The sequence below is a fragment of the Enterococcus sp. DIV0546 genome (assembly GCF_051712785.1).
Taxonomy (GTDB): domain Bacteria; phylum Bacillota; class Bacilli; order Lactobacillales; family Enterococcaceae; genus Enterococcus; species Enterococcus faecalis.
In genome coordinates this window covers 1183530-1241200 of the sequence record NZ_JBIOPO010000001.1, presented here as the reverse complement: position 1 = coordinate 1241200, position 57671 = coordinate 1183530, and the positions used below count along the sequence as shown (strand labels likewise).

The 57671-nt window shown below is 37.6% G+C and carries 53 protein-coding genes and 1 other annotated feature; of the genes, 8 read left to right on the top strand and 45 right to left on the bottom strand.

All coding sequences use genetic code 11. The features are described from left to right. Window positions 1–217 precede the first annotated feature (217 nt). From IGJ24_RS05975 to IGJ24_RS05965, 3 genes are read right to left on the bottom strand one after another with little or no spacing between them, the layout of a single operon-like run. On the bottom strand, window positions 218–1870 hold the full coding sequence (locus IGJ24_RS05975) for a peptide ABC transporter substrate-binding protein (protein WP_289865562.1): 1653 nt from the start codon (window positions 1868–1870) through the stop codon (window positions 218–220). Between the two features lie 17 nt (window positions 1871–1887). Beyond that, the gene (locus IGJ24_RS05970; RefSeq protein ID WP_002357657.1) at window positions 1888–3264 is read right to left on the bottom strand and encodes a transglutaminase-like domain-containing protein; all 1377 of its coding nucleotides are present in this window, start codon (window positions 3262–3264) and stop codon (window positions 1888–1890) included. Window positions 3265–3280: 16 nt separating this feature from the next. Then, on the bottom strand, window positions 3281–4345 hold the full coding sequence (locus IGJ24_RS05965; RefSeq protein ID WP_129193644.1) for a dipeptide epimerase: 1065 nt from the start codon (window positions 4343–4345) through the stop codon (window positions 3281–3283). 275 nt (window positions 4346–4620) lie between these two features. On the opposite strand from IGJ24_RS05965, the gene IGJ24_RS05960 reads away from it, so the two are divergent. Continuing rightward, the gene (locus IGJ24_RS05960; protein WP_002357660.1) at window positions 4621–4965 is read left to right on the top strand and encodes a metal-sulfur cluster assembly factor; all 345 of its coding nucleotides are present in this window, start codon (window positions 4621–4623) and stop codon (window positions 4963–4965) included. A 189-nt stretch (window positions 4966–5154) separates the two neighbouring features. On the opposite strand, the gene IGJ24_RS05955 is transcribed toward IGJ24_RS05960, so the two are convergent. Together IGJ24_RS05955 and lysA are read right to left on the bottom strand one after the other, a co-directional pair. Next, window positions 5155–6147, bottom strand: coding sequence for an alpha/beta hydrolase (locus IGJ24_RS05955; protein ID WP_289865572.1), 993 nt, complete (start codon window positions 6145–6147; stop codon window positions 5155–5157). A 145-nt stretch (window positions 6148–6292) separates the two neighbouring features. After that, complete coding sequence (gene lysA / locus IGJ24_RS05950; protein WP_289865563.1) at window positions 6293–7603, bottom strand: diaminopimelate decarboxylase; 1311 nt, start codon at window positions 7601–7603, stop codon at window positions 6293–6295. Window positions 7604–7800: 197 nt separating this feature from the next. Between lysA and IGJ24_RS05945 the strand changes: the two genes are divergently transcribed. Beyond that, complete coding sequence (locus IGJ24_RS05945) at window positions 7801–9681, top strand: fructose-bisphosphatase class III (protein WP_010820812.1); 1881 nt, start codon at window positions 7801–7803, stop codon at window positions 9679–9681. Between the two features lie 94 nt (window positions 9682–9775). Continuing rightward, the gene (locus IGJ24_RS05940) at window positions 9776–10723 is read left to right on the top strand and encodes a serine hydrolase (RefSeq protein ID WP_289865564.1); all 948 of its coding nucleotides are present in this window, start codon (window positions 9776–9778) and stop codon (window positions 10721–10723) included. 110 nt (window positions 10724–10833) lie between these two features. Here IGJ24_RS05940 and IGJ24_RS05935 read toward each other — a convergent pair whose 3' ends face one another. From IGJ24_RS05935 to IGJ24_RS05880, 12 genes are all read right to left on the bottom strand, one after another. Further along, complete coding sequence (locus IGJ24_RS05935; RefSeq protein ID WP_002361777.1) at window positions 10834–11931, bottom strand: hypothetical protein; 1098 nt, start codon at window positions 11929–11931, stop codon at window positions 10834–10836. Then, window positions 11932–12441: an RNA polymerase sigma factor gene (locus IGJ24_RS05930; protein WP_289865567.1), complete on the bottom strand. Its 510-nt coding sequence runs from the start codon at window positions 12439–12441 to the stop codon at window positions 11932–11934. A 138-nt stretch (window positions 12442–12579) separates the two neighbouring features. Beyond that, on the bottom strand, window positions 12580–12969 hold the full coding sequence (locus tag IGJ24_RS05925; RefSeq protein ID WP_289865568.1) for a hypothetical protein: 390 nt from the start codon (window positions 12967–12969) through the stop codon (window positions 12580–12582). Between the two features lie 74 nt (window positions 12970–13043). Further along, on the bottom strand, window positions 13044–13679 hold the full coding sequence (locus IGJ24_RS05920) for a V-type ATP synthase subunit D (protein ID WP_002357673.1): 636 nt from the start codon (window positions 13677–13679) through the stop codon (window positions 13044–13046). Between the two features lie 4 nt (window positions 13680–13683). Next, complete coding sequence (locus tag IGJ24_RS05915; protein WP_002357674.1) at window positions 13684–15060, bottom strand: V-type ATP synthase subunit B; 1377 nt, start codon at window positions 15058–15060, stop codon at window positions 13684–13686. Continuing rightward, entirely contained in the window at window positions 15053–16834 is a 1782-nt protein-coding gene (locus IGJ24_RS05910) for a V-type ATP synthase subunit A (RefSeq protein WP_289865570.1), read from the bottom strand. The genes IGJ24_RS05915 and IGJ24_RS05910 overlap by 8 nt, the downstream gene beginning before the upstream one ends. A gap of 17 nt (window positions 16835–16851) precedes the next feature. Continuing rightward, window positions 16852–17163 carry a V-type ATP synthase subunit F gene (locus tag IGJ24_RS05905; protein WP_002357676.1) on the bottom strand — a complete coding sequence of 104 codons (312 nt, stop codon included), beginning with the start codon at window positions 17161–17163 and terminating at the stop codon, window positions 16852–16854. Further along, window positions 17153–18154, bottom strand: a complete 1002-nt coding sequence (locus IGJ24_RS05900; protein ID WP_142956378.1) for a V-type ATPase subunit — start codon at window positions 18152–18154, stop codon at window positions 17153–17155. Before IGJ24_RS05900 ends, IGJ24_RS05905 begins: the two co-directional genes overlap by 11 nt. Before the next feature lie 16 nt (window positions 18155–18170). Then, entirely contained in the window at window positions 18171–18752 is a 582-nt protein-coding gene (locus IGJ24_RS05895) for a V-type ATP synthase subunit E (protein WP_002357678.1), read from the bottom strand. 16 nt (window positions 18753–18768) lie between these two features. Continuing rightward, window positions 18769–19242 carry a V-type ATP synthase subunit K gene (locus tag IGJ24_RS05890; protein WP_002363905.1) on the bottom strand — a complete coding sequence of 158 codons (474 nt, stop codon included), beginning with the start codon at window positions 19240–19242 and terminating at the stop codon, window positions 18769–18771. A gap of 27 nt (window positions 19243–19269) precedes the next feature. After that, window positions 19270–21249: a V-type ATP synthase subunit I gene (locus tag IGJ24_RS05885; protein WP_289865571.1), complete on the bottom strand. Its 1980-nt coding sequence runs from the start codon at window positions 21247–21249 to the stop codon at window positions 19270–19272. Next, window positions 21239–21562, bottom strand: coding sequence for a V-type ATPase subunit F (locus tag IGJ24_RS05880; RefSeq protein WP_002404376.1), 324 nt, complete (start codon window positions 21560–21562; stop codon window positions 21239–21241). The genes IGJ24_RS05885 and IGJ24_RS05880 overlap by 11 nt, the downstream gene beginning before the upstream one ends. A 116-nt stretch (window positions 21563–21678) precedes the next feature. After that, window positions 21679–21726: a sequence feature (sodium ion sensor (DUF1646 type); this cis-regulatory element may regulate processes involved in with the transportation of sodium ions), on the bottom strand. Between the two features lie 208 nt (window positions 21727–21934). Here IGJ24_RS05880 and nrdI point away from each other — a divergent pair. Beyond that, a complete protein-coding gene (gene nrdI, locus IGJ24_RS05875) occupies window positions 21935–22378 on the top strand; it encodes a class Ib ribonucleoside-diphosphate reductase assembly flavoprotein NrdI (protein ID WP_002413821.1) in 444 nt (147 codons plus the stop codon). A 58-nt stretch (window positions 22379–22436) separates the two neighbouring features. Beyond that, a complete protein-coding gene (locus IGJ24_RS05870) occupies window positions 22437–22616 on the top strand; it encodes a hypothetical protein (RefSeq protein ID WP_002357684.1) in 180 nt (59 codons plus the stop codon). 65 nt (window positions 22617–22681) lie between these two features. Here IGJ24_RS05870 and IGJ24_RS05865 read toward each other — a convergent pair whose 3' ends face one another. Then, window positions 22682–24031, bottom strand: a complete 1350-nt coding sequence (locus tag IGJ24_RS05865; RefSeq protein ID WP_002357685.1) for a glucose-6-phosphate isomerase — start codon at window positions 24029–24031, stop codon at window positions 22682–22684. A 181-nt stretch (window positions 24032–24212) separates the two neighbouring features. After that, a complete protein-coding gene (gene gdhA, locus IGJ24_RS05860; protein ID WP_002378306.1) occupies window positions 24213–25559 on the bottom strand; it encodes an NADP-specific glutamate dehydrogenase in 1347 nt (448 codons plus the stop codon). A gap of 137 nt (window positions 25560–25696) precedes the next feature. On the opposite strand from gdhA, the gene IGJ24_RS05855 reads away from it, so the two are divergent. Continuing rightward, the gene (locus IGJ24_RS05855; RefSeq protein WP_002357691.1) at window positions 25697–26983 is read left to right on the top strand and encodes an NAD(P)/FAD-dependent oxidoreductase; all 1287 of its coding nucleotides are present in this window, start codon (window positions 25697–25699) and stop codon (window positions 26981–26983) included. Window positions 26984–27023: 40 nt separating this feature from the next. Here IGJ24_RS05855 and abc-f read toward each other — a convergent pair whose 3' ends face one another. After that, window positions 27024–28490 (bottom strand): ribosomal protection-like ABC-F family protein, encoded by a 1467-nt coding sequence (abc-f, locus tag IGJ24_RS05850; protein WP_162782759.1) that lies wholly within the window; start codon window positions 28488–28490, stop codon window positions 27024–27026. A gap of 245 nt (window positions 28491–28735) precedes the next feature. Here abc-f and IGJ24_RS05845 point away from each other — a divergent pair, with 245 nt between their 5' ends. Continuing rightward, entirely contained in the window at window positions 28736–29242 is a 507-nt protein-coding gene (locus tag IGJ24_RS05845) for a hypothetical protein (protein ID WP_002357693.1), read from the top strand. Window positions 29243–29267: 25 nt separating this feature from the next. Here the strand turns inward: IGJ24_RS05845 and IGJ24_RS05840 are convergent, their stop codons facing one another. Then, window positions 29268–30662 (bottom strand): 6-phospho-beta-glucosidase, encoded by a 1395-nt coding sequence (locus IGJ24_RS05840; protein WP_002357694.1) that lies wholly within the window; start codon window positions 30660–30662, stop codon window positions 29268–29270. Window positions 30663–30803: 141 nt separating this feature from the next. Between IGJ24_RS05840 and IGJ24_RS05835 the strand changes: the two genes are divergently transcribed. Beyond that, on the top strand, window positions 30804–31802 hold the full coding sequence (locus IGJ24_RS05835; protein WP_002363900.1) for a LacI family DNA-binding transcriptional regulator: 999 nt from the start codon (window positions 30804–30806) through the stop codon (window positions 31800–31802). Between the two features lie 35 nt (window positions 31803–31837). On the opposite strand, the gene IGJ24_RS05830 is transcribed toward IGJ24_RS05835, so the two are convergent. The 24 genes from IGJ24_RS05830 to mobA all read right to left on the bottom strand — a co-directional run bounded on the left by IGJ24_RS05830 (window position 31838) and on the right by mobA (window position 57590). Continuing rightward, window positions 31838–33100, bottom strand: coding sequence for an ABC transporter permease (locus IGJ24_RS05830; RefSeq protein WP_010822788.1), 1263 nt, complete (start codon window positions 33098–33100; stop codon window positions 31838–31840). After that, window positions 33093–33992 (bottom strand): ABC transporter ATP-binding protein, encoded by a 900-nt coding sequence (locus IGJ24_RS05825; protein WP_002357699.1) that lies wholly within the window; start codon window positions 33990–33992, stop codon window positions 33093–33095. Before IGJ24_RS05825 ends, IGJ24_RS05830 begins: the two co-directional genes overlap by 8 nt. A 104-nt stretch (window positions 33993–34096) precedes the next feature. Then, on the bottom strand, window positions 34097–34354 hold the full coding sequence (locus tag IGJ24_RS05820; protein ID WP_002377612.1) for a DUF3884 family protein: 258 nt from the start codon (window positions 34352–34354) through the stop codon (window positions 34097–34099). Between the two features lie 603 nt (window positions 34355–34957). Further along, on the bottom strand, window positions 34958–36754 hold the full coding sequence (gene uvrC / locus IGJ24_RS05815; RefSeq protein ID WP_002366633.1) for an excinuclease ABC subunit UvrC: 1797 nt from the start codon (window positions 36752–36754) through the stop codon (window positions 34958–34960). A gap of 164 nt (window positions 36755–36918) precedes the next feature. After that, window positions 36919–37233, bottom strand: a complete 315-nt coding sequence (gene trxA, locus IGJ24_RS05810; protein WP_002357703.1) for a thioredoxin — start codon at window positions 37231–37233, stop codon at window positions 36919–36921. Between the two features lie 97 nt (window positions 37234–37330). Further along, window positions 37331–39697 (bottom strand): endonuclease MutS2, encoded by a 2367-nt coding sequence (locus tag IGJ24_RS05805; RefSeq protein WP_033600560.1) that lies wholly within the window; start codon window positions 39695–39697, stop codon window positions 37331–37333. Between the two features lie 110 nt (window positions 39698–39807). Beyond that, complete coding sequence (locus tag IGJ24_RS05800; RefSeq protein ID WP_002357705.1) at window positions 39808–40356, bottom strand: CvpA family protein; 549 nt, start codon at window positions 40354–40356, stop codon at window positions 39808–39810. Between the two features lie 19 nt (window positions 40357–40375). Next, entirely contained in the window at window positions 40376–40819 is a 444-nt protein-coding gene (gene zapA, locus IGJ24_RS05795) for a cell division protein ZapA (protein ID WP_002357706.1), read from the bottom strand. Between the two features lie 268 nt (window positions 40820–41087). Further along, complete coding sequence (locus IGJ24_RS05790; protein WP_289865808.1) at window positions 41088–43166, bottom strand: heavy metal translocating P-type ATPase; 2079 nt, start codon at window positions 43164–43166, stop codon at window positions 41088–41090. A gap of 121 nt (window positions 43167–43287) precedes the next feature. Beyond that, window positions 43288–44292 carry an ATP-binding cassette domain-containing protein gene (locus IGJ24_RS05785; protein WP_289865809.1) on the bottom strand — a complete coding sequence of 335 codons (1005 nt, stop codon included), beginning with the start codon at window positions 44290–44292 and terminating at the stop codon, window positions 43288–43290. Further along, complete coding sequence (modB, locus tag IGJ24_RS05780) at window positions 44289–44960, bottom strand: molybdate ABC transporter permease subunit (RefSeq protein WP_289865810.1); 672 nt, start codon at window positions 44958–44960, stop codon at window positions 44289–44291. The genes IGJ24_RS05785 and modB overlap by 4 nt, the downstream gene beginning before the upstream one ends. An 8-nt stretch (window positions 44961–44968) precedes the next feature. Further along, entirely contained in the window at window positions 44969–45769 is an 801-nt protein-coding gene (gene modA, locus IGJ24_RS05775; RefSeq protein WP_002360416.1) for a molybdate ABC transporter substrate-binding protein, read from the bottom strand. Window positions 45770–45787: 18 nt separating this feature from the next. Continuing rightward, window positions 45788–46759 (bottom strand): molybdopterin-binding protein, encoded by a 972-nt coding sequence (locus tag IGJ24_RS05770; protein ID WP_289865811.1) that lies wholly within the window; start codon window positions 46757–46759, stop codon window positions 45788–45790. Window positions 46760–46762: 3 nt separating this feature from the next. Beyond that, window positions 46763–47245 carry a MogA/MoaB family molybdenum cofactor biosynthesis protein gene (locus tag IGJ24_RS05765; protein WP_002365607.1) on the bottom strand — a complete coding sequence of 161 codons (483 nt, stop codon included), beginning with the start codon at window positions 47243–47245 and terminating at the stop codon, window positions 46763–46765. Then, entirely contained in the window at window positions 47238–47672 is a 435-nt protein-coding gene (locus tag IGJ24_RS05760) for an MOSC domain-containing protein (protein ID WP_104846129.1), read from the bottom strand. The genes IGJ24_RS05765 and IGJ24_RS05760 overlap by 8 nt, the downstream gene beginning before the upstream one ends. Window positions 47673–47674: 2 nt before the next feature. Further along, window positions 47675–48649 (bottom strand): GTP 3',8-cyclase MoaA, encoded by a 975-nt coding sequence (gene moaA / locus IGJ24_RS05755; protein ID WP_002377623.1) that lies wholly within the window; start codon window positions 48647–48649, stop codon window positions 47675–47677. Further along, the gene (gene moaC, locus IGJ24_RS05750; RefSeq protein ID WP_002369470.1) at window positions 48646–49155 is read right to left on the bottom strand and encodes a cyclic pyranopterin monophosphate synthase MoaC; all 510 of its coding nucleotides are present in this window, start codon (window positions 49153–49155) and stop codon (window positions 48646–48648) included. The genes moaA and moaC overlap by 4 nt, the downstream gene beginning before the upstream one ends. Window positions 49156–49874: 719 nt before the next feature. Continuing rightward, entirely contained in the window at window positions 49875–51077 is a 1203-nt protein-coding gene (locus IGJ24_RS05745; protein ID WP_289865812.1) for a molybdopterin molybdotransferase MoeA, read from the bottom strand. Window positions 51078–51094: 17 nt separating this feature from the next. Beyond that, entirely contained in the window at window positions 51095–53815 is a 2721-nt protein-coding gene (fdhF, locus tag IGJ24_RS05740; protein WP_289865814.1) for a formate dehydrogenase subunit alpha, read from the bottom strand. Window positions 53816–53817: 2 nt separating this feature from the next. After that, window positions 53818–55116, bottom strand: a complete 1299-nt coding sequence (locus IGJ24_RS05735) for a complex I 51 kDa subunit family protein (RefSeq protein WP_002363880.1) — start codon at window positions 55114–55116, stop codon at window positions 53818–53820. Window positions 55117–55127: 11 nt separating this feature from the next. Then, a complete protein-coding gene (locus IGJ24_RS05730; RefSeq protein ID WP_129193621.1) occupies window positions 55128–55616 on the bottom strand; it encodes an NADH-quinone oxidoreductase subunit NuoE family protein in 489 nt (162 codons plus the stop codon). Continuing rightward, entirely contained in the window at window positions 55604–56185 is a 582-nt protein-coding gene (locus IGJ24_RS05725; protein ID WP_002363879.1) for a hypothetical protein, read from the bottom strand. Before IGJ24_RS05725 ends, IGJ24_RS05730 begins: the two co-directional genes overlap by 13 nt. Beyond that, the gene (locus IGJ24_RS05720) at window positions 56175–56999 is read right to left on the bottom strand and encodes a formate/nitrite transporter family protein (RefSeq protein ID WP_002366617.1); all 825 of its coding nucleotides are present in this window, start codon (window positions 56997–56999) and stop codon (window positions 56175–56177) included. Before IGJ24_RS05720 ends, IGJ24_RS05725 begins: the two co-directional genes overlap by 11 nt. Window positions 57000–57014: 15 nt before the next feature. After that, window positions 57015–57590: a molybdenum cofactor guanylyltransferase gene (gene mobA / locus IGJ24_RS05715; RefSeq protein WP_164980769.1), complete on the bottom strand. Its 576-nt coding sequence runs from the start codon at window positions 57588–57590 to the stop codon at window positions 57015–57017. Between the last annotated feature and the right edge of the window lie 81 nt (window positions 57591–57671).

Genomic DNA, 57671 nt, shown 5'->3' with positions numbered 1-57671 from the left:
GATTTCATCTGTTCATGCTTCACAGTGAAACATCGCAACTCTTAGAGCTGTAGCTCTTTTGAAGGCTGTACTGTGACGAGACGTATGTCGAGAAAACACCTTAGAAGTTGTTGAGATCGGAGCAACGCGTAGTGTTGCTTCTGTTCCCGCCGTTTATCAGTTTTTGAGCGTGGAGCAAAAATCTAAAGTGATTTTTGTCCCACGCTCGTTCACTAATTTATTCTTTATAGGCATACTTATATGTGCTCGTTGCACCGAAGTTATGATACTGAATGCCTTTGACACCTGGTCGTACAAGCTGACTACGGGCCTCTTGGTATAAAGGAATTAAAGCGGCATCTTCTTCCACCAATACTTTTTCAGCTTTAATTAATGTTTGCCAACGAGTTTCAGGATCATTTGCGTATTTAGTTGTTGCTTCTTCAATTAGTTGATCAAACGTTGGGCTAGAATAGTTCATACGGTTACCACTAACTGAGCTTTCTAAGAAAGTCATTGGATCCTGATAATCGGGTCCCCACATGCCAACAGACAATTCATAATCCCCTTTTCTCATTAATTCAATCGCATTATTTAAAGGAACTGTTTTGACATTAATAGTGAGACCTGGCAACGTTTCTTGTAACTGGCCTTGGATAAATTCAGCAACTTTTCGGTCACTATCACCATCTCTTGAAAGAAGTTCAATGGCTACATCTCCGTTTAGCTCTGCTTTTGCTTTATCTAAATACACTTTGGCTTTTTTGGCGTCTGTTTTGACAAGGGTGCCTGCTTCTTGACGAAAATCTTCATTCGTTTCTGGGTTATATACAAATTTTTGTGGAATGTACCCATAAATTTCTTTTGAACCATCTGCTAAAATATTGTTGACTAAACTTTTTTTATCCAAAGCATAAGCTAAAGCTTTGCGGACATTCTCATTTGCAAAAATAGATGGTTTTTCGTTTCTTTTTTGGTTTAAACGTAAGGAATATACTTTTGACCGTTCGATTGCTTCATAGTCTGGGTTGTCTCGATTTTGTTTAGCAAAATCTCCTGTTAAGACAGCCACATCTAATTCACCTGATTCGTACAAATTATAAACGGTATTGGTTTCTTTAAGAACTTCAAAATGAATCGTTTCTGATTTTACTTTTTCTTTATCGTAATAGTCGGGATTACGCACAAAATCCCACGACATCGCTGACTGATCCCAATTTTTCATTAAAAACGGACCATTAGATACAATCATTTCACTAGAAGTGCCATAGTCTTGTCCTTTTTCTTTCACGAATGCTTCGTTTTGTGGGAAAAATGGAGAAAATGCCAATAAGGACGTAAAATATGGTACAGGCTTTTCCAAAGTAACCTCCAAAGTATAATCATCAAGCGCTTTGACACCCAATTCCTCTGGTGCTTTTTCCTCTTTTGTAATAGCTGTTCCGTTCAGAATCGTTCCTTCTAACAAGAAAAAGTAATTGGCTTGGTTTTTGGGATTCGCTAATTTACGCCAAGCAAAAACAAAATCATTGGCTGTTACAGCATCACCATTGGACCACTTACCATCTTCTCTTAGTTTAATGGTATATCGTTTGCCATCTTCAGAAATTTCAGGCATCTCTTTAGCGGCAGCTGGTATTAGTTGATCTTTTTCATCCAATTGATATAACCCTTCAAAGACATTGGACTGTGCGTTAATACTGGCTTCATCTTGTGTAAAAATAGAATCCATTGAACCGATTTCCGAGTTCTCCATTAAATTTAAAACTTTTTTCGAGACACTGGTTTTCTCAGTTGCTTTCTCGTCTATTTTTGTTTCTGCTGTTGTGCCACAACCTACCAAGACCGTACTAACAAATAACATAATCCCCATCATTTTTAACTTTTTCATACTATTCCCCCTATGTGTCAATCAAACGGCAACTCTTCCATGGAAAGCCGTTCTTGCGAAACTATCAAGCATGCGTAGGGCAAGCCCTCATTTTCGTACTCAAATTCTCCCCGCTGGTTGTCAATTGGGTCTGCACGCAATTGCATTTTCGCCGGCTGAAAGTCTGCCTGGATCTCACTATTTGCGACCATTCTAAAAACATCTAAATTGCCGAAATAATGATTCCACCGCTGTCTATCCCCGTCTCGGTAAGCACCTCCGCCAAAAGATAAATCCGCAAAGAGCCAGCCGTACGGTTCTATATAAAATTGTGCCCAATCATGACAGCCTGTATAATGTGTAGAAACATATAATCCCGATTGCCATTTGGCTGGTATCCCTGCAATCCGACAAAGCGTGATAAACAAAATCGCTTGCACGCCGCAGTCACCTTTTAAATTAGTTGCAGCATACTCTGAAATATTGGAAATTGTAAAATATTCACGCATGAAAGAATAATGAATCTTTGTCGTCACAAAGTCATAAATCAAGCGTGCCTTTTTTAAGGGATTACTTTCATCGCCCACAATCTCATCTGCTAAATTTCTTAAATAAGGCGTGAATCGAATATGCGGTAACTGTTCCTCTAAATCAAAGCTTGGTTGCATTTTGTCTACGTTATTTTCTTCTAACTGTTGGTAAACCATCCGATTAACATAACAATATTCAACTGTAAACGTTTGATTTTCTTTTAAGATTGTTTCAAAACACAGTGTTCGTTGAGGCGCATCTTCTGCCGCAATATAGGTTGCTTCAGGTGACGTAGCTAGGATTTCAATTTCTGATTGTTGTTGACACGCTTTGGGCAGCGGCAAATGGACACGAACACGCTCACCTGGACGCTCAAATTCTTTTTTCACCTGAATGGTGGCTTTAATTGTTGTTCTCACTTTTCTACCACCGTTTTTTTGCATTTGTTCGATGTTCTCTTTTAGTTCTTTTTTGCGGAGAATTTCTAATTGATTGCTTTCTGCTTCCCGCAAACGTGCAACATATGCCGCATTTGTTTTAATTAAATTGGCCAAAAATCGAAGTTGGAAATACGGTTCACCATCAATATAAACCCAGTCCACTAATCCCGTTTCTTTTAAACGAATTAATTCCTCTGTTTGATAATCCTGAAAAGTATCTCTCATCATTTGATCAGCTTTTGCAAAGCTATGAGGATACTCATTCATACGCATCATTTTAATGACATCTTTTTCAATTATCAAACGTTCTTTTAATGCCTGCGGAAGTTCTTTTGTCAACCAAAAATCAATGGCAATATCCGCACTTGCAAAATCGCCAAATTCTTTCACCCTTTGAATTTCCTCAGGCAAAGGGACACTAAGATACTTTAAATCATACTTCATTTGCTTTACTCCTTTTTTAATGAGAAATGCCTAATCCAGCTGCTTCTCCTAATTCCAATAATGGTTTTGCTTCTAAGGATACGCCCCCAGTTACGGGCGCAGTTTCTAAACCGAATGTCGCATCTAAATCTGCTCGTGTGATATTCTTTTGAGCAGCAGCTAAATGGGCAGCAGCCGTGATGCCAATGGTTGTTTCTTCCGCCATGCAACCAATCATGCATTCGATGCCTGCTGTTTCACAAATCTGATTAATTTTCAGCGCTTCATGAATGCCGCCACACTTCATTAATTTTATATTGATAACATCGACTGTGCCTTTTTTAACTAATTCCAACGCATCTTGAGCATCAAAACAGCTTTCATCAGCCATAATTGTCGTATTAACTTGTGAAGTAACGTATTTTAGACCTTCTAAATCGCGTCTTTTAACTGGCTGTTCCACTAATTCAATTTGATAATCTGCTAATTCTTGAATCGCTTTAACTGCTTCTTTGGGCGTCCAAGCCTGATTCGCATCTAAGCGGAGCTTGATATCAAAGCCAACTGCTTCACGAATCGCTTTTACTCTTGCAATATCAGCTTCAATTCCTGTTCCGACTTTAATTTTTAATGTATCAAAACCTAGTTTGACTTTTTCGACGGCTTTTTGTGCCATCACATTTGGTTCATCAATACCTAGTGTAATATCCGTTATTACTTGGTTATCATAGCCGCCTAACAATTGATAAAGAGGCAGTTGGGCTTTTTGACCCATCAAATCATAACAAGCAATATCGATTGCTGCTTTTGCCGCTGGAGCGAAAGCAGATATTTTATCCATCACTTCATGAATTTTCTCAATATTAAAGGGGTTTAAGCCAATGATTGCTTGGCCAAATAATTCGATCGTTTCAATCGTGCCAGCCAACGTTTCACCGGTAATAAAAATGCCTGGCCCTCCTTCTCCATATCCAACTAATCCCTCTTCTGTTTCAATTTCCACAATTGCACTATCCGCTGATTCTATCGTCCCCAAAGCGATCGTAAATGTTTCTTTCAGTTTAATTTTCGATGCCCTAACATGTACCTGCTTAATTTTCATAAAATCCTCCCTTTGATATTTCCAATTGACTGAAAATTCAGTTTTTTAAAAATATCCAAAAATTAAATTTAGATTGTTATCGATCATTCTAAACTCATTGTTTTCTAATGTCAACAAAATAATGAGATTTCGATTAAAATAAAATGAATTTCGAATTTTATGAGCTTTTTTAATAAATCAGTAAATTCCATGACATGTGAGATACTTCTCATTTACAAACATTCTTAAAAAAGGTATGATAGTAAAGAGGCAACTTGCAAAGGAGTAGAAGACGAATGAGTGAACAACCTCAACAACGTTCAACCGAAGAAGTTGAAGCAATTAAAGAAGATATTTTAACTGCATTAGAAACAGTGATTGACCCTGAATTAGGCATCGATATTGTTAATTTAGGACTAATTTATGAAGTTGAATTTGCAGAAGAAACTGGTGATACTGTCATCAAAATGACCTTAACCACAATGGGTTGTCCGTTAGCAGATGTTTTAACAGAACAAATCCATGGTGTTTTAAAAGATATTCCTGAAGTGAATAATATCGAAGTAAAATTAGTCTGGTACCCTGCTTGGACAACGGATAAAATGAGCCGTTACGCACGAATTGCTTTGGGTATTCGCTAGTTATTTCGAGACTTTGATTAATGATAAAAACCGCCTGAAAGAACTGACTGATTAGTTTTTTTATGTGGTTTTTTGTTTAGCTAATAGTTTACTAGTCCAACTTTATTATTTTTCTTTTTAAGCACTTTAAATTTAGCTAAACGAGTCAGACAAAAAAAAGACATGGAATCATGAAAATCCATGTCTTTTTTAGTCGGATGTTGTTTTTACTGCAGGACAGTTTTCTTCCAAAAATTCAAAAATACTACTGTAATAATTTTCAGGTTCGTACACACTTGAAGATAAATGTGGTGCTTTAGCAACAATGAGGCCTTTTTTTATCCCCTGAGTTGCCGCTAAATTTTCTTCAAACATTGTCATTGGAACAAAGCGATCACCTGTACCGTGAATAAAAAATGTCGGCAACGTATTTTTGTGTAATTGTCTCACGGAAGAAGCGGTTTTCAATTGAAAGCCATAGTTATTTAATGCTAATTGATTAGCAATCGTTAAAATAGGAAAAGCGGGTAAATGAAAAGATTCATGTAGGACATATTTAAATTCATCATAGACAGAAGTGTAGCCACAATCCACTATTAATCCGCGGACATTCTTTGGTAGCTTTTCACCACTTGCCATCATGACGGTAGCAGCTCCCATGGAACCGCCCACTAAAATAATTTCTGCTTCCATATCAATGGCAAGAACTTCACTAAGCCAACTTAATAAATCTAACCGATCCAGCCATCCCATCCCAATTTTATTCCCTGAACTTTTCCCGTGCGCACGCAAATCGGGAACTAAAACATTGTAGCCTTCTTCTGCAAAACGTAATGCAGTATAGGCCATATCGCGTTTTCCGTTTGAACGATAACCATGCACACAAATCGCCCAACGATGGTTATCTGGATAAGGAATAAAGCACCGTGCATACAATGTTTCATCTTTAATTTTCAACCAACGATCTTCAGCAAAAGACTCTGTCCAAAAAGCTTCGCCTTCTTGTTTTTGTTGTTCTTCTATTTTAGTATATCTTGTTTCTCGTTCTTGAAAATTATCAGGATTTAATAACCGATGCCCTTTTTTATGATACCAAGGGTTGTCTTTAAGCAACGCGATTTTCAAAAAATAATTGGCAATGTAAACAGAAAAAACAACGCCAATCATTGCAAAAATGATCAGTAACCCGAGGAGCCATTTCATCTGCAAATCACACCCTCTTCTAAAGTATTTCCTTCTTCATTTAATATACTATGGATTTTTCATTTCTGAAAGAAATCACCCTTACATTTTGTTATTTTTTGAAAAAAAACAGCCGTCTCAAAAAGAGGCGGCTACTTTTAATCTATCAACAATCCAACGTTGTCATATCTTCATATGTCTCACGGCGAGCAACTAATTTTGCTTGTCCATCTTCGACAAAAACCACCGCTGGTCGAGGATTTCGGTTGTAATTACTTGCCATTGAATAACCGTAAGCCCCAGTACTACTAATGGTCAATAAATCCCCTGCTTTAACTTCTGGCAATAAAATATCTCGAAGTAAGACATCTCCTGATTCGCAATATTTACCAACCACTGTGACTTTCTTGACTGAATCATGCCCCTCACGATTCGCTAGAAATCCATCATAAACCGCTTGATACAAAGCAGGCCGTATATTATCACCCATGCCACCATCTACGGAAACAAAATGACGAACACCAGGAACCTCTTTTTGCGCGCCAACTGTATATATCGTTGTGCCCGCTTCGGCAATTAAACTGCGGCCTGGTTCAATCCAAAGCTCAGGCAGTGGATACCCTAATTGTTCACAATGACCTTTCAAGGAATAAACAATTTTTTCAACAAATGTTGCTGGTGCTAATGGCTCATCTTGCTGCGTGTACTGCACACCAAAACCACCACCCATATTTAAAACACGTGCTGTAAATTGATGGACTTGCCGCCAGTCTTCTAAAATAGTGAACATTTTTTCAACAGCAGCTAAAAAGCCTTCCACAGCAAAAATTTGCGAGCCAATATGGCAATGGACCCCTTGTACATCAAAAGAGGGATTTGATAAAAGGCGAACGAGCGCTTCTGTTGCCTGGCCACTTGCAACATCAAAACCAAATTTTGAATCTTCTTGGCCTGTCAAAATGTAATCATGTGTTTCTGCATCCACGCCAGGACTCACCCGAAAAAGAACTTTTTGTGTTTGGTTTCGTGTAGCTAATAATTCTTCCAACAAGTCAATTTCGTAAAAATTATCAATGACAATTGTACCTATTTTGTTATCCAAAGCATAACGTAATTCTTCAGGAGTTTTGTTATTTCCATGGAATTCAATTTCCGCTGGCTCCATGCCCCCTTTTAAAGCTGTGAATAGTTCTCCACCAGAGACAACATCACAAGCAATATCTTCTTCCTTTAACACTTGATAAATAGCTAAACAACTAAATGCTTTACTTGCATAAACCACTTTATTTTTGATACCTAATTGATTTAACGTTTGTTTAAAACCACGTGCTTGTGCGCGAATATGAGCGACATCATAAACAAATAACGGCGTCCCGAATTTTTGCGCCAACTTTACGGTGTCACAACCACCGATTTCTAAATGATTTTCCCGATTCATTTTTGCTGTACCAAATAACATGTTTTCCCGCCCCTTCATTTTGTTTTATTAAAAATCATAGCATAAAACCCAGTAGCTTCCTATAATTTTCCACATTTTTCTCTGACTTTCTCCTGTTGCTTTTTTTCGCCAAATAGCCTACAATAATTGGCATACGAATAAAAAACCTTTATTATCAAGACTTTAATCTTTTAAATAAAAATTGGTATATACGAAAAAGAAAGAAGGCAGATGACTTGGCTACACTGAACCGCGATCAACAAATTGAAGAAATTATTAATTTGGAAGCAATTTTGAATTTACCGAAAGGAACAGAACATTTTGTCAGTGATTTACATGGTGAATTTGAAGCTTTTGACCATATTTTAAGAAATGGTTCTGGGCGAATCCGAGAAAAAGTTCAATTTTTATTTAAACAAGAATTAAATGCCCATCAGATGGACGAGCTTTGTTTTATTATCTACTATCCAGAAGAAAAATTAACACTTTTAGAAAATGAAAGCGCCCTCTCTTATGAATGGTGGCTATTAACGATTCGCCGTCTGGTTGAAATCGTCCGTTCTTCTTCGATGAAGTACACACGTTCTAAAGTTCGCAAAGCCCTTCCTGAAACCTATGGGTATATTCTCGAAGAATTGATTTATCAATATGATGAAACAACAACCAAAAACGGTTACTATCAACAAATTATTGAAAAAATTATTTTACTAGGTGAAGCCAAACGTTTCGTGACAGAATTAGCTTATCTAATCCAACGTCTGATTATCGATCACCTACATGTTATTGGGGATATCTATGACCGGGGGCCAGCACCAGATAAAATTATGGACCGATTAATGTCCTATCACTCCTTGGATATTCAACTAGGCAATCACGATATGATTTGGCTGGCTGCTTATAGTGGTTCACTGGCTTGTTTAGCCAATGTAGTACGTATTTGTGCTCGCTATGGAAATTTAGATTTGTTAGAAGAACGTTATGCTATCGATTTAACCGCCTTAAAAAAATTTAGTTTAGAAACGTATAAAGAAAATCCTGCTTTTGCACCCAAGAAAAATCCCTATCGTGCGTTAACTGAAGCTGAAAAACAAGTAGCGATGCGTGTGCAACAAGCCATTGCCATTATTCAAGAAAAACTAGAAGGCCAAATTATTGGTCGACGCCCTGATTTTAACTTGGCACATCGGCTACGCTTAGATAAGATTCAAGGGGAAACTATTACTTTTGACGAATGTCGTTATACATTAATTAACAGCTGTTTCCAAACCGTTTCTGAAGAGCAGCCTTACCAATTAACACGTGAGGAAAAACAGATAATTGATGATTTATTAACGCAATTTCAGTCTTCACCGCGGTTAACAAAACACATGCGCTTTCTAATGGAAAAAGCTTCTCTTTACCTTGTGTATAATCAAAATTTATTGATTCATGGCTGTCTGCCTCTGAATGCGGACGGTACTTTTCAAGCTTATACATTTAAAGGCCACTCCTATTCAGGAAAAGCTTTAGTTGACTTCTTTCAAAAAATGTTAGAAGAAGCTTACGCTCAGCCTGCTATTACAGATGACTATGCGACAGATTGTTTATGGTATCTTTGGTGTGGCGAAGGTTCCTCATTATTTGGTAAACGAGCTATGAAAACCTTCGAGCGTTATTTTCTCGCTGAAAAAGAAACACATTACGAAGAAAAGAATCCTTATTACTCTTTGCGTGATACGGTTGAAGTTTGTGAAAGAATCCTAGATGAATTTGAAGTGACTGGTGAAAATCGACATATCATTAATGGCCATACACCAGTTAAACGAACAAAAGGCGAATCGCCAATCAAAGCAAATGGCACGCTTCTCGTAATTGACGGCGGCTTTTCAAAATCTTATCAGACAATTACTGGGATTGCTGGTTATACATTGTTGTACAACTCGTTTGGTTTACAACTGACCGCGCATAAATCTTTTTCTAGTAAAGAAACAGCCATTTTAAATAATCAAGACATTCATTCCATCAAACAAGTCATCGATCGCCCCTTACAGCGGTTATTGGTGAAAGATACCACTATCGGCAAAGAGCTATTAAAGCAATCGCAAGCACTCCAAAAACAAATGAAACAAAACCAGTAGTGCCGTTAAAAAGACGCTTGCGCTCTTATCCGAAAAATGATTAAATGGAGGAGTTGAGAAAAATATCTATTAGAGAAACGGAAAGGGTTTTACATTGAAGAAACAGCAACTCTCACTATACGGCATCATTTTCTTTCTTTGCTTTTTCCTAATTGTAGGCTTCTTCTTCTCAAGTCGTGGCGAAGATTATGCCAAAGAATCTGAACAAAAAGTTACAATTGATTCCGCCAAACATGAGAAACATACGAAAGACAAGGAAGAAAACAATTCAGCAAATGCAGTATTTTTTGATAAAATAAATGACCTGCTCGTCGCTTCTGTCAAAGAATTTGAAGGAACGGTCGGGATTAGTTATTTAGATTTGGAAACTGGCGAACAACGTTCTGTGAATGGCCAACATGAATTTTATACAGCTAGTACTATTAAAGTGCCACTGACGATGTTAGTCGCCGACACGGTTGCTTCTGGTCAAAAAAAATGGCCAGACCTGATTCCTTATAACGCTGAAGAAGATTATGAAGAAGGAACTGGAATCATTGCCTATAATATCCAACCAGAATATCCATTAAAAACGTTACAAGAATATGCCATCACCTATTCTGATAATATCGCTAAAAATATGCTTTATGATACATTGGGTGGTGATGCAAAAGCAAAACGAGAAATGTATCAGCGTTATTTGCACAAGACACCTTCGATTGAAGAGCCACAATTTTCTTCGGAAGATGCGCTAGTTATTCTACAAAGATTATATACTGAAAAAGTAACAAAACCAGATTACCAAGCGATTTATGATTCTATGAAACAAAGTGTTTTCCATGAAAGAATGGAAACTCCCACAACTCAAGGAAAAGTTGCTCATAAAATTGGTTCCTATGATGAATTTATTCATGATATGGGGATTTTAGAAACACCTCACCCCTTTGCTTTAGCAATTTTTACTAAAGGACCTGATAATGCTAAGAGTGCTGCGTTTATTGCTTCAGTGACAGATAAGTTATGGCAATTACAGGTGTCTGAATATCCTAATGATAACCATTGATAATGAAAATAAAAGCATCTTTTTTTAATGACAACGCTCAATAAAAAAGATGCTTTTTTTAGTAGTTATATTAATTAAAATATTTGTATTTTCCATAACCTTTTTAGCAATTATTTCTGAGTATTTTTTAACTCCAACGAACCTAATTCTTTTCCTGCTGCATCATCTTCATAAGAATTTCTAACGATTACTTTATATAATGACTTATGATCCAAACTACTTAAGTCAAAAGAAATGTTAATTGTAGCATCTTCCCCTTTATTAAAGCCACTACCAATTTGACGTGCAATAGGTATCTCAAGACCGTTTTTATAAACTGAAATTAGAATATCACGACTTTTTTTATTTTTTTCTGGATTTGGAACATCCATAATCAGCGTAGTTTGAAGCGCATCACTTTGGGCCTTAATATTTTTAATTTTTTTCACGTTTTTAATGCTAGGTATCGTTTCTTTCATAATGGGTTGGTAAGGAATTTTAAACGTCCAATCGCCTTGATACTCTAATGCATTCTCAACACTAAAAGATCGGCTACTTGCTTTGATTGCTTCTTTTAATTCATTATCATGCTGTTCTTGATCTTCCCAAGCTAATCGGTAGATATGAAGCGTTAATTGATCTTGACTAACAAGTTTTTGCTTATTGAAAGTTGAAATCACTGAACCATAAAAAACATCCTTCTCGATTCTATATAACGATGTTGAACTTACACCCCCAAATAAATCTTCTTTGCTTCCTTCTCTAAATAACCCTAGTTGAATATCTTGAGAATAATTATTTCTAGCGATTTTTTTCTGTAATAACTCTTTCAATTTCTGATCTTTAATCTTAAATTGATAATCAAACGCCATTTTATTTTTTGTCGATACAAATTTTGTTAATACGATTTCTCGCTCATTTTGTACACTCCGCAATTCTAGTTTTGTTGGAACACCAGAAGATTCTACTGTTTGAACACCTGTATCTTGACTAATCCCCAATACCTCTTCTATGGCACGTCCAATGGGTGTTTTTACTATCAAAGTAAAAGTGGTAGCAATACTAATTAGCCCTATAATTAAATGTTTACGCGATATTTTTTTCTTTGGCTGTCTGTATTGTTTTATTTCTCCCATTAATATCTTAGTTCTTTGTGTGTTTAAACGTTCCACTGTTTCTAAAGGCATCTTTTTTTCATATTTTAATATATCACTTCGTTTTCTATCCATTTACCATGTCTCCTTTAAATATGTCCTTAATTTTTTTCGACCACGAGAAAGACGAATTTTGATGGTATTTGTTGAAACATCAAGTTGCTGAGCGACTTCTTTTATACTAAGGCCAACATAATAGTACATAACTAGCGGAACACGATAATTATCAGGTAATTTATGTAATCCTTTATCCAAATCATATAAATCATCAAAAGCAGGAACAGGAGAATAAGTATCCATCCAGTGAGTTGTTTTCTGCTTTTCTCTAAAAATATTTTGAACTTGGTTTAACATTATTTTAAAAATCCATGAATTAAACGCATATTCATTTTTTAATGTTGTTATTTTTTCCCATGCACATAGTTCAGTTTCTTGTAAACAATCAGCAACGTCGACTTCGTTTAATAGCATTTTATATGCAGCATTGTATAAAACTGTTTCATATTTTTGACAAAGGTGAACAAATGCTTGTCCATCTCCTTTTTTTGCTTTCTGAACTAATTTTTTTGTTGAAATTTTATCCATAAAACACCTCTTTTCATTTAACTAACTATTAGACGTTAAGTATCTGTAAAAGGTTTCATATTTTTATAAAAAAAATATCTGGGACAAAAGTCATTTTGACTACTGTCCCAGATACTAAAATCCACAATGAGTAGCTGGCTACTTTACAGACAACAACTTCGTAAAACGTTCTGCCAACATTTGGTGGGCATCAATTTTTTTGGTTCCTTGTGCTTTTGCTGCAAAACCAGCAAAGTTTAAGCCAGCCCCAAATAGTTGTAACGCACCGTTGCCTAAATCTCCCTTTTTAAGAGCTTCAAGCCCATCTTCGATAAATTGGTTACTTTCATCTAAATGACACTCAGGAAGATATTTCACGCCGTGATGATATCGTTTTACATTCAGAATGATTTGCTTCGCGGCTTCTTCTGAAATAGCCGCTCCCAAGTTTAACAGTAGCTCATTGATTGGTTCCACCAAGCGAGCATAGTCACTTTCATACTTTTGACAATTCAGTGCAATCGCTTTGCGGCGTTCTTCATTTTTCATTTTTTCCACTCCCTTTTTTATTAAAAACGAGCCCGAAAGCTACCAACTGGCTTCGCACTCGTTCTTTCTAACCATTAATTTTCTTTGTTCATGCTTTTAATTTTAATTAGACGTGTAATTTCGCCACGTTCATTTTCTTCTAATTTCATTTGAATGTAGTAAATTGTTTCTTCTAATTGTGGAATCGTCATATACTCTAAGGCGTTGACACGACGACGCGTTTTTTCAATTTCTTTTGATAATAATTGGCACGTCTTTTCAACATTTGCAAGTGCTAATAATTTCGGTAAAATGCTTGAAATTTTAGCAAAAGCTTGATCAAGCTCGCTGTTTGAATTCACGTAGCCATAATCTAAGGGTGCTTCTTGAACCGATTCATCGTAATCAAAAATCATTTTAGGAACTGGCACACTTAAGATGTTCTGTTCAATAATTTCTAATTCAACTTTTTCGGCTGGAATTGCCACTAACTCTTCAATAAAGGCTTCGTTCAACGTTGCGTTTGCCAATACAAAATTTGATAACGCATCCGTCACTTCTTGTTCAACCTGAATACGTAACTCATTGTTTTCTTTGACTAGCGCAATAAACCGTCGCATCAATTCATCTTGTTTGTCTTTCAGCAACTTATGACCTCTCGTGGCCGTAGTTAACTGTTTTTTCAATCGGGAAAGTTCCATACGGGTTGGATTAACATTTAATCGAGCCATTTTTCTACTTCCCTTCAGTTAAATATTGATCGAGCATATCCTCTTTAATTCGTTTTAGTTCTGTTCTCGGTAGCATACTTAATAGTTCCCACCCAAGATCTAACGTTTCTTCAATCGAACGGTTTGTATCGAATCCTTGATTGACATATTCTTCTTCAAAACGTTGAGCAAAAGCTGCGTAAATTTTATCGACATCGGAAAGAGCTGATTCTCCTAAAATGACAGCTAATTCTTTGGCTTGTTTCCCTTGTGCATAGGCTGAGAACAATTGATTCATCGTCGCTGCGTGATCCCCGCGCGTTTTGCCTTCCCCAGTTCCCTTGTCTTTAAGACGGGAAAGTGATGGCAAGACATCAATTGGTGGTTGGATACCGCTCTTATATAGTTCCCGGGACAAGATAATTTGCCCTTCTGTAATATAGCCAGTTAAATCGGGAATTGGATGTGTTTTATCCTCCTCTGGCATTGTTAAAATAGGAATCTGTGTTACGGAACCTTTTGAGCCACGAATTCGGCCTGCCCGTTCATACAACGTTGCTAAGTTCGTGTAAAGATAACCTGGGTAACCACGACGTCCTGGAACTTCACGGCGTGCTGCTGAAATTTCTCGCAACGCTTCGCAATAATTGGTCATATCCGTCATGATAACTAAGACATGCATGCCCTTTTCATAAGCTAAATATTCAGCGGCTGTCAAAGCCATTCTAGGTGTTGCAATCCGTTCAATGGCTGGATCATTCGCTAAGTTCATAAACAAGACTGAACGATCAATTGCGCCTGTTTGACGGAAATCTTCCATAAAATATTCCGCTTCTTCAAAGGTAATCCCAATGGCCGCAAAAACTACGGCAAATTCTTCTTCACTATTTAACACGTTGGCTTGTCTGGCAATTTGTGCCGCTAATTCTTTATGAGGTAAGCCAGAAGCTGAAAAAACAGGTAATTTTTGACCACGAACTAAGGTATTTAAATGGTCAATCGCTGAAATCCCTGTTTGGATGAACTCATCGGGATAATCACGAGCAACTGGATTGATAACTTCGCCGTTAATATCTAATTTTTTCTCAGGTAATAATTCTGGTCCATTATCTTTTAAGCGACCTAAGCCGTCAAAAACGCGCCCCATCATATCTGGCGAAACCCCTAATTCTAAAGGATGTCCCAGAAAGCGAACTTTTGAATCACGAATATTGATATTACTCGTTCCTTCAAAAATTTGGACCATCGCTTTATCTCCATTGATTTCTAAAACTTGCCCTTGGCGAATTTCGCCATTTTGCATGCGTACTTCAATTAATTCTTCGTACTTTACGCCTGCCACTTTTTCAACAATCATCAGAGGACCAACGACTTCATTGATTGTGCGATATTCTTTAATCATTCGTCATTCCTCCTTCAGCAATGATTTCTTTTATCGTTGTTTTAATTTCTGCTTGTAAACGATCCAATTTTTCTAATTCTTCTTCTGGTAAATACTTGCTACGAGCAATGCGATCACGGATTTCAACTGTTCCCGCCATTAACTCAGAGAAATAAGTGCCTAAACTTAAGGCTTTTTGACCTTCTTCACCAAAAGTTAGAATCAATTGCAACATTTTCGCTTGTTTGGTTCGAGAAGTGAACGTATCCACGTCATCAAATGCATTTTGTTGCAAATAGTCTTCCCGTAATGATTTGGCTGTTTCCAACGTTAAACGGTCTTTATCCGACAAGGAATCAATCCCAACCAAACGAACAATTTCTTCCAATTGAGATTCCTCTTGTAAAATCCGCATCCCTTCAGCTACCATAGAGGCCCAGTTCCCTTGCAATTCCAAGTCTAAATATTGCCCTACTTCTGTGGAGTAAAGAGAATAACTTTGCAACCAGTTAATAGAAGGAAAATGACGCTTTTGTGCTAATTGAGAATCTAAGCCCCAGAATACTTTAACAACGCGTAACGTATTTTGGGTGACTGGTTCTGATATGTCCCCACCAGATGGCGAAACCGCACTAATCGCCGTAATGCTTCCTTCACGATGATCTTTTCCTAACGCGATGACTTGTCCTGCTCGTTCATAATATTCAGCTAAGCGGCTACCTAAATAGGCTGGATAGCCTTCATCACCAGGCATTTCTTCTAACCGGCCACTCATTTCTCGTAACGCTTCTGCCCAACGAGAAGTAGAATCTGCCATAATTGCGACTGAGTAACCCATATCACGGAAATATTCTGCAATGGTAATCCCTGTATAAATCGAGGCTTCCCGTGCCGCTACCGGCATATTTGACGTATTCGCAATTAAAATCGTCCGATTCATCAAAGACTCACCAGTTGTTGGATCAATTAATTCTGGAAATTCATTTAAAACATCTGTCATTTCATTCCCGCGTTCCCCACAACCAACGTAAACGACTAAGTCGACATCGGCCCACTTAGCAATTTGGTGCTGAACGACTGTTTTTCCAGCGCCAAATGGTCCTGGAACTGCTGTCGCTCCGCCTTTCGTAATTGGGAAAAAGGTATCAATTACGCGTTGTCCAGTCACCATCGGTACTTTGGGACTTAGTTTTTCTAAAATGGGACGTCCCCGTCGAACGGGCCATTTTTGCATCATGCTAAAACTTTCCGTTCCTTTAGCCGTTTCCACTGAATAAACTGTTTCATCAATGGCAAAGTCCCCTGCTTTAATTTCGGCAATCGTTCCTGAAACGCCGAAAGGCACCATAATTTTATGTTGAATAATCGCTGTTTCTTGAACCACACCGACGATGTCACCTGCCGACACTTCTTCACCAACTGCCACAGTCGGTTCAAACGTCCATTTTTTCTCACGATCTAACGCATCAATTTTAACGCCACGGCCTAAAAAGTTACTGTGGGTTACTTCTTGAAATGTATCCAATGGTCGTTGAATACCATCAAACATTTCGGCAATTAAACCTGGGGCTAATTCAACAGATAATGGTTCTCCTGTTGAAATAACTGGTTCTCCTGGTCCAATGCCTGTTGTTTCTTCATATACTTGAATCGAAGCGACGTCGCCTCGCATTTCAATAATCTCTCCGATAACGCCTAAATCTCCTACATGACAAATGTCTTGGATACTAGCATCTGACATGTTTTCAGCTAAAATCAAAGGACCTGAAACTTTGACAATTTTTCCAATTTGCACGCTCATTCTCCTTTGCATTATAAAATATTTTGTCCAATTGCTTTTTCAACATTTTTTTCAATCTCACTTAAACCGATTCCGATTGTACCATTATGACTTGGGATTAAAATAATCGCTGGTGTCACTTGTTCTTTGTATCGTTCAATCGTTTCTTCTGCTAAAGTAGAGGCTTCTTCCGTTATGAAAATGACCCCAAACTTATTTTTTGCCATAGTTTCAATGGCTTCTCTAACTTGCATTTCTGAAATGGCATGATGGACCTCAAAGCCAAACAGTTTAAATGGTAAGATTGAATTTTTGTCTCCAATGACACCAATTTTATACCCCATTGACTTTTCGCATCCTTTCTCGAATTTTTTCATTTGAAAACCCACTATGTTTTCCGACCAAAATTAAACGCAAATTTTTCCATTCAACTTCTTTCGCATTCAAAAAGGCTAGTAATGGGAGCGGCCCAAAAGCAACCGTCCGACCGTTTTCATACATTGAGGTCAGGTAATCATCTTTGAGTTTTTCAAAAGCCAATAAATTTAATTCATTGGTTTCTTTATTGATAATCTTTTCTAATAGTTGTCCGTAATTCGTTGTTCTGACAAATGCTGTAAATTCTACAAGTGACTTTTCCGCATAGGTCAACAGTTCTTTCTTTGAGAGACTGCCAGCGCTAGAAAGCACGGTTGATAAAAAGTTACTGTTTTGATGTTGAACAATCCCTCTAGCCATCGTTGATAGATTGGTTAAATCAATAAAAGCGATGACTTCCTTCGTTAACTCTTCATACCCCAATTCATCCGCTAATTTTCGCTGTTGCTGTAAAAATGCTCGATCATAAAGGATATCAATTGCTTGCGACAAACCGCCTTCTTCCAGATAGGCAAAAACATCACGGATCACTTCTAATAATGCTGGTTCAAGTTCGGAAGAGTTTTTTGTATGAATGGCACTTTTGACTGTGTTTAGAGAATAACGACCATCTTCTAAATAAAGATAATCAAAATCTTTACCTGTTCGCTCAGCTTTTGTCAAAATTTTCAAGTTATGGAAGGTAAAACGCATCGTATACAACGTTACTACAGCTGGTTCTGGAGCCATTTCATATAACCAGCGATAAAGACTTCCCAGCGCTTCAGAAGAATGGTAGTCAAATTTTTCTTCAAAAGTTTCGGTTAAATAAGGTTGATAAACCGTACTTTTTAACATATTTTTAACGTCTTCAACTGTTTCCGCTTCTAAAAGTTGTTGAAACTGTTGCTCAGAAAGCAGCTCCGTTTCTTTTAAACGAATCAGCGGATTAATTTGATGATACGTTGGTTTTCTCATGCTACGTCCTCCCTTCTTAACTGAAAAGTTTTTCTGCTACTTTAAAGCCTTCTGTTTTTTGAATCTCTTCAACTAATGCTGAAAAGAGAAAATTATAATCCAAACCGTCTTTTGCAACGATAAAGCCACTTTCTTTTGGAACAACTTCCTCTGAAAGCTCCCATTGAACAGTAGCATCAGAAAGGGCGGTCAGCCATTCTTGCGTCACTTTCGTTTGAGAATACTCGCCTAAAAGAATGGTTGCTTTTCCTGTTAATTCAAGTGAACCTAATTGTGCTTTCATGAATTCTTGAAATTCTTCCGCTGACCATTCACTCATCTTTAAGACCACTTCGTCAAATAATTGGTTAAGATATGCTTGTTTTTTATTTAATGCATCCTGACGAATTTCTAGTGTTTGCCGTTGTTGGCGTTGTTTAAATTCTTTTAATAATTGTTGTTGTCGTTTTTCTATTTCATGTTCTTGCTTCAGCAAAATTTCTTGTTGTGCTGCTTGGAATTCTTGATCGATGCGCGTTTGTTCACTGGTGACATAGGCTTCGACTTCTTGCTTTCCTTGTTGCTTAATTTCACTGATGATTTTTTCAATGGCATCCATCCATCTGCCTCCTCAATTATTTGACGTTCAATACAAGTAAGAAGGAAATTACGAACCCTAAGATGGCATAAGTTTCAACCATGGCAGCATAGATAATTCCTTTTGTTGCATGTTCTGGTTTCTTCGCTAAAATTTGGATCCCCGCAGCGGCTACACGACCTTGGGCAATCCCAGAGAACAATCCTGCAAAAGCAATTGGTAAAGCTGCTACAAAATAGTTCAATCCTTGAACCATACTCATATCGTTTCCTAAGTTAATATAAATTAAGAAAGCAATAACGAAACCGTATAGTCCTTGTGTACCTGGTAATAACTGTAAAATTAACGCTTGACCAAATTTTTCTGGCTGCTCCGTCGTTAAAGCTGCTGCTGCTTCCCCAGTAAAGCCAACCCCTTTGGCTGATCCAATCCCAGCAAAAATTGTCGCCATTGCCATTCCTAATACTGCAAAAACAATTCCACCATTATTATTAATTAAGTAATCCATCATCTCTATTTTCCTCCAATAAATAATTTTCTATTTTTTCTCAACATTGACATACTTTTCTTTTGTTTTTAGCGGATTAAACGCCCGGCCACCGCCTGTGTAAAATTTTCCAAAGAACTCAACATATTGCAAACGTGCGCCATGAACATAAGCACCTAATAACGATAAGAATATGTTTAACGCATGTAAAACAATTAACAGCAAGATGCCCACGCTAAAACGGGTAACTGGCGGCATGAACTCTACGAGCATATTAAACGCTGAAGCAATACTTCCCCCAGCAATTCCTAACGCCATCAAACGTGTATAACTAACTAAATCACCGACATAACCTGTCACACCGTATAGTCCATACAGTCCTTTGGCTAAGCCTTTTAATTTGGCCTTCGATTGAATCATTGGAATCACAATAATTGCAATGGCAGAAAGGCTAGCTAAAATCGCACCTGCTGTAAATAAGCCTTCATTTTTAACCACTAATTTACCAACGACTAACAATGCTAAACCAAACAAAATCCCTAACCAAGCGTAACTTTCGTTAATACTATCTAAATAGCGCTTTTGTTTTGATAACTGAATCCCATTAATCATTAAACCGACAACCAATTGGATAAACCCAAAAATAACCGATAAAATAAGAATCGTATTTACATCTTCGGTCGTTGATAAAATCGGAAATGGTGATTTGATTCCAAACATTGTTGGCGGTAATGCTGCACCGAAAAACGAACCGTAAATGAAGCCCCAAATAATTGTTGGAACTGATAAAATCAAGAAAAAGTCGGCAAAACGTTTCATGCCTCTCGGTAAAACAAATGCTTTCAAAGCAATAATAGACAAGAGTAGCATCAGTAAGCCATAGCCAATATCCGCTACCATCATGCCAAAAAAGACTAGATAAAACGGCATCATCGCAGGTGTCGGATCAACTTCTTCATATTTTGGTAAGCTATACATCTCTGTTAACATTTCAAACGGCTGCACCAATTTATTATTCGCTAGTTTAACTGGTATATCCGTCTCAATTTCCGCCTTCGTAGGATTTTCAAAAGTAATAGCTATTTCGTCCTTAGGAACTTTTTCTTCAATCGCTGTCAAAATCTCGGCTTTTTCTTCGACTGGAATCCACGTTTGCAAGATGAAAAATGATGAAGCATTTAACAAATGTTGACGTGCTTGTTCTCTTTGGATAACCGCCAATAAGACTTCTTCAGCCAAGCAAAACGTTTCATAGAAATCATGATAAGAAGCCAGTTGTTGCTTTAAGGCTTTTTCTTCTTTTTGTAAAATTTCATATCGTTCTTTGACTTGTTGATATGCCTCTTTAGGCGGAACATCATAACGGTATTGGAGTGGTTCAAAGCTATATTGGTTTAATAACTCGGTTACACTCTGCTGATGTTCCTTCAGGTAAACGAGTGTAAAGTAACTATGATGCATACTTTGATAAATTTCTTCAAAATAAACCGTTGGCCATTGAGACAAAGCGCTCAAGAAACTGGCTTTATTGGCTAGATTTATCGAACCATGAACGACATAACTACTTTTTAACTGCTGTTTGTGCGGTAAAATATCCAGATATTGCCAGCGGCCTAATAATTCTTCTTCAGCTTCTAATCCTTGACGATCCGTTTGAATTTGTTTCAAAGATTCTTGAATATTCTTTAATTCCGTCAAATAGCTTTGTAATGTTTCTTCATCAAAGGTTTGTTCCAACTCTTCTAAGGTATAGACTTTTCTTTTTATCTTTAACCCTTTTCCTGAAGAGCGTGTCAAAAATAAAAGAAGCTCTTGCAATTGTTGTAGCATCGTTTCATATTTACGTAGCTGTTCAGTTGACTGTTCTGCTTGTAAAAAAGAATATTGACTCTTTAAGGCTTGTTCTTCCTCAGGCGAATGAAAAATCCGTTTTACTTCGACAATTTGCAAGCCTTGAATGGCTTGTAGAATTGCTGCTTCTTTTTCGGCAGCGGCAATTATTGTCATTTTTTCCATTTTACTAACTGCCATAAACGTCTTTCACCCTCTCAATAATTGAATCAATGACTTGTTCTTTGTTCGTTTCGTAACGTTCGTGAAGCGCTTGTTCAGTGCGCTTTGTTTCATCTAAAAGTTGTTCTTTTTCAAGTTGTAACATCTTTTCTTGCGTTGCTAGTGAATCCGTCAGCACTTTTTCAACAGCTTCTTCACTCTCTTGACGTAGTTCAGCTAAACGTTCTTGCTTCTGTTCTTCATATAAACGACAATTCATCTTAGCTTGTTGCCGATGCTCTTCCACCGCATCTTCCGCTGCCTTGATTTGCTCTAGTACTTCTTGTACCATTGTCTCCACCTCCTTAGTTTTTACACCTTTAGCATATAAGAAAAAGGACTAGCGAAATAGAGATACGCTCAGCCCTTTTGTTTTAGGTATGCAAAAAGGCGCAAACTCAAAAATTGTTCTTCTCACCCCTTGAAGAACTGAATCCTTGAAGCTTTCGCCCAACCATTCTTTATTCAATACTCTACCATCTTAGCAAAGTTTTTCGCAAAATTCAATACTTACCCAAATGAATTAAAATAACAAATTTTCACTTTTATAATAGGTAATAAAAAGGCATTATTTTTTTCGCTTTATAATTATTGATCTTGAATTTTTTTCACATAGATGTGCTATACTTACGTAAACAATTAAATTTATTTGGAGGGATCTCTGATGAATATACGATATATTTCAATCTCTGGTAATACACGCTCATTTGTTCAACATTTAACAACTTATGCTGAAGAGCAACATCAGCAAAACGAAAAAAATCCTACGATTACTTTCAAAGAAATTTCGGAAAATTCTCCGTTAGAAGTAGAAACAGAACCATTTTTTACCTTTGTGCCTACCTATTTAGATGGTGGCGATGGCATCAACAACGGCAATACCGAAATTTTAACAGAAGTCATGCGAGAATATCTTGCTTTTGAAAATAATTATCGTTATTGCTCTGGCGTGGTGGGCAGCGGCAATAAAAACTTTAATCACCAATACTGCCTGACAGCTAAACAGTATGCGGAACAATTTAACTTTCCCTTCTTAGCTGACTATGAATTAAGAGGCACCCAAGCGGATATTGAACGAATTTATGCTATTTTAAAGGAAAACCAATAAGCAAGTTTCATTACTAAAAAGCTCACCTATGATAGACTACATTTTGAGGTGAAGAAAAATGAGAAATACATGGTTAGCAGAACAACTTCAGTCAATCAGTGAAGAACCCAATTCTTTTATTATCGAGGAAACCATCAAATATATTGAACAATTAGAAGATGATAATGAAAGTCTTCAAGTTGCATTGGAAGGAACCATTTGGAGTCCTAAAAAATGGAACGAACCATTGGAAAAATAATTTAAACAGAAGAAAAGAGCCAGAAACGTAAGTGTTTCTGGCTCTTTTCTTCTGTTATTTACAAATTATAGACGTGCATTTAAATCTTTTGCTAATTCTTCAAAACCTGGTTTACCTAATAAAGCGAACATGTTGCGTTTGTAAGCTTCAACACCTGGTTGGTCAAATGGATTAACCCCATTTAAGTAACCTGAGATGCCCACTGCAATTTCGAAGAAGTACATAACATAACCTAATGAATAAGCATCCATTGTTGGCACTTTAACGATCATGTTTGGCACACCACCATCTGTGTGAGCAAGCAACGTACCTTCGAACGCTTTTGTATTGACGAAGTCAATTTCTTTTCCTTGTAAATAGCCTAGGCCATCTAAGTCTTCATTTTGTTCTGGAATTGAAATGCTATGGCGTGGATTTTCAATTTTAACCACTGTTTCAAATAAGTTACGCATACCTTCTTGAACATATTGACCCATGGAATGTAAGTCAGTTGAAAAGTCTGCGGCTGCTGGGAAAATACCTTTGCCATCTTTTCCTTCTGATTCACCGTATAATTGTTTCCACCATTCAGAGAAATAGTGCATGCCAGGCTCATAGTTAATTAACATTTCAGTTGTTTTACCTTTACGATATAAAATGTTACGTAACGCAGCATATTGATAGGCTTGGTTTTCTTTTAAGTCGCTCGTTGCGCCGTATTCTTTACGTGCATCATTTGCACCTTCCATTAAACGATCAATATCCGCACCGCTAACAGCGATTGGTAAAAGACCTACTGGCGTTAAAACAGTGAAACGGCCGCCCACATCATCAGGAATCACAAATGTTTCCCAACCTTCCGCATCAGCTTCAACTTTTACTGCTCCTTTAGCACGGTCAGTTGTCGCATAAATACGTTTATTGGCTTCTTCTTTGCCATATTTATTAATTAATAACTCTTTAAAGACGCGGAAAGCAATCGCTGGTTCTGTCGTAGTTCCAGATTTTGAAATAACGTTGACAGAAAAATCACGATCACCAATCACATTGATTAAATCAGCTAAATAAGTTGAGCTGATGCTATTTCCAGCAAAGAAGATTTGTGGCGCTTTCCGTTCTTCTTTGGATAATAGATTATTAAATGAATGTGTCAAAAATTCAATTGCTGCACGGGCACCTAAATATGAACCACCGATACCAATGACTACTAATACCTCAGAGTCAGATTGAATTTTTGCTGCTGCTTTTTTAATGCGCGCGAATTCTTCTTTGTCATAGTTTTCTGGTAAATCAATCCAGCCAGTAAAATCATTACCAGCTCCTGTACCTTCACGTAATGCTTTGTCCACTGCAGTGACTTGTGTTTGCATGTATTCCAATTCATGGTCAGCAACAAATGGTGCTAATTTGGAATAATCTAATTGAATGTGTGACATTCCTTTTCCTCCTCGAAAGTAAACTTACTACATGTATACTTTACGTGTTTTTAGACATTTTTTCAAGCAAATTCTTTTGGATAGACCAATTGTTTAATTTTAACTATTTAATTAGAGATATTTATTCTCTTAATCAAACAAACCAAGAAAAAATGCTAGGAAATCCTAGCATTTTTTGTTATTAAACGAGTCCTTGACTTAGCATCGCTGCCGCTACTTTTTCGAAGCCAGCAATATTCGCACCTAAAACAAAGTTATCTCGTGCCTGATATTCGTTAGCTGTATCACGACAAGTCTCATAAATGTTTTGCATAATTTGATCTAGCATACCGTCAACTTTTTCAAAGGACCAAGCTAAACGTTCAGCATTTTGGCTCATCTCTAATGCAGAAACCGCAACACCACCTGCATTAGCGGCTTTGCCTGGACAATAAATTACAGCTGATTTAGCAAAAACGGCGACTGCTTCTAGTGTACAAGGCATATTTGCGCCTTCTGCCACGACTTTCACTCCATTTTTCACTAAAATAGCGGCTTGCTTTTTGTTGATTTCATTTTGTGTTGCACATGGTAACGCAATATCATACGCTGTTTCGAAATCCCAAACAGATTCTTTGTCATAATAAGTTGCGCCTTTACGTGTTTCAACATATTTTGAAATGCGTTCACGATTTTTTTCTTTTAGTTCTTTTACTAACGCCACATCAATTCCTTCTGGATCATAGACAAAACCAGACGAATCGGAACATGTGATTACTGTGGCGCCTAGCTCAGTTGCTTTTTCCATGGCATAAATTGCGACATTCCCGCTACCAGAAACAGCGACTTTTTTGCCTTCAAACGTATCGTTTTTATCTGCTAATAAATGTTTAACAAAATAAACCGTTCCATAACCCGTCGCTTCTGTTCTTGCTTGGCTTCCCCAGTATCCTAAAGGTTTTCCAGTCAACACTCCTGCATCATAGTTGCGCAAGCGTTTATACATGCCAAACAAATAACCAATTTCACGAGCGCCTACGCCAATATCGCCTGCTGGAACATCTGTACTTGGACCAATATGTTTTTGAAGTTCGGTCATGAAACTTTGACAAAAACGCATGACTTCAGCATCTGACTTGCCTTTTGGATCAAAATCACTACCGCCTTTGCCGCCACCGATTGGCAAACCAGTTAAACTATTTTTAAAAATTTGTTCAAAGGCCAAAAACTTCATCACACTTAAATTCACACTTGGATGAAACCGCAAACCACCTTTGTATGGTCCAATCGCTGAATTATATTGGACACGATAGCCTCTGTTCACATGCCAGTTGCCCTGGTCATCTTGCCACGGCACACGAAATTGAAAAATACGTTCAGGTTCAATCAAGACACCTAAAACATTTGCTTCAATGTATTGAGGATTTTTTTCTAAAAAACCTTCTACGGTTGGTAAAAACTCATCGACTGCTTGTAAATATTCTGTTTGACCTTGGTCTAATTGGTGAATCTTTTCTTGAATATTTTTAACATATTGTTTTGCGTCCATTTAATCATCCTCTCATTGTTATAGGTTTATTTTAACTGAAAATTCAAAAATTACCATAGTCAAACGTTTATTTTTTCCTTAAATCCAGAAAAAATCCCGTAATTATGGTACACTACCTATTGAATTGGAGGAGAACTATGAAGAAATTTGATGTAATTATTGTCGGTGCTGGGACGAGTGGTATGATGGCCACGATTGCGGCCGCAGAAGCTGGCGCTCAAGTATTATTGATTGAAAAAAATCGCCGTGTTGGGAAAAAATTATTAATGACTGGTGGCGGCCGCTGTAATGTAACCAATAATCGGCCCGCAGAAGAAATCATTTCATTTATTCCTGGGAATGGAAAATTTTTGTACAGCGCATTTTCACAATTTGATAACTATGATATCATGAACTTTTTTGAATCCAATGGTATTCACTTAAAAGAAGAAGATCACGGACGCATGTTCCCTGTTACAGATAAATCGAAGTCAATTGTTGATGCGCTATTTAACCGCATTAACGAATTAGGAGTCACTGTTTTTACAAAAACACAGGTCACAAAATTACTACGAAAAGACGATCAAATAATTGGCGTTGAAACCGAACTGGAAAAAATTTATGCACCGTGTGTTGTATTAACAACTGGCGGCCGCACTTATCCTTCCACAGGAGCAACTGGTGATGGCTATAAACTAGCCAAAAAAATGGGGCATACCATCAGCCCACTCTACCCTACCGAATCGCCTATTATTTCTGAAGAACCTTTTATCCTTGATAAAACGTTGCAAGGTCTCTCTTTACAAGATGTTAATTTAACTGTTTTGAACCAAAAAGGAAAACCTTTAGTTAATCATCAAATGGATATGCTGTTTACACATTTTGGCATTTCAGGACCTGCCGCGCTCCGCTGTTCTAGTTTTATTAACCAAGAATTAACTCGCAACGGCAATCAACCTGTCACGGTAGCCTTGGATGTGTTTCCGACAAAATCTTTTGAAGAAGTGCTGAAAAATGTTGATTACATGATTGAGGAACAGCCAAATAAAGTGGCAAAAAATGCCTTTCATTCTTTAATACCAGAACGGCTGCTCACTTTTTATCTAGAGAAACTAGCAATTGAAGAAGTGCCTGCCAAACAACTAACAGAAAAGCAACGTCTTTCCTTTGTGGAACTACTGAAAGACTTTCAGTTCACTGTTACGAAAACATTGCCTTTGGAAAAATCTTTTGTCACAGGCGGTGGGATTTCCCTCAAAGAAGTGACCCCAAAAACAATGGAGAGCAAATTAGTCAATGGTTTATTTTTTGCTGGTGAACTTTTAGATATTAATGGCTATACTGGAGGCTACAATGTTACAGCTGCATTTGTCACTGGACATGTTGCTGGCTCCCATGCCGCAGAAATTGCAGAATACACCTATTTACCAATTGAAGAAGTCTAAACAAAAAGTCGCTACAATAGCGACTTTTTGTTTACTTTTTTTATTTATCAATAATTTTCCCGTTTTCTAAATAAATAGTGCGGGTGGCTACTTTTTCCACAAACGTTTCATCATGCGAGGTAAAAATTACTGTTCCTTGATAGGCACTTATAAATTCTTCAAGTGCTTGGATTGTCTCTAAATCAAGAAAATTGGTGGGTTCATCCAATAAGATAATATTATTTGGTTCTATAAACAGTTGCGCCAAAGTAATTTTTATGGCTTCGCCACCACTTAGAGAAGATATCTTTGTCTGTAAATTTTCTTGTTGAAAACCTAGCCGATATAAAAGTGAACGCACAATCTTTTCAGAATAATTTGTCCGCTTCAATAAATAAGTCAACAGTGGTTCATCATTTTTTAATCGATAATCTAATTGATGATACGTTCCTAACCGGACTTTGGGAGAAAAGTAAATGGCCGGGTGACGAGCTTCAATTTGTTGAAGGAAGGTACTCTTCCCAGCACCATTTTTTCCACAAAGTGCTATTTTTTCGTTTAAAGGAATTTGAACGTTCACTTGGTTAAGAATTGTTCGATTCTCATAAGCGAAAGTTAAATTTTCAATTCTAATTGGATATGGATTGTATAAAGAGAACTGATTATTAGTAGGAAAAATAATTTTTCGCTCTTGTTTTGCTTGCGCAACATCGGGTAATCTGTCAATTCTGGCATTAATCGCTTTCGCTTGTTTTTGGAGTGCTTTTTGTACGGTATCTTTTTGTTTAGAACCAGCTAAACGACTAGGTTTAATTTGCTTTTGTTTTTGTTTTTTTGAAACATGACTAGATTTTTGCGCTTGTGCTTGTTTCTTTGCGTAAGATTCCTGTAATTTTTTCTTTTCCTTTTGATACTGACGATAGACATTATATTGTGTTTGCTGTTCCAATTCTTTTTGACGACAATACGCATCGTAGTTTCCTAAATATTCTTTGACATGTCCATCCGAAACTTCCCAAATTTTCTCTGCTAATTGATTCAAGAAAAAGCGATCATGACTAACAAACAAAACGGTCCCATAATAATACGTTAAATCCGCCACTAACAACTGACGATGTTCTTTATCTAAATGTGTGGTTGGTTCATCTAAAATAACCCCGGTTGGATACTCTGAAAATAATGTCGCTAAGCGTTTTTGGACTTTTTCGCCACCACTTAGTTTTTGATTTTTCTGATTTAGCAAACAGTTTTTGTCAGTTTTCTCTGGTTCATTCGTTATTTCTTCAGCTACTTGTGCCAAGTAATGAAAATCGTTCAATCTTTGAACTTTTCCTTTATCTGATTGAATCTTACCCATAATTAAATTGAGCAGTGTTGATTTTCCTGCGCCGTTTTTACCAATAATCCCAATTTTTTCATTTTCATATACAAATAATTCATCAATTTCTAGAATTGGTTTTCCCGAAAAGTGAATACTTACGTCTTTCAGATGAATACTTAATTTTTTCATTTTGCCCTCTTCTTTCATTTCTGAAACGAAAGAATCTTGGGTACGCAAAAAAGGACAGCCTAATCGCTATCCTTGTAGTTTCGTATAAAAGTACACACGTCACCCATGAATTTTAATTTCAGACTTTTTGATAAGATTTATTCAATTTATTTTGTCAAAAAGTCAATCCAAATTCTGATAGATGCCAACATACAATTATACCTCCTCGTTTAATTACTCCCACACTAACACCTCTGCTTTCTTTTGTCAATTCTGCCCCTAAAATGAGAGAATCGGACTTTAGTAGGATACAATTTTACCGAAACTATGGCAAAATAAAGACGGAGGTGAAAACCATGAAGATTACATTGACACGAAAAACATCAGCTTGGGGCGCGTTACGCTATTTTACATTTTATAAAAATGGTGTGCATCAAGGGAAACTTTTTACTAATGTACCTATTGAAATTGAGGCTGATCCTGGAGATGTTTTAACGTTCTATGAAGGCTGGTTCCAATTTTATCGGCGCATTGAAGTTACTGAAGATACCAAAGAAATCACGATTATCAATTCTAAAAAATTGCAACACGTTTTTTATACCTGTGTCGTCTTATTTTTAATTTTAACGCTATTATTCCTTTCCGCACAGAAACTTTCGACATTTATTATTGCTGAAATTTTAATTTACTCTGGTATTCAGTGGCTGTTCCGGCAACAAACCTATCATTTTACTGTCAAGAAAAAAACGGAATCCTTTGCTTCCTATTCTAAAAAAAGTATCGCACACTAAACGAATCTTTAGCGTGCGATATTTTTTAATTACTTTTCATTAATTCGGCCACATATGTGACTGTTTCTGGTTGTGTTTCTTCAATTTTATTAATCGCATCTGCAAAATTCGGTAAATGCGCTTTGTGGGCAATTAATAATTCGTCCAACAAGGTCTTCGCCATGACGCCGCCAGGAACTAATGGATTAATAGTGAAAGCATGCAATGCTGCGCCGTAATCACCATTGATGGCTGCTCGAATAACCGTTTCTTCCATAGCTTTCATATTTTGAATAATTCCTCGTGCTGCTGGCGGAAAGGCCCCCCAGTTGTAAGGTTCATGTCCATGTGCTGTCACAGGTCCAGATACTTCTACAACACAATCATACGGTAAATCAGTAATTGTCCCATTATTTTCAGTAGAAACAACCATATCCGTTCGTTTATCATTATAAATTGATGCAATCATTTCACAAGCTGCATCGCTATAGTGTGTGCCGCCCCGTTCTTCTAATTCTTTTGGTTTGTAATCTAGTTTGGGGTCTTTATACAATTCAAACAGACGACCTTCCGTTTCTTTAACCACTTGTGCTCTTGTTTCGCCCCGTTCATACTCTTCGATGGAATGCTTCAACATCTCATCTTCAATATAATAATAGCGATGATAACCACATGGTAACATTCCTAAATCTTTTAACTGTTCATAATGGAACGGCGCATCAAAAATATTTTTCAAATGACTTTCTTGCTCTTGCTTAGGCCCGTAAATTAAATCAATGAGTTCTTGTGTTCGCTCTTGTCCTTCTTTGTCCCAAACGCGGTGCCAATGGAAATGATTAATTCCAGCAAATTTAAAGAATAAGTCTTCTTCTGGAATTCCCAGCATTTCGGCCGCTTGTTTTCTATGACCAATCGGCACATTACATAAGCCAACTGTTTTTTTCCAACCGCCATGTTTAATTGCAGCTTCCGTAACCATTCCAGCTGGATTAGTAAAATTCACTAACCAAGCATCTGGGCAAAGACGTTTCATATCGTCAATAATAGCTAAAATGACAGGAATTGTTCGAAATGCTTTAAACATTCCTCCCGCGCCATTTGTTTCTTGGCCTAATACCCCATGGGACAAAGGAATCCGTTCATCTTTAATGCGAGCATCTAATAATCCTACACGGAACTGTGTTGAAACAAAATCCGCCCCTTTTAAGGCTGCTTCACGGTCCAATGTTAAATGAACTTCCCAATCTAAACCAGCAGCTTTAATCATGCGCTTCGCCATTGCCCCAACGATTTCCAATTTTTCTTTACCAGCTTCAATATCGACTAACCAAATTTCCTTAATTGGCAGTTCATCTTTTCTTTTAATATATCCTTCAATTAATTCAGGTGTATAACTAGAACCGCCACCAATTGTTGCAATTTTTAATGCTCCTCTTGTCATCCGTCTTCTTCCTCCTTGATTAAATTGTTATCGTTTACATCTTTAGGATAAATTATGGGAATGTTCCCATGTCAAGCACTATTTTCAAAAAAATGTATGCTATACTTCTTATAAGAATACATTCCACTTTGGAGGTAAAAAATGACGTCTATCATTGATGTAGCAAAAGTTGCCGGTGTCTCGAAATCGACTGTTTCTCGCTTAATTTCTGGAAAAGGATATGTGAGTGCCGATAGTCAAGAAAAAATTCTCAAAGCAATGAAAGAATTAAATTATACCCCGAATTATGTGGCGCGGAATTTACGAGCAGGTGCCACAAAAACCATTGGCTTTTTAGCCCCTAGCTATTTAGGTTCCTTAGGCATTTTCTTGAATCGCTTTATTTCAATTGCCAAAAAATACAATTATTCCGTAACCTTATTTTTTACAGATGGCGATCAGCAGAAAGAAATTGATGCCTTGAACCAATTAAAATACAAACAATTAGATGGCTTGTTTTTATTGACACGAACAAATGAATGGTCGGTGATTGAGCCTTACAGCGCGTATGGCCCTTTAGCAACCTGGCATCGTATCGATTCACCCAATATATATTCTTCCTACATTGATCATTACTCTGGTTATTATCGTTCCTTAGAATATTTACAACAACAAGGATACCAAAAAATTGGTCATGTCCTCGGTAATCCCGAAAATTTAAACACGCACGCACGAAAACGTGCAATGAAAGATTTTTATGAAAACACTCAGGCACCTTGGCAAGCTGAGTGGCTGATTAATGATCAGTATACTAACCATTCTGGTCGCAAAATTGCCCATTACTGGCAACAATTAACCGACAAGCCAGAAGCTTTGGCCTTTTATAATGATCACGTAGCAGCTGAGTTTATTTCAGAACTTGAAAATCTAAATTATGCCGTTCCTCGAGATGTCGCTGTCATTGGCTTTGATAATAGTTATGTCAGTGAATTGATGCATATTACGACTGTTGATTATGCCATTCAGTATCAAGCCGAAAACTCATTTATTTACCTATACAACCAATTAAATCAGACGAACATTCCTGAAAAAAAATTAACCGTTCGTCTAGTTGAACGACGAACGGTGCCTAAAAAAGACCCGGCAGATCAGTCACTTTGACTGATTTACCGGGTCCTTTTAGAGTTAAACAAAAATTATTTATGCTTTTGTTCATTTTTTAAAATAGAAATTGACTGTTTTAAAGATTGAATCATGCCGCCTTCGCTGTATACAAGAACGTTTGATTTGTATAAACGAGCAGAGAAGATTGTTAAAATAATTCCAAAAACTGCCAAAATCACTAATGAGACAATTGCTTCCATTGTTGATGCCGTTTCGGTCGCCAAGCGTACTGGCATAATGTATGACGAAATCAGCGGAATAAAGGAAGTCACTTTCACCACGATATTTTGTGGATCATTCGTCCCAAACGTAATGCCAATCATATAACCGATTAAACCAATATACATGATGGGCTGAACTGCTTTTGCTGTATCCTCTGGTTTGGAAACAAGAGAACCACAAAGTGCTGCCAAAACAGCAAAAACGAGAATACCAATAATGAAAAAGCCTAATGTAAAAATAAAGGTTGATGAAAAAATACTTTGTGGTGAAATACCACTTAATAGACTTTTCATAAAATCAAGATTTTTCAATTGAGAATAGCCGAGAACAAACGCCACTCCGTAAATGAAAATTTGTGTTAAAGCTACTAGAATAACCCCAGTTAATTTGCCATAAAAATGGGTTTGCGCTTTTGTACTAGAGAGAATAACTTCCATGATTCTAGTGCCTTTTTCAGAAGCAATCTCTTGGGCAATAATTGAAGAATAACTGCTGATGAAGACAAATAACAAAATTGTTATCCCCATTGCTAACGCCATTTGAATCCCTGTGTTATCTTCTCCTGTTTTTATTTTGCCATTTTCATCAAAACTAATTTTGGCTTTTTTAAATGTTGCTTGTTGATTCAACATGGCAACTTGCTCAGCTGTTAGGTTTAAACGATTGGCATTCGCCATTGTTTGTAATTGGTTTAACATTTGAGGGATTAGCATCTCGGTTGCATTTCCTAAAGAGCGTTCAGAGTAAAGCTGACCAGAAATCTGATTATCTGTAGTGTCCAAAAATAAATAGGCATCAATTTTCTCGTCTTTTAATTGTTCTTGGGCCTTTTTCTCAGAAGAAACAGCTTTGAAAGAAAAGTCCTCTGTTTTATTCTTTGTCAACTCTTTAACGAGCGCTTGATTTTCCGAAACCAGACCAATGGTAGTATCTCCTGAAAAACCGCTAGCTAGAGAGCCCGCTAAGTAAACAATTCCTACAAGAAGAAATGGCGCTAAAATCATGATTAAGAAAGACAGCGACTTCACATTTTTCTTATAGACATCAGTCGCAATAATCCAAAATTTACTCATCTTGCCCACCTACTTTCATTTTGAAAATTTCTTCCAATGTTGGTGGTTGTTGATTAAACATTGGAATGTAGCCGTTGGCTGTCGCTTTATCAAACAACACTTTGCCCACTTCAGCGTTTTCTAATGTCGCTTCTAAGACGCCATCTTGTCGCAAGTGTGCTTCTTTCACACCTGCTGTAGCAGCAACTTCCTCAACAGATAACGGTGATTCTAAGAATAATTTTGTTCGACCAAATTGTTGTCGAATTTCATGAACCTGACCATCTAAAACCATGCGTCCATTTTTTAACATGACTAAATGGTCACAGATTTTCTCCACATTGTCCATATTATGACTGGAAAAAATGACACAAGAACCTTGATTTTTCAATTCAATAATGCCGTCTTTTAATAATTCTGCATTAACTGGATCCAAGCCACTGAATGGTTCGTCTAAAATAATTAACTTCGGTTCATGAATAAGTGTCGCAATCAATTGAACTTTTTGTTGATTTCCTTTTGATAAAGATTTAACTTTATCCGTTTTTTTGCCTTTAACTTGAAATTTTTCCATCCAAAAGTCAATTTTAGGTTCAATTTCTTTTTTAGTTTTCCCCCGCAATGAAGCGAAATAAATTAGTTGGTCTTCAATCGTAATTTTAGGATATAAACCCCGTTCTTCTGGTAAATAACCAATAATATTGTATTCTTTTTCGTTTAATGGTTGACCATTCCATAAAACCGACCCGCTATCTTGTGTTAAAAAATTTAAAATCAAGCGAAACGTAGTTGTTTTCCCGGCACCATTTTGGCCAATTAATCCTAAAATTTTCCCGTCCGGTATCGTAAAGGATACATGATCAACTGCTTTAAAATCCCCAAAGGTTTTGACTAACTCTTTTACCTCTAACACATAAACGCCCCCTTCACTTTTTCTAAACCGCTGTTTAGTTACTCATATCGTATCTTTCCTGTGTTGGCTTGTCAATGACAATTGTTATGGAAAGATGTTGCACTTTAATCAGACGCTTTATTTTCTGCTAAACGAAAAAGGCCATCCGTCTCGGCAGAAATATACACTTCATTTGCGGACAAGCCTGTACTTTCATAAAATGTATTTTTAAATTCCTTTGCCGATTTTGATGATTGACAGGCCCAAATTCGACCTGTACGATTCAGCCACGTACCCAATTCATTCATTAAACGCTCATCAATCAGTAATTGATTTGGTACTTTTTTAAATTTTATTTGATAAACGGGTGTTAGTATTTTCATGATCAGACGTCCTCTCTTTTAAGTTAGTTTTAGTATATCACGAAAGAAATCGTTATCATATTTTCTTGAGAGTTCAACTTTTCATGAAAAAATTGAATAAAAAAAACAGAGCCTGGGACAAAAATCACTTTGGATTTTTGTCCCAGGCTTAAAACCTTACAAACGGCGGGAACAGAACCAACACTACGCGTTGCTCCGATCTCAACAACTTCTAAGGTGTTTTCTCGACATGCGTCTCGTCACAGTACAGCCTTCAAAAGAGCTACAGCTCTAAGAGTTGCGATGTTTCACTGTGAAGCATGAACAGATGAAATCATCGTACCTACTTGGTGAAGGTCCTTCGGAAATAAGCCGAAATTGTTGAGAATCACGAAGAACGTAGTGATTCGATGATGAACAATACCTACTTGGTCTCCAAAAATTAAAGAGCACTGGGTAGGTATCATGCAACATCAACTCGTTCCTCGTTGTGTTTTATGACAATTTTCGGAAATTCCTTCTTATTGCTGAGAAACACTATTTGCAAAGCAAATAGATGTTGAACAGTACCTACTTGGTTCTCGGAGCTAAACGTTTCTGTCCCGACCTCTGGCTTGTTTTCATTTATTTTTCTATCTCAGAGGTTGTTTCTTGGTGCAAATGACGATACACATTCTTCGCGACAGTTTCAGGTAACCCAGCTTTTCTTAATTCTTCAACACTGGCTGCCGTAATATTTTTAAGCGATTTAAATTCTTTTAAAAGATTTTTTTTGCGTTTCGGTCCCAAGCCTTCAATGTTATCTAATTTGGAAGCAAAACTATTTTTACTACGTAATTGACGATGAAATGTGATGGCAAAACGATGGACTTCATCTTGGATTCGTTGCAACAAGAAAAATTCTTGTGAGTTTCTTTCCAATGGTACAACTTCTAAGTTTGGACCAAATAAAAGTTCACTCGTTTTGTGCTTGTCGTTCTTGGCTAATCCAGCTACAGGAATATCGACTCCTAGTTGATTGGCTAACACATCTTTGGCAACATCGACTTGACCTTTACCACCATCGATTAAAATTAAATCAGGAAAAGGCAAGCCTTCTTTTAAAACTCGTGAATATCTGCGATAAATGACTTCTCTCATAGAAGCGTAATCATCAGGACCTTGGACGGTTTTTATTTTATATTTTCGATACTCATTTTTAGCTGGCCGTCCGTCAATAAACACAACCATCGCAGAAACAGGGTTGGTTCCCATAATATTTGAATTATCAAATGCTTCAATTCGAATGGGCGCAGGTATGTTCATCGCATTGCCTAATTTTTCAACTGCGCCAATTGTTCGTTCTTGTTTCCGTACAATCAAATCAAATTTTTCATTTAAAGCAACTGCAGCATTTTTACTGGCTAATTTAACCAGTTTTTTCTTTTCTCCCCGTTGCGGCTGCAAGATTTTCGTAGCTAATAAAGCTTCGACGCTTTCTTTATCAATGTCATCAGGAATCAAGACTTCTTTTGGCACAAAATGCTCATTCTCTTGATAAAATTGTCCAATAAAAGTTAAAAATGCTTCACTGGCATCATCATAAAATGGAAAAATCGATACATCACGTTCGATTAATTTTCCTTGTCTGACAAAGAATACTTGGACACACATCCAGCCTTTATCAACAGCATAACCAAACACATCACGATCAATTAAATCTACATTCGTCATTTTTTGGCGGGTCATAACTGTTTCAATCGCTTTAATTTGATCGCGAAATTCTGCAGCTTTTTCAAATTCCATATGTGCAGCTGCATAAGCCATTTTTTCTTGTAAGCGGTCCTGAATTTCTGTATGTCCACCAGAGAGAAACCCTTTAATCTCTTCCACCATATCTTTGTAGACTTGCGGATCCACATCAAAAGCATAGGGACACAGACATTGTCCTAAATGATAATACAAACAAGGTGTTTTTTGCGATGGATTACATTTTCGCAAAGGAAAAAGCCGATCTAACAGTTTCTTTGTTTCATTCGCTGCATTTACATCTGGATATGGCCCGAAATATAACGCTTTATCTTTTAAAACCTTTCGAGTAATCATTAAACGAGGATATTTTTCGTTTGTGATTTTGATAAAAGGATAGGTTTTATCGTCTTTTAACATGATGTTATATTTGGGATTATTTTTATGGATTAAATTAATTTCTAATAAAAGTGCTTCAATATTCGATTCTGTCACAATATATTCAAAATCATCGATTTCACTGACTAATCGTTCTGTCTTAGTATCATGGCTACCACGAAAATAAGATCGGACACGGTTTTTCAAAATTTTGGCTTTCCCAACATAGATAATCGTGCCGTTTTTATCTTTCATTAAATAACAACCAGGTTGATCAGGAAGCAGTGCTAATTTATTTTTTATTCGTTCGTTCATACGATACTTCCTTTCTAACAAAATGCTTCGTCTATTATACACCTCTTTTTGTAATTAAACAAAAAAAGCCGCTACTTTATGTACGAAAGAAACAGCCTGAAAAGACAATCGCTAATGATTTCTCTTCAGACTGAATCAGACTATTCGTAATGACTAATCAACGTTTATAAGTGTTTGGCAATCATTGCTTGCAATTGGTCTTTTGTATGAACACCGACTGCTTTTTCAACAACTTCGCCATCTTTTTTCAATAGCAATGTTGGGATGCTCATGATTCCAAAACTTGCTGGTGTTGCAGGATTTTCATCCACATCCATTTTGACGATTTTCACTTCGTCTTCATCATATTCTTCAGATAATTGTTCTAAGATGGGTGCTTGCATACGACAAGGGCCACACCAAGTTGCCCAAAAGTCGATTAAGACTAATCCTTCATCTGTTTCTGTTGCAAAATCTTTATCGGTAATTGCTTGTGTCATTTCACAAACCTCCTACTCTTTACTCTTATTACATGCTTAGTATAACACGTCATCTCTAAGATAGCGAGTGTTCTGCTTACTTATTGTAAGTCCTTGTTTATTGGAATTTTACGACAGTCGCACCATTACCACCTTGGTTTTGTGGCGCAAATTCATAGCTTTTCACACTGCGGTGATTTTTTAAAAATTCCGTTATTCCGGTTCTTAATGCACCTGTTCCTTTGCCGTGAACAATGGTTACTTGTGGATAGCCCGCTAGAATCGCAGCATCAATGTATTGGTCAACTTCTGCCAATGCTTCCTCGTAGCGTTTGCCACGTAAGTCTAGTTGTGTGCCAACATGACTGCTTTCTGCAGAACGAACCGTTGTAACTCTTGGTTTTGCTTCTTTTTGTGGAGCGACAGGCGTCATATCCTCTTCAGATACGTTCATTTTTAAAATGCCCAATTGGACTTGCCATTGTCCTTTGCCGTTGTCTTTTAATAAGGTCCCTCGTTGGCCGTAGGTATTGACAATTACTTCATCGCCAGCTTTTAATTTTTTCTGCTCTTTCGCCTTCTTCAGCACTTTGTTTTTAGCAAGCTTGGTTTCTTCGTGGTGTAATTGAGAAAGTTGTGTTTTCGCATCAATTAACTGATGTTCTTTGACACCACCTTGTTGGCCACTTTCCAATTGCATTTTGCGAATATCAGAAATAATGGTTTCTGCGTTTTCTTCCGCTTCTGCAATAATTTTGTTTGCTTCTTTCCGCGCTTTTTGTAATTCTTTTTCTCGTTCTTCAAAAAATACTTGATAGGCTTCTTTTAGTTCCTTATGCAAAGCTGCCGATTCATCGACATAGTGGCGAGCTTCTAAGTATTCAGTTTCGGCCATTTTGCGACGGTTTTCCAAGTCTTCAATCATTTCGTTTAAATCTTGACTTTCACCGTCCATTATTTGTTTTGCAGCTTCAATAATACTGTTGTCTAATCCAAGACGTTTCGAAATTTCAAAAGCATTACTTCGGCCAGGCACGCCAATTAATAAACGATAGGTTGGACTCAAAGTATCTACATCAAATTCCATACTGGCATTGATTGTTCCAGCTCGATTATAGCCATACACTTTTAATTCAGGATAATGGGTTGTTGCCATCACATAGGCTCCTTTAGCACCCAATGAATCTAAAATGGCAATCGCTAAAGCGGCCCCTTCTTGCGGATCTGTCCCAGCACCTAATTCATCAAATAGTACTAAACTTTGATGATCGACTTTCTTTAAGACAGACACGATATTCGTCATATGTGAAGAGAAAGTACTTAAACTTTGTTCAATCGATTGTTCATCCCCGATATCCGCAAATACTTCTGTAAAAATCCCCATTTTACTCTCTTCTTCAACTGGAATAGGTAATCCAGCTTGACCCATTAATTGTAAAAGACCTAACGTTTTCAGAGTAATGGTTTTCCCGCCGGTATTAGGCCCTGTAATCACAATTGCTTGATATTCTTCTCCAATCACAATGTCATTGGCTACAGCTTTTTCTGGATCCAATAGTGGGTGCCGGGCTTGTTTAAAAACTACATGATTTGCTTGACTAATTTCTGGAACAACTGCTTTTAGTTCTTTTCCAAGTCGCGCCTTAGCATTAATAAAATCAAGTTTACCGATGACATAAGCATTATGCGTAATTTCACGGCGATAAGGGACCAACTCGGCCGACAGTTCTGCCAAGATGCGAGTAATCTCATTTCTTTCGGCAATTTGTTGTTGTCGCAAGCGATTATTCATTTCTAAAATTTGTTTAGGTTCAATAAATAAGGTTTGACCTGAAGCACTTTGGTCGTGAACCACGCCACCAAAAATATTTTTATATTCTTGTTTGACTGGAATCACGTAGCGTTCATTTCGCATAGTAACAAGGGCATCACTAAGGTAACGTGCGTTTTTCCCACGAATAATACTATCTAGTTCTTCTCGAATGGTCTGCTCACTACGTCGAATATTTTGCCGAATTGCCTTTAAGGCTGGCGAAGCTTCATCTGTGACGTAGCCATCATCATCAATGGCTTGTTTGAGTTGGCGATTTAATTCAGGCAAAACTTCTAGTTGCTCTCGCCACATATATAAACGTTCAAAATCCACTTCATTTTCACTTAACTCATCAAAAAAACGAGTCAGTTCTGAAGTAGTCGACAAGACACGGCCTACTTGTGCTAATTCTACACCATTTAAATCCGCACCAATTTCAATCCGTTTCATGTGTGGTTGGATATTTTCTAATTTAGGAATAGGGATTCCACCACGTAATCGTTGAACTTTTAAACCATCCTGTGTTTCATTTAGCCATGATTGAATTTTATTTTCATCAGCAATCGGTAATAATTCCGAAACTTCGTTTGTCCCCTGAGCTGTCACAATAAATTGCAACAACTGTTGTTTTACTTTATCAAACCCTAATGTTGATAGAATGCGCTGATTCATTTTTCCACCTACTTTTCTAACTTTTTCATTTGTTGAAAAGACTGAGACATAACATAAGAAGTTTCGCTTTGCTCACTTACTTCTTATCTCTATCTCAGTCCCATTCAGCTTTATTTCGTAATTGGTTCAACCCATAATTCATATGCTTGTTTTGTTAGAATTGGGGTATTTTTTACAATGCCTCGTGCCAAGCCACTTGACCGAAACTGATTTTGGACAATATCTGACGGAATCATTGACGCCGTAGCTAACACTAGAAAAAGACCCACGTATAATACAAGAACACTTAATACGCCACCTAATAGTCCATTTACCTGTTTCAAAACTGGAATAAATGTTAATCCATGTAAAAAGATAGCTAAAAAACGAACGACTAACCAGCCTGCAAACAGCAATAATAGAAACGCAACCGCTGAATAAAAGGCTTTGTCCAAGTCTAAAGAAATCTCTTGATTAAAAAAGACAAGCTTTGACGTTGGCGTAACCGATGGATATGGAATATACAATTCTAAATGAGAGGCGACCTCTTTGTAATAGGTTCGAGCAACAAAATATGAAATTAAGTAACCTACCGAATAGAGCACTTGTAAAATCAAGCCTCGTTTAGCTCCTGTATAAAATCCAAAGGCTAAAAGTAATAAAATAAGTATTGTTAACATCTTGTCATCCTTTCAGGAACTACTCCGAAACACCTTTATTTTGAATCTGCTGTTTTCGATTTTCATTCAAAATTTGTTGGGCTTCCACATGATTATGAATTTCTACATCTTCTTGTCCATTCTTTTTCAAAACATCTCGTGCTTCTTCTTCGATAATTTCCATTCGGCGCACACGATTCTCTAATTCAGCCAAACGAATGGTTTTCTGTTTTAAGTCTGCTACTTGTTTTTCCAATTTTAAAGCATATTCTTGTTTTTTTAGTTGATCTGAAATTGCATTAATTGCTAATAAAACAGAAGCTTGTTCCGTATCAGTTTGCGGAGAAAGATGTTTAATTTCCGCCAGTTGTTCGTTGACAATTTTTGTGACTAAATCCATATGTTGTTTTGACTCTTGGCCAATAATTGTATACGTATGGTCTGCAATGATTGCTTTATATCGTGTTTTTTCATTTGATGCCATGTTGAGGTTCCCTCCTGTAAATCAATCCATTCTTGCTTATTGTACCATGAAAAAAAAGCGAAGCGCAATTTTCGTACAAATTCTCTCTTATTATATGCCACAAAGCGAAAAATTTAAAGATTTCTTTACAAGAACTCTGGCAATTTAAGAACGAATAGAAATTGTGTAGGAGAAAAAGCGTGGAACAAAAAGTCAAAGTGATTTTTGTCCCACGCTCAAACTCTGATAATCAGCTAAAAATGTTTGTTTCAGCTGTACTTTTTAAGGCTTAGTTATTATCTTTCATCTTTTCTACACGTAAACAACGCATAGCATTTAAAACAGCGATAATAGTTACACCAACATCAGCAAACACTGCTGCTTGCATTGAAGCCAAGCCTAATGCACCTAGTACCAAAACAATGATTTTAACAGCAATCGCAAAGATAATGTTTTGTTTAACAATTCTCAATGTTTTTCTTGATAATTTAATCGCAGAGGCGATACGACTTGGTTCATCATTCATAATCACCACATCAGCTGCTTCAATTGCCGCGTCACTTCCTAAACCACCCATGGCAATCCCAACATCAGCCCGGGCTAAAACAGGTGCATCATTCATGCCGTCACCAACAAAGGCAACTTTGTTTTTAGGTGAAGATGCTTTTAACAACTCTTCTAAACGATCCACTTTGCCATCTGGTAAAAGTTCTGCATAAACTTTGTCAACACCAACTTCTTTTGCAATAGCTTCTGCAACTTGTTGATTGTCTCCAGTCAGCATAACAGTTTGTTTGACCCCTTCAGCTTTTAATTCTTTTATTGCTGAAATGGCGTCTGGTTTCAATTGATCCGCAATCACTAAGTAGCCTGCAAATTGATTATCAATAGCGACAAAAATTAAAGTTCCCGCTTCCTTCACTTCTGGTGCTTCGATACCAAATTGTTTCATTAACTTCGCATTACCGACTAAAACTGTTTTACCTTCAATTGTGGCTTTGATACCGTGTCCAGCAACCTCTTCAATTGCTGTTGCTGGAACAGTTTCTTTGCCATAGCTTTCTTTAATAGAAATAGCAATAGGATGAGTGGATAATTGTTCTGCTGTTGCTGTTAAACGTAACAACTCTTCTTCAGGTAAGACAACACTAGTTATGTTTTGAACCACAAAATTTCCTTTTGTTAGCGTACCAGTTTTATCAAAAACAATTGTTTCCGTATTCGCTAAAATTTCTAAATAGTTGCTTCCTTTAATTAAAACACCTAGTTTGCTGGCTCCGCCAATTCCACCGAAGAAACTTAAAGGAACAGAAATGACTAAGGCACATGGACAAGAAATAACCAAGAACGTTAATGCCCGATAAACCCATTCATTAATAGAAGTATCAGGGAAAATAAATGGTGGAATCACTGCCAATAAGACAGCTAAAACAACGACAACTGGTGTATAGTAACGAGCAAATTTAGAAATAAAGTTTTCTGCAGGGGCTTTTTTACTGCTAGCATTTTCAACTAAATCTAAAATTTTGCTAACTGTTGAATCCCCAAATTTTTTCGTAACATTAATGGTCAAGGCCCCATTTTTATTGATAAAACCACCTAAGATTTCATCGCCGACTTTGACCGTTCTTGGAACGGATTCACCAGTTAACGCAGAGGTATCTACCATACTTGATCCATCAATAATTTGACCATCTAATGGAACTTTTTCACCTGGTTTCACTAATATTTGTTGCCCAATTTCAATTGTATCTGGAGCGACCGCTTTTATTTGTCCATTTACTAAAAGATTTGCTGAATCCGGACGAATATCCATTAATTTGGCAATTGATTTTCTGGATTGATCAACCGCAGCACTTTGGAACCATTCGCCGACTTGGTAGAACAACATTACTGCCACAGCTTCGGGATATTCCCCAATAAAGAATGCCCCAATCGTTGCCACAGACATTAAGAAATTTTCATCAAACACTTCCCCACGAAAAATATTTGTTACCGCTCGTTTGACAATGTCGCCACCAATTAAGACATAAACGACTAAATAAGACGCCAAAGCAACCCAATTATTACTTGGCTTAATGATAATAAGTGCTAAAAATAAAACAAATGCAATAATGATACGAATTAAGCGATTCTTATTTGGATTACGTCCCTCTTCTTCTTTGACATCTGGTTCTAACTTACCAATGACTGCACGCGCTTCATTTTCGACTTCTAAATCATGTCCTGATTCAACTTCCAGTGTCATCTTTTCAGCCATGAAGTCCACACGCGCTTTTTCTACTCCGTGAATTTTTTGGACAGATTTTTCAATTTTATCTGCACAACTTGCACAATCAAGTCCTTCTAGTTTATAACTCTTTTGCATTTAAACACCTTCACTCCCTATATAATAGCGATTATTCCGTTTACATGAATAACCTTTCATGAATCTATTATAAATGAAGATGCAATCATATGTCAACCGCTTCACGTAATCTTTTTCTATTTTATAGACATAATGGCATAATTGCTGTAGGTGGAATGGATAACTGAGTAATAACTTTCGGATTGAGTCTATTGCTGCCTTTCCACCAAATTTTGGTTTGTTGGTGTTGAAACCAAGCACTTTGTTCAAAAGGTGCTGACAATGTTTGTAAGTGATGCACTTCGATTTGATTGGTTGCCTGCGGTTCTGTTGTGAAATCATGGGCCCGAATACCAATAGAATGACAAGAAATAGGAACTTCTTGTGTAACCGTTAGTGTTTGTTGCCAACCAATCACTTGGACTCTGTGCGCATCTATGCGTTTGACAGGCCAAATATTTTTACAACCAGTGAGTTTAGCTGCTTCAATCGTTTGAGGTTGGTTAAATAATTGATTTGTTTCCCCAAAAAGTGTTTGGTTTTTTGTGATTATCACTAAACTCTGACATAGCTTATACAGTTCATCTAAACTATGACTCACAATTAAGGCATGTTGATTTAAATTACTTAATCGCTGTTGAAGTTCAATTTGCAGCTCTTCCTTTAAGGGTGCATCTAATGCGGAAAATGGCTCATCTAATAATAGGTAAGCCGGCTGAGCCGCTAGCATTCGCGCAAAAGCCACTCGCTGTCTTTGTCCTCCAGAAAGTTGACTAGGATATTGTTGTTGGACTTTAGTTAAGTGAAAAGACGCAAGCAATTGAGTGACCAATTGTAAATCTTTTGTCACGCACGTCAGATTTTCTACTACCGATAAATGAGGAAACAACGCATACTGCTGAAACAAAAGACCAATTTTTCGTTGTTGCGGCGACAAATTGATCTTTTTTTCAGCATCGAATAAGACTTGATCATTTAAAACAATCTGACCTTTATCCGCAGTCTCAACACCCGCAATACATTTTAATAACATACTCTTGCCACAACCAGAAGCACCTAAAATTCCTGTTGTTTGCGTCTTTGTTTCAAACTGAATTTGCAAAGTATGACTTTTCAATTCTTTTTGAATATCAACAATTAATCTCATTCCGATCTTCTCCAAGCGCGCTGACTAAAAAATTCCGTAAAAAATAAAATAATCAGGCAAAGTAATAACATAATCACAACATATTGATTGGCTAAGCGCCAATCCCCACTTGCTACAGCAGAGTAGATAGCTAAAGGAAGCGTTCTTGTTTTGCCAGCAATATTCCCTGCTAACATTGTCGTCGCTCCAAATTCACCTAACCCACGGGCAAAGGCTAACACGCCACCGGCCAAGAGACCGTTCATCGACAAAGGTAACGCAATTTTTCTAAAATATCGACTTTCCGAAAACCCGAGTGTCTGGGCCACCGCCAACAATTCACTATCCATTTGTTCAAACGCCGTTAAGGCTGAACGATACATTAAAGGAAATGAAACAGCAACGGCAGCAATAACCGTAGCTGACCATGAAAAAACAACTTGAATGGCAAAAAAATCAAGTAAAAACTGGCCCACTGGTTGCTGAACACCAAAAATAGTTAAGAGAAAAAAACCAAAAACAGTCGGCGGTAAAACTAATGGCAACGTAAATAAACTGTTCAAAAGAATTTTTAATTTACGATTTTTCAAACGAAAAACAATATACGCAACGCCTGTTCCTAAAACAAAAGTAAATAAAATGGCGATTATTGCTGTCTGAAAAGATAAAAGAATTGGTCGAACATCCATTTTCCCACCTACTTTGTTAACTTAAAGCCAATATTTTCAAAATATTTTCTGCATTGTTGACTCTGTAAAAAATTTAAAAAAGCATCCGCTGATTTTTGTTTCTTAGAGGCGGCAACTTTACCAACTGGATAGATGATTGGCTTCTTCAAAGCAGCTTCAGGCATGGCCGCAACAATCGCTACTTTTGAATTGGTTGCTGCATCTGTCGCATAAACTAAGCCAGCTTCTGCACTTGCATTAGCCACCCATTCAAGGACTTCTGTTACATTCGTACCAAAGCTTGCGTGTTTTTCTACATAAGACCAAGCGCCTAAAGCTTTTAAGCCTTCTTCGGCATATTGACCAGCTGGAACACTCGCAGGATCACCAATTGCTATCATTTGGGCCTTTTTTAAATCAGAAAAATCATGCCACTTTGCTTGATCTTGGTTAGGCACAATAAGAACGAGCTGGTTTTCCAATAAAGGAACGACACTTTTCTTATTAATTAGTTTTTCTGCAACCAATGCATTCATTTGTTTTGTCGAAGCCGAGAAAAATACATCGGCTTTTAGGCCTTTTTCAATTTGCATCTGTAATTTTCCAGAACTATCATAGGTTCCAGTTACCTGAATATCTGGATGCTCTTTTTCAAAGGCTGGAATAATTTTCTTCTCCATGACTGATTCTAAGCTAGCTGCTGCCGCAAGGGTTATTTCTTCTTTTTTTGTTGAAACTGTTTCTTTTTGCGGCTGATTTGTACATGCAGCAATTAGGGCAACTAAACTGAATAAACTAAGCAAGAATACAGCCTTTTTTTGTTTAGACATTTGAACGCCTCTTTTCTTTTATAAATACCCGCCATAACTCAAGTCAATAATTTCAGATTTTTTTATCACTTCTTTGGCCATTAATCTTGGTAATAACAAATCAAAAACCGTTTTTTCTGAAAATAAAACACCACCTGGTAAGCCAATGATCGTTTGCTCTCCTTTATAAGCTAGCAAAAACATTGAGCCTGGTAAGACTGGTGTCCCATGGGTTACGATTTCAGCACCTGTCTGCTTAATTGCTAACGGTGTCAAGTCATCAGGATCTACACTCATACCACCTGTACAAACAATCAGATCAAGCCCTTGTGCTAACATCTTTTTGATCGCAACAGTAATTTTTTGCGGCTGATCATCGACAATTTCTTGCTTGACAATCGTAACTAAAGGATACGCGGAGAACTTGGCTTTTAACACAGGGTAAAAAGCATCCTCAACCAATCCTGTGTAAACTTCACTGCCAGTAGTTATAATCCCGACCCTTATTTTTTTGAAAGGTTTCACAGAGATTAGTGGCTCAGACGTGCTGAGCTGGCGTGCCTTTTCTAATTGCCCTCTAGAAATTGTTAGTGGAATCACTCGAAAGGCTGCAACTTTTTCATCTTTCTGAACTTCTATATTGGTAATTTTAGTTGACAAGGCGAGACCTTCAATTTCATTTAAAGCAATTAATTTTTCTCGATTGACTTTTAAAAGGCCTCTCGTGCTAGCTTTAGCAACAATTTTTCCTTCATGGACTTCACTCGGCTGACATGAGTCATCTGTTAACAGGTTATACAAAAATGTCGCTGCCTCTTCTTCATGTATTTCTGCTGGATCCAAGGAAACAAACAGATGTTTTTTCCCTAATGATAAAAGAATTGGAATATCTTCTTGAACAACTATATGTCCTTTTTTAAAACACACTTCCTTGGTTTTCCCATAGTCAATTCGCGTAATATCATGACTCAATGGAAGGCCAACTGCCTCTTCTGTTCGAATTGTTTTCATGGTTTATTCCTCATCATGTATGATTTTTTTATTTGTGATTAAATCCAAAGCGTGGGGCAAAACAGGCAACAAAAAATGCAAATGTTCTGTTACACTTTTTGGGCTACCTGGCAAATTAACAATGAGCGTGCGTCCTCTTTGAACAGAAACGCCTCGACTTAACATAGCAAATGGTGTTTTTTCCAAGCTAAGTTGACGTAAGCCCTCACTAATCCCAGGAATGATTCGCTCTGCTACACGTAAGGTAGCTTCTGGGGTCCGATCCCGTTCACTCAACCCTGTGCCGCCTGTCGTTAAAATCAAATCACAGGTCTTAGACCACTCTTGCAATAGCTCTACTAATTGATTTTCTTCATCTGGTAAAATGGTTTGTTTGGTTACCTGGTAGAGCACAGGTAACTGTTCACGAATCAAGGGACCCGATTGATCGACAGCAAGCCCTTGAAAGCAACGATCACTTAATGTTACAATGCCCACTTTAAACAACGTCTAACTGGTCTCCTTTTTTAATGTGACCTTCTGTCACAACGACTGCAAAGATTCCTTCTCTAGGCATGATGCAATCGCCCACTCGCGCGTATATCTGACAGTGTTTATGGCACTCTTTCCCAATTTGAGTAACCACCAATTCGGAATCGCCTATTTTCATTTTCGTTCCAACGGGTAATTGACGTAAATCAACCCCTGAGACGATTATGTTTTCCCCAAAAGCACCATTGCCAACCCGAGCTCCTTTTTCATTGAAAGCCGTTATTTCTTCAAAAGATAACAAACTGACTTGTCGATGCCAATTCCCGCCGTGCGCATCATTTTCTAATCCAAAGCCTTTAATTAAGTTGACTTCAGGAATTTCCTTTTTCTGTGTGCCTCTTCGCGGGCTAATATTTATTGCAATAATTTCTCCTGTTTTCATACTTACCCTCCTATTTGTGACATAAATCGTTGTTCTCCTTGTTGTTCCAAGAAAAGATGTTTTTCAGGCTTACAGGCAATGCCACTCTTGATAATCCCTAACAATTCTGCTGTTTGTTCCTTAGCTAAAGCTTCCTTTAACGAGTAGCCGTCTGCAGAATGCAGGCACGTTTTTAAATGGCCGTCTGCAGTAATTCGGATTCGATTGCACGTCTCGCAAAAACAATGCCCTAATGCACTAATAAAACCTATTTTTCCTTTAAAATCTTTTAAGGCGTAATAACTAGCAGGGCCATTGCCCAATGTTTTTTTGTATGGTTGCAACGTTCCATAATGTTTGGTTAAAATGGCTTCTACTTCTTCTTGTTGCTTACCTGGATGCGCCTTCCCTAATCCAATTGGCATCATTTCAATGAAACGAAGGTGCACAGTCTCTTTCTTAGCGATTTCAGCCAGTTCTACAATTGTTGCTTCACTTAGCTCTTTCCTAGCTACAGTATTAATCTTGATATTAGGTAGTCCCACATCAATCGCTTGTTCTAAGCCCGCCAGAACATTCCTTAACTGACCAACTCTTGTTATTTCTCGAAATTCTTCTGGATCCAAAGTGTCTAAGCTAATATTAACGCCGTCCAAGCCCGCCTCTTTTAATCCTTGAGCCTCACGAGCTAACTTCATGCCATTAGTCGTTAGGGTTACTTTTTCGATGCCTGAGATTTGCTTTATCCTTTTAATTAAAGAGAGTAAATTTGGTCTAACAAGCGGTTCACCACCTGTTAATTTAACTTTTTTGATGCCTTCTTTCGCTAATATCCTCAATAAAAAAATAATCTCATCATCTGTTAGAAGCTGCTCTTTTTTTAAAAAGCAAAGACCTGTTGCTGGCATGCAATACGTGCAACGTAAGTCACAACGATCTGTTAAAGACAAACGAACATAATCAATTTCACGGTTAAATGCATCTTTCATGCTGTTCACTCATCACTTTCCTTTGATTTAATTGAAGAACGAATGAAATGACCACTACGTCCACCATTTTTCTCTAATAAACCAATGTTTGTCATTGTCATTCCTCGATCAATTGCTTTACACATGTCATAAATTGTTAAGAGGGCTGCCTGCACACCTGTTAGCGCTTCCATTTCAACACCAGTTGAACCCACTGTTTTTGTAAAGCAACGTACTTCTAAACAAGTTTGATTGCGCCAATCAAACTGAATTTCACACTTTGTCAAAGCAACCAAATGACACAAAGGAATCCATTCAAACGTTCGTTTTGCGGCGGTAATCCCAGCTACTCTTGCTACCTGTAATACTTCACCTTTTTTAATCATTTGGGTCTGGATCGCTTCTGCTGTCGCTTCCAACATGTGAATTTCTCCATAAGCGAGGGCTGTTCTTTGAGTGTCATTTTTTTCCGAAATATCAACCATATGCACTTCTCCTTGTGTATTCAAGTGCGTAAATTCCTTACTTTGAACCATTTCTCCACCTCACATTTGACATTTGTTAACGTTTACACAATACTTCTTTTTCAAGTGTATCACTCTTGCATCAAAAAAACAATCTGGCATCCACAATTTTTTTTAGCGAGAAATCGAAGTAAAAAAACGTTAAGCGTCAAAAATTACGTGCTTCGCTTAGTCTGACCAAACTTTTGTCTAAGTTTTAAAACTTGATAAGCAATAAGAGGTCGGGACAGAAGTGCTTAACTCCGAGAACCAAGTAGGTACTGTTCAACATCTATTTGCTTTGCAAATAGTGTTTCTCAGCAATAAGAAGGAATTTCCGAAAATTGTCATAAAACACAACGAGGAACGAATTGATGTTGCATGATACCTATCCGGTGTTCTTTAATTTTTGGAGACCAAGTAGGTATTGTTCATCATCGAATCACTACGTTCTTCGTGATTCTCAACAATTTCGGCTTATTTCCGAAGGACCTTCACCAAGTAGGTACGATGATTTCATCTGTTCATGCTTCACAGTGAAACATCGCAACTCTTAGAGCTGTAGCTCTTTTGAAGGCTGTACTGTGACGAGACGCATGTCGAGAAAACACCTTAGAAGTTGTTGAGATCGGAGCAACGCGTAGTGTTGCTTCTGCTCCCGCCGTTTATCAATTTTTAAGCCTGGAACAAAAATCCAAAGTGATTTTTGTTCCAGGCTCTTACTTTCATACTAATCTTAGGTCAGGTTGTCATCAAGTTTGCCAATAATAGACTTTTACAAGCGCGCCTTTTTTGAGTAACACACCAGCTGGTTGTTCTAGCAGGCAATTTGTTTCTAAAGTATTTGATAAATTGGATGAAAGATGACTTTTTGTCACTAAATTTACTTTGCCATCTATTTCTTTCGCTCGGTAAAATCGACGTAGTCTACTGGGGGCTAATTCATGCGCTAAAATTGCTGTTCGTTCCTTGAGATTTAACTCGACACAATTAAAAAAAGTAGCTAATAATGTCCAGTAAAAAAGATGTAAATTAACCATTGCCGCAAACGGATTGCCTGAAACGCTTAAAATGAGTGTTTCTTGAAATTTACTTCCCATAACTGGGGTTCCAGGTTTCATATTTACAAAATGAAACAACTCTGTTCCTCCGATACGTTTAATCGCTAAAGGTAAATTATCCTTTTCACCTACCGAAACACCACCACAAGTAATTAATAAATCAAGTTTTGGTAAAATCTCAATCAGCCTATTCGCTAATTCTTCAGGGTCATCTGAACAATGGTCTAGGTGGATTACTTCATTGCCACTCGCTTTGACAAAAGCTGCTAACATGTAGAGATTACTATTATAAATTTTCCCAACTGACAGTGGTTCTTCCAAAGAAACTAACTCACTACCGGTCGCTAAAATCCCCACCTTCATGCGCTTCAAAACAACAACTTTATCAATCCCTTGCATTGCCAACAAACCAATCATACGACTATTAATCTGTTGATGTTTTGCTAAAATTTTTTGCTGAAAAGCAATATTTTCTCCAATTTCCGCATAGTTTTGGCCCGCTGTGACAGAGCGAAAAATTTTAACATGGTCTTGCCCAAAATCCGTCCATTCTTGTGGCACTACAGCATCAAAATCGGTTGGAATAAAAGCACCTGTCGTTATTTTAATCGCACAGTTATTCGTCTGATTACAATAAAACATGGAATCCCCTGCCACTAAAGAACCGACGACTTTTAAACAACTTGGGCTTTCAGCAGTCGCACCTCGTGTTTCTACTGCACGAACGGCATACCCATCCATCCCGGCACGAGGAAAATGAGGAATCGCTGTCTCTGCAAAAATGGTTTCTCCGCTAATCCGCCCCAAGGAATCAAGCAGCGCCACTTCTTCTGTTTCACATTGACTCTTCATATGTTGGGTCATTTTCTCTCGTGCTTCTTCCAACTCGATCATGTTTTAACCATCCTTTTTTATTTATTCACTGGTTTAATCGCAACGGCACAAACTTTATATTCAGGAATTGTGGCGATATCATCAAATACAGCATTGGTAATTTCGTTAACATTCCCATCTGGAAAGTGGAATGTCATAAAGACTTCTTGCGGAAATACTCGATTTCCGACAGCCGCATAGGTTTCAATTTTGCCACGTCGAGAATGAACTTCCACTTTGTCACCTTCTTGGATTCCCAGAGCTTGTGCATCGACGGCATTTATCTCAATATAAGAGTGATTCGCTATTTGGTTAATCCCTTCCGTTCGTCCTGTCATTGCTCGGGTATTGTAATGGTAAAGCATTCGGCCTGTCGACATTAAATACGGGTACTCTTCATCTGGTAATTCTTGTGCTTGCTTATACGGAATTGCTTTAAATAAACCTTTCCCACGAGAAAAACTGCCCACATGCATAATCGGCGTACCTGGATCTGTCAAGCTCCGACAAGGCCATTGTAAGCTCTCCTTCTCTAATCGTTCATAATTAATTCCACCAAACGAAGGCGTCATAGCTGAAATTTCTTCCATAATTTCTTTTGCAGATTCATACGCACAAGGATAGCCCATTCGTGTCATGACTTCACAAAAAATTTCATAGTCTTCTCGCGCTTGTCCTCTTGGTTCAACAGCTTTACGGACTCTTTGCACGCGCCGTTCTGTATTTGTAAATGTCCCGTCTTTTTCTGCATAACTGATGCCTGGTAAAACGACATCTGCATAAGCAGCCGTTTCTGTCATAAATAATTCTTGAACAACTAAAAAGTCTAAACTTTCTAAAGCTTGACGAACATGTCCTGTGTCTGGATCCGTAACAATTGGATCTTCTCCAAAAATATAAAGGCCTTTGACGTTTCCTGCCGTTGCTGCTGGTAAGACTTTAGTAGAAGTTAAACCTGTGTTTCGATTTAACGGCACATGCCAAGCTTTTTCAAATTTGTCGATTACTTCTGGATTGTTGACTTTTTGATAACCTGGGAAATCATAAGGCATACAGCCCATATCGCAAGCACCTTGAACATTATTTTGACCTCGCAAAGGATTGACACCACAGCCTGGTTTTCCAACTTTACCAACCAACATTGCCAAATTAGACATACTCATAACACCCTCAGTTCCTGTCGAATGTTCCGTTACGCCTAAACAATAAATGATTGGTGCTTTCTCTGCTTTTGCATACATGCGTGCTGCTTGAATTAAATCTTCTGGATGAATATGACAAATTTCTGCGACTTTTTCCGGCGTATAATCAGCCACCATTTTTTCTAAATCTGAAAATCCTTCTGTCCGTTCTTCAATAAAATGGCGATCTGCTAAACCTTCTTTCAAAATCACATGCATCATGCCATTAGCAAATGCGACATTCGTTCCCGCCTGAACTTGTAAATGCAGTGCACTATCCTTCACTAAGTTAATTTTCCGCGGATCAACAACAACAACTTGCGTTCCTCTTTGGATGGCTTGGCGAATTTGCGCACCAATAACTGGATGAGCTTCCTCTGGATTGGAACCTACTAATAAAATCATGTCGACATCTTCAGTGATATCAGCAATAGGATTAGTCATCGCACCAGAGCCTAAGGTTTGGGCTAAACCATGGACCGAAGCCGAATGACAAACACGGGCACAGTTATCAACATTATTGGTACCAAAAGCAGCACGCACCATTTTTTGAAAGACATAATTATCTTCATTTGTCGCTCTAGAGCACGAAAAACCAGCAAGAGCATCCGGACCGTTTTCTGCTTTAATTTCGTTAAATTTTGACGAAACAAGCGTTAAGGCTTCTTCCCAAGAAGCAGGTTCAAAAATCCCATTCCGTTTAATTAATGGCTCCGTTAAGCGATCTCCTGACCCAACAAATTTATATGAAGCAAATTTTCCTTTCACACAAAGTAAATTTTTATTAGCTGGTCCATCCAGGGGTTCAACACCCACCAAACGATTATTTTTAACGAGTAAATTCATCTGACAGCCTGTCCCACAATGCGGACAAGTTGTAGGAATTTTCTGGGTTTCCCATTTGCGGTACTCTTTCGTATCTTTTGCTGTTAACGCTCCTGTAGGACAGGAAGAGACACAATTGCCACATGATTCACAGATAGATTGATCAAACGCCTGCCCATAACTTGGCATCATTTTTGTTTCAAAGCCACGATTAGCAATACTGAGTACATCTCTTCCCTGCCGCAATTGACAGACACGAGCACAACGACGACACATGATACACTTTTCTGGATCATAAGAGAAAAATGGATTACTGGTATCTTCTTGATGGCAAGGCATTCTTTTTCCCTCGGTAAAGCTAGTGGCATCAATCCCATAATCTAGCGCATACTGTTGTAATTGACAATCCCCGTTTTTTCCACAAGAAAAACATTCTAATTTATGATTACTCAATAATAAATCAAGAATAAAACGTCTGGAATCAGCAACTTTTTCAGAATGTGTTGACACAACCATGTCCTCTTGACAATGTGCCGTACAAGCAGTTGTTAAGCCACCACGTCGGCCGCCTTCCACCTCAACCACGCACATCCGACAAGAACCATCAGGTGCTAATTCCTTTAAATGACAGAGCGTTGGAATTTCAACACCTAGCGTTTTCGCTGCTTCGAGAATAGTAGTCCCTTTAGGCACAGTTACTTCTTGGTTATCAATAGACAACGTAACTGTTTGCGTATGCAACTTTGTTTTCATTTTTACCAACCTCCTTTGCTGGTGGCATAGATTTCTGTTTCAGCAGTCGTTTCAAATTCTTCTGGAAACAAAGCCAATGCACTCTTCATTGGATTTGCGACGGATTGGCCCAAACCACAAGCTGATAATCGCGTGACATGCGTGAGCATCTTTTCCAATCGTGGCAAATCACTAGCTGTTGCCTCGTTCCGATTGAATTTACTCAATAATTCCAAAATCCTAGTTGTTCCCAATCGACAAGGGGTGCATTTACCACAGGACTCATGAGCAAAAAAGGCCGCCACGTGTACTAAATAGTCCACAACATTGACTGAATCATCCATTACTACAATTGCGCCAGAGCCGACAGATAAGTCATGGGCCCATAAATCTTCGTAGGAATACAAACAATCCCTTAACGTTGCGACAGCACCAATTGGACCGGATTGTCCACCGAAGTGAATAAATTTTAATGCTCGACCAGTTGCAGAGCCTCCGCCGTATTGCTCGCCATAAATTATTTCTTCTAATGGTGTTCCAAGGTTGACCTCGTATAAGCCCCGATTTTTAATATGTCCAGACAAACAAATTAGCTTTGTTCCGCCACCATCAGCAGTACCCATCTCTAAAAAGGCTTGTCCACCTTCTCTTAAAATTACAGGAACACTTGCAAATGATTCAACATTATTTACTAATGTTGGTTGCAAATATAAACCAACATCTGCTAAGTGTGGTGGTTTGACACGCGGCCGCCCCGTTTTTCCTTCAATTGAATTTAAAAGTGCTGAATTTTCCCCACAAATATAGGCGCCAGCACCAGAAATAATCGTAATATCATAATTGAATCCTTCAATTCCTAAAATGTTTTCCCCTAAAAAGCCAGCTTGTCGTGCATTATCGAGTGCTTCTTGAAATGTTTTTTGGATTCTGCGATATTCTCCTCGCATATAAATATAACCTGCTTTTGCTGAAAATAAATAGCCAGCAATGATCATTCCTTCAATCACACTCAATGGATCTTCAGATAAAAGTACTTTATCCTTAAAGGTCCCTGGTTCGCCTTCATCAGCATTACAAACAATGTACTTTGTGGTTCCTTTTGCATGATAAAGATGGCGCCATTTTTTTCCTAAAGGATAGGCTGCTCCACCGCGACCTCTTAAGTGAGCAACATCCAGTTCGTTTAAAATTTCTTCATCCGATAGTGAAATTGCTCTTTTTAAACCATCAAATCCATCGTATTTACAATATTCAGCAACATCGGTCGCAGATTGCATTTTTCCCATTCTCTCTAATAACATTGGTTGGTTTCTCTTAAGCATTGACTCACCTCCTACAATCCTTCATAGCAATCATTTTGTAAATGTTGAATTAATTGATAAATTTTCTCTTCTGTTAGTTGACTAAAAACGGTGTCCTTAATTTTAATTACTGGACCCAAATCACAAGCCCCGATACAAGGAATACTGTGATACATAAATAAGCCATCTGGGGTCGGCTGATTCTCTGGCACTTCTAAAATAGTTTCTAAAACTTCGGTAACCATCGCCCCACCAGTATAATGACACGGTGTGCTGTTACAAATCTTCAAGACATACTTCGCTTGCGGTTCCGTCTTTAAAATGGCATAAAAACTGACGATTTCATAGACTCGCGCTTCCGTTAAATGTAGATGCTCTGCAACTAATTGAGCTGTCTCCTGATCGATATACCCTTCTTCTGAAGCAAATTGTAATTCAATTAAAATATTTAAAATTCGTTGTGGATCAGCATCGTTTTCTAGAATAATCGCTTCTTTTTCAATTAAGCTTAATGCACACATTCCTTTTTATTCCCCCTTTTTAGTGAAACTTGAAGTTGTTCTCCTTGATAATAGATACGCAATTCTTTTGGTATTTCAGCAGATAGTAAACAAAAATCGGCTTTATCTATAACTTTTTTTGCTGATTCTTTTTGGCGATTCTGGTTATTCATCATAAGAAATAGTCCTGGCTGCACAACATTACGTAATGAATTTGATTCACAAATGATTAATGCTTGGGCCGGCACAGCTTTCAGAAATTGCTGAATGGCTTCCGCCAAATTTTCTTGAAAAACTTTCAATAGAAAAACTTTTTGACAACCTGCAGCTAATAATTTCATGGTATCTTTATTGCCAATCGTCTCTTGCTCTTCTACTAATTCATAACCAGCTGTAATACTGGTACAAATTCCGCATCCTTTTGTGCCTCGTTGACACACCCCTCGTTGACCACTAATCGTAATAATCTTCAAGCCATAAATTGGATAGACTTCTTGGTACTGTTTAATAAGGGCTTCGGCTAATGTCGTTTTGCCACTATTCCGACCAGTAGAACCAATTTGAATCATGTTTGGTACCTCAATTGCCATAGAGCTCCTCCGTCTGAATCGTTTTCTCAACTCTTGGTTTGACAGTTGCTGGTTTTGTCATAAAGATCAATGGTACGGCCATAAAAAGACTGCCCCCTACCGCATTGCCTAAAAATACCCATAGTGTATTCTGCAAATAATCCCACCAACTGATTGTGGTACTTTGTGAAAAAATTGCCGCTGGAATAATAAATGCATTGGCGACCACGTGTTGAAACCCACAAACAACGAAAACCATGACAGGAAACCATAAGCCAAACATTTTACCTAAATATGATTTTGCCAACGCTCCGAGATAAACCGCTAAACAAACAAAAATATTACAGCCAATCCCTGAAACAAAAGCAACCAGCGGTGGATCAGCAATTTTCGCCTGAGCAACTGCGACTGTTTTATCCAGAAATGCACCTTCAGTTAACCCAACAATATGGCCAAATAAATACGCCACAAGAAATCCGCCTAGACAATTGGTCAATAAAACAACTAGCCAGTTATAACAAAGAGCGCCCACTCGAACCTTTTTCTGTAATACGCCTAATGTCATTACCATCATATTGCCTGTTGCTAACTCACCACCAACAAAAGTAAGCGCTATCAATCCAACTGGAAATAAAGCTCCACCCAGAAAGTTGTTAAAACTTCCCCATTCTGTGGGGGCGGTTCCAGTGATACGAATAAACGCCAAGTAACCCAGTGCAATACAAAAACCAGCCATGATGCCTAAAATACAGAGTCGAACAAACGATAATTTCCCTTTCATTTTTGCCTTATCACCTAAGCTTGCAACTATTTCTTCACTACTGAAAAAATCCATTACGATTCCTCCTTTTTATCGATACCACTGAGACAATTCTTCTTTTCGATTGACATTTTTAAGTTGATTCTCTTTTGATAGTTGCACCGTTTTTACAGATAGATGCTCAAATTCTTGCCGAATCTGATAGTTATTTTGCGCAAGTTGTTTTTGAAATGTTGGTAAACAAGAACATCGATAAAAGCCAAATAATGGTTCTTGACGACCTTCAAAGTCAAAGATTGTTACTTGATTTTGTCCACGCTTAGAGGCTAACTGATACACAAGTTTAGGAGAAAAAGTTGGTATATCACAGGCAATTACAAACACTTCAACTTTCTGAGTATAGTTCATTGCTGTCACAATCCCACCTAATGGCCCCTTTCCAAGATACATATCTTGAATGATTGTGCATTTTCTAAACGCCTTAGGAAATTTTTGACTATCATTCGTTACTAAAATAACCTCTTCGAACAGTTCCATTAACTTTTCAGCTGTTTGCAAGATCACGTATTGGCCTTGAATTTTCAATAATGCTTTATCAAATCCCATCCGTGAACTTTTCCCGCCGCATAACAGCACTGCTGTACAATCAGCAATAATTTTCGCCACCCCTTTACCATAATTTTTATTAGTTCAAAAAAATATTTTTTAGTCATGTATTAAGTCTATTATAAGACATCCCTCGTACAA

Excerpts from the sequence above, each read along its gene's own strand:
- IGJ24_RS05920 (WP_002357673.1), bottom strand. The coding sequence starts at position 13,679 with ATGGCTCGATTAAATGTTAATCCAACCCGTATGGAACTTTCCCGATTG.
- IGJ24_RS05930 (WP_289865567.1), bottom strand. The coding sequence starts at position 12,441 with ATGGATAAAATTTCAACAAAAAAATTAGTTCAGAAAGCAAAAAAAGGA.
- modA (WP_002360416.1), bottom strand. The coding sequence starts at position 45,769 with ATGTCTAAACAAAAAAAGGCTGTATTCTTGCTTAGTTTATTCAGTTTA.
- IGJ24_RS05720 (WP_002366617.1), bottom strand. The coding sequence starts at position 56,999 with ATGGATTTTTTCAGTAGTGAAGAAATAGTTGCAAGCTTAGGTGATAAG.
- IGJ24_RS05800 (WP_002357705.1), bottom strand. The coding sequence starts at position 40,356 with ATGTTAACAATACTTATTTTATTACTTTTAGCCTTTGGATTTTATACA.
- IGJ24_RS05970 (WP_002357657.1), bottom strand. The coding sequence starts at position 3,264 with ATGAAGTATGATTTAAAGTATCTTAGTGTCCCTTTGCCTGAGGAAATT.
- IGJ24_RS05960 (WP_002357660.1), top strand. The coding sequence starts at position 4,621 with ATGAGTGAACAACCTCAACAACGTTCAACCGAAGAAGTTGAAGCAATT.
- IGJ24_RS05895 (WP_002357678.1), bottom strand. The coding sequence starts at position 18,752 with ATGGATGCCATTGAAAAAATCATCAGTGAAATTAAGCAACAAGGAAAG.
- moaC (WP_002369470.1), bottom strand. The coding sequence starts at position 49,155 with ATGGTTCAAAGTAAGGAATTTACGCACTTGAATACACAAGGAGAAGTG.
- IGJ24_RS05880 (WP_002404376.1), bottom strand. The coding sequence starts at position 21,562 with ATGGTACAAGAAGTACTAGAGCAAATCAAGGCAGCGGAAGATGCGGTG.
- IGJ24_RS05730 (WP_129193621.1), bottom strand. The coding sequence starts at position 55,616 with ATGTGTGCATTAAGCTTAATTGAAAAAGAAGCGATTATTCTAGAAAAC.
- IGJ24_RS05845 (WP_002357693.1), top strand. The coding sequence starts at position 28,736 with ATGAGAGAATCGGACTTTAGTAGGATACAATTTTACCGAAACTATGGC.
- IGJ24_RS05925 (WP_289865568.1), bottom strand. The coding sequence starts at position 12,969 with ATGAAAAATGAAGAACGCCGCAAAGCGATTGCACTGAATTGTCAAAAG.
- IGJ24_RS05725 (WP_002363879.1), bottom strand. The coding sequence starts at position 56,185 with ATGGCAATTGAGGTACCAAACATGATTCAAATTGGTTCTACTGGTCGG.
- modB (WP_289865810.1), bottom strand. The coding sequence starts at position 44,960 with ATGGATGTTCGACCAATTCTTTTATCTTTTCAGACAGCAATAATCGCC.
- IGJ24_RS05745 (WP_289865812.1), bottom strand. The coding sequence starts at position 51,077 with ATGATCGAGTTGGAAGAAGCACGAGAGAAAATGACCCAACATATGAAG.
- nrdI (WP_002413821.1), top strand. The coding sequence starts at position 21,935 with ATGAATATACGATATATTTCAATCTCTGGTAATACACGCTCATTTGTT.
- IGJ24_RS05840 (WP_002357694.1), bottom strand. The coding sequence starts at position 30,662 with ATGACAAGAGGAGCATTAAAAATTGCAACAATTGGTGGCGGTTCTAGT.
- zapA (WP_002357706.1), bottom strand. The coding sequence starts at position 40,819 with ATGGCATCAAATGAAAAAACACGATATAAAGCAATCATTGCAGACCAT.
- IGJ24_RS05900 (WP_142956378.1), bottom strand. The coding sequence starts at position 18,154 with ATGAGAAAACCAACGTATCATCAAATTAATCCGCTGATTCGTTTAAAA.
- IGJ24_RS05955 (WP_289865572.1), bottom strand. The coding sequence starts at position 6,147 with ATGAAATGGCTCCTCGGGTTACTGATCATTTTTGCAATGATTGGCGTT.
- IGJ24_RS05855 (WP_002357691.1), top strand. The coding sequence starts at position 25,697 with ATGAAGAAATTTGATGTAATTATTGTCGGTGCTGGGACGAGTGGTATG.
- IGJ24_RS05975 (WP_289865562.1), bottom strand. The coding sequence starts at position 1,870 with ATGAAAAAGTTAAAAATGATGGGGATTATGTTATTTGTTAGTACGGTC.
- abc-f (WP_162782759.1), bottom strand. The coding sequence starts at position 28,490 with ATGAAAGAAGAGGGCAAAATGAAAAAATTAAGTATTCATCTGAAAGAC.
- IGJ24_RS05865 (WP_002357685.1), bottom strand. The coding sequence starts at position 24,031 with ATGTCACACATTCAATTAGATTATTCCAAATTAGCACCATTTGTTGCT.
- IGJ24_RS05735 (WP_002363880.1), bottom strand. The coding sequence starts at position 55,116 with ATGCTTAAGAGAAACCAACCAATGTTATTAGAGAGAATGGGAAAAATG.
- IGJ24_RS05885 (WP_289865571.1), bottom strand. The coding sequence starts at position 21,249 with ATGGCAGTTAGTAAAATGGAAAAAATGACAATAATTGCCGCTGCCGAA.
- IGJ24_RS05785 (WP_289865809.1), bottom strand. The coding sequence starts at position 44,292 with ATGAGATTAATTGTTGATATTCAAAAAGAATTGAAAAGTCATACTTTG.
- IGJ24_RS05805 (WP_033600560.1), bottom strand. The coding sequence starts at position 39,697 with ATGAATCAGCGCATTCTATCAACATTAGGGTTTGATAAAGTAAAACAA.
- IGJ24_RS05790 (WP_289865808.1), bottom strand. The coding sequence starts at position 43,166 with ATGCAAAAGAGTTATAAACTAGAAGGACTTGATTGTGCAAGTTGTGCA.
- IGJ24_RS05890 (WP_002363905.1), bottom strand. The coding sequence starts at position 19,242 with ATGATGGATTACTTAATTAATAATAATGGTGGAATTGTTTTTGCAGTA.
- IGJ24_RS05835 (WP_002363900.1), top strand. The coding sequence starts at position 30,804 with ATGACGTCTATCATTGATGTAGCAAAAGTTGCCGGTGTCTCGAAATCG.
- IGJ24_RS05935 (WP_002361777.1), bottom strand. The coding sequence starts at position 11,931 with ATGGATAGAAAACGAAGTGATATATTAAAATATGAAAAAAAGATGCCT.
- trxA (WP_002357703.1), bottom strand. The coding sequence starts at position 37,233 with ATGACACAAGCAATTACCGATAAAGATTTTGCAACAGAAACAGATGAA.
- uvrC (WP_002366633.1), bottom strand. The coding sequence starts at position 36,754 with ATGAACGAACGAATAAAAAATAAATTAGCACTGCTTCCTGATCAACCT.
- IGJ24_RS05820 (WP_002377612.1), bottom strand. The coding sequence starts at position 34,354 with ATGAAAATACTAACACCCGTTTATCAAATAAAATTTAAAAAAGTACCA.
- IGJ24_RS05905 (WP_002357676.1), bottom strand. The coding sequence starts at position 17,163 with ATGGGGTATAAAATTGGTGTCATTGGAGACAAAAATTCAATCTTACCA.
- lysA (WP_289865563.1), bottom strand. The coding sequence starts at position 7,603 with ATGAAGGGGCGGGAAAACATGTTATTTGGTACAGCAAAAATGAATCGG.
- IGJ24_RS05760 (WP_104846129.1), bottom strand. The coding sequence starts at position 47,672 with ATGAAAACAGGAGAAATTATTGCAATAAATATTAGCCCGCGAAGAGGC.
- fdhF (WP_289865814.1), bottom strand. The coding sequence starts at position 53,815 with ATGAAAACAAAGTTGCATACGCAAACAGTTACGTTGTCTATTGATAAC.
- IGJ24_RS05965 (WP_129193644.1), bottom strand. The coding sequence starts at position 4,345 with ATGAAAATTAAGCAGGTACATGTTAGGGCATCGAAAATTAAACTGAAA.
- IGJ24_RS05830 (WP_010822788.1), bottom strand. The coding sequence starts at position 33,100 with ATGAGTAAATTTTGGATTATTGCGACTGATGTCTATAAGAAAAATGTG.
- IGJ24_RS05915 (WP_002357674.1), bottom strand. The coding sequence starts at position 15,060 with ATGATTAAAGAATATCGCACAATCAATGAAGTCGTTGGTCCTCTGATG.
- IGJ24_RS05870 (WP_002357684.1), top strand. The coding sequence starts at position 22,437 with ATGAGAAATACATGGTTAGCAGAACAACTTCAGTCAATCAGTGAAGAA.
- gdhA (WP_002378306.1), bottom strand. The coding sequence starts at position 25,559 with ATGGACGCAAAACAATATGTTAAAAATATTCAAGAAAAGATTCACCAA.
- IGJ24_RS05770 (WP_289865811.1), bottom strand. The coding sequence starts at position 46,759 with ATGAAAACAATTCGAACAGAAGAGGCAGTTGGCCTTCCATTGAGTCAT.